General features: G+C 68.6%; 56 protein-coding genes (2 of these 56 running past the window's edge). 32 read left to right on the top strand and 24 right to left on the bottom strand.

Features of this window, described 5'->3' with window-relative positions; translation table 11 throughout:
* On the bottom strand, positions 1-187 hold the 5' end (the start) of the coding sequence (locus GQ56_RS0116705) for a lytic transglycosylase domain-containing protein (protein ID WP_031399739.1). Its footprint begins 1766 nt before the window's first position; only the first 187 of its 1953 coding nucleotides appear in the window; it begins with the start codon at positions 185-187; its stop codon lies beyond the left edge, outside the window.
* An 8-nt stretch (positions 188-195) separates the two neighbouring features.
* On the opposite strand from GQ56_RS0116705, the gene GQ56_RS0116700 reads away from it, so the two are divergent.
* Positions 196-801: a 5-formyltetrahydrofolate cyclo-ligase gene (locus GQ56_RS0116700; RefSeq protein ID WP_052007266.1), complete on the top strand. Its 606-nt coding sequence runs from the start codon at positions 196-198 to the stop codon at positions 799-801.
* A 71-nt stretch (positions 802-872) separates the two neighbouring features.
* Here GQ56_RS0116700 and GQ56_RS0116695 read toward each other — a convergent pair whose 3' ends face one another.
* Complete coding sequence (locus GQ56_RS0116695; RefSeq protein WP_031399737.1) at positions 873-1385, bottom strand: winged helix DNA-binding protein; 513 nt, start codon at positions 1383-1385, stop codon at positions 873-875.
* 148 nt (positions 1386-1533) lie between these two features.
* On the opposite strand from GQ56_RS0116695, the gene pxpB reads away from it, so the two are divergent.
* The 4 genes from pxpB to GQ56_RS45890 all read left to right on the top strand — a co-directional run bounded on the left by pxpB (position 1534) and on the right by GQ56_RS45890 (position 4979).
* Complete coding sequence (pxpB, locus tag GQ56_RS0116690; protein WP_031399736.1) at positions 1534-2190, top strand: 5-oxoprolinase subunit PxpB; 657 nt, start codon at positions 1534-1536, stop codon at positions 2188-2190.
* Positions 2187-3254 (top strand): 5-oxoprolinase subunit C family protein, encoded by a 1068-nt coding sequence (locus GQ56_RS0116685; RefSeq protein ID WP_031399735.1) that lies wholly within the window; start codon positions 2187-2189, stop codon positions 3252-3254. The genes pxpB and GQ56_RS0116685 overlap by 4 nt, the downstream gene beginning before the upstream one ends.
* 55 nt (positions 3255-3309) lie before the next feature.
* A complete protein-coding gene (gene pxpA / locus GQ56_RS0116680; RefSeq protein WP_031399734.1) occupies positions 3310-4074 on the top strand; it encodes a 5-oxoprolinase subunit PxpA in 765 nt (254 codons plus the stop codon).
* 638 nt (positions 4075-4712) lie between these two features.
* Complete coding sequence (locus GQ56_RS45890; protein WP_031399733.1) at positions 4713-4979, top strand: hypothetical protein; 267 nt, start codon at positions 4713-4715, stop codon at positions 4977-4979.
* Between the two features lie 934 nt (positions 4980-5913).
* On the opposite strand, the gene GQ56_RS0116670 is transcribed toward GQ56_RS45890, so the two are convergent.
* The 10 genes from GQ56_RS0116670 to GQ56_RS0116625 all read right to left on the bottom strand — a co-directional run bounded on the left by GQ56_RS0116670 (position 5914) and on the right by GQ56_RS0116625 (position 17267).
* A complete protein-coding gene (locus GQ56_RS0116670) occupies positions 5914-7062 on the bottom strand; it encodes a TraB/GumN family protein (protein WP_031399732.1) in 1149 nt (382 codons plus the stop codon).
* Positions 7055-8071: a peptide ABC transporter ATP-binding protein gene (locus GQ56_RS0116665; RefSeq protein WP_031399731.1), complete on the bottom strand. Its 1017-nt coding sequence runs from the start codon at positions 8069-8071 to the stop codon at positions 7055-7057. The genes GQ56_RS0116670 and GQ56_RS0116665 overlap by 8 nt, the downstream gene beginning before the upstream one ends.
* Complete coding sequence (locus GQ56_RS0116660; protein WP_031399730.1) at positions 8068-9066, bottom strand: ABC transporter ATP-binding protein; 999 nt, start codon at positions 9064-9066, stop codon at positions 8068-8070. The genes GQ56_RS0116665 and GQ56_RS0116660 overlap by 4 nt, the downstream gene beginning before the upstream one ends.
* 1 nt (position 9067) lies before the next feature.
* Positions 9068-9985 carry an ABC transporter permease subunit gene (locus tag GQ56_RS0116655; protein WP_031399729.1) on the bottom strand — a complete coding sequence of 306 codons (918 nt, stop codon included), beginning with the start codon at positions 9983-9985 and terminating at the stop codon, positions 9068-9070.
* 4 nt (positions 9986-9989) lie between these two features.
* Complete coding sequence (locus tag GQ56_RS0116650) at positions 9990-11000, bottom strand: ABC transporter permease subunit (RefSeq protein WP_031399728.1); 1011 nt, start codon at positions 10998-11000, stop codon at positions 9990-9992.
* A gap of 117 nt (positions 11001-11117) precedes the next feature.
* Entirely contained in the window at positions 11118-12746 is a 1629-nt protein-coding gene (locus tag GQ56_RS0116645) for an ABC transporter substrate-binding protein (protein WP_031399727.1), read from the bottom strand.
* A 322-nt stretch (positions 12747-13068) separates the two neighbouring features.
* On the bottom strand, positions 13069-14376 hold the full coding sequence (locus GQ56_RS0116640; protein WP_031399726.1) for an MFS transporter: 1308 nt from the start codon (positions 14374-14376) through the stop codon (positions 13069-13071).
* A gap of 191 nt (positions 14377-14567) precedes the next feature.
* A complete protein-coding gene (locus tag GQ56_RS0116635; RefSeq protein ID WP_031399725.1) occupies positions 14568-14879 on the bottom strand; it encodes a high-potential iron-sulfur protein in 312 nt (103 codons plus the stop codon).
* A gap of 153 nt (positions 14880-15032) precedes the next feature.
* Positions 15033-16142, bottom strand: a complete 1110-nt coding sequence (locus tag GQ56_RS0116630) for an NAD(P)/FAD-dependent oxidoreductase (RefSeq protein ID WP_031399724.1) — start codon at positions 16140-16142, stop codon at positions 15033-15035.
* 144 nt (positions 16143-16286) lie between these two features.
* A complete protein-coding gene (locus GQ56_RS0116625; protein ID WP_031399723.1) occupies positions 16287-17267 on the bottom strand; it encodes an AAA family ATPase in 981 nt (326 codons plus the stop codon).
* A 228-nt stretch (positions 17268-17495) separates the two neighbouring features.
* Between GQ56_RS0116625 and GQ56_RS0116620 the strand changes: the two genes are divergently transcribed.
* From GQ56_RS0116620 to GQ56_RS0116575, 10 genes are all read left to right on the top strand, one after another.
* Entirely contained in the window at positions 17496-18215 is a 720-nt protein-coding gene (locus GQ56_RS0116620) for a nitroreductase (protein WP_031399722.1), read from the top strand.
* A gap of 146 nt (positions 18216-18361) precedes the next feature.
* Positions 18362-18850, top strand: coding sequence for a hypothetical protein (locus GQ56_RS0116615; protein WP_031399721.1), 489 nt, complete (start codon positions 18362-18364; stop codon positions 18848-18850).
* A 5-nt stretch (positions 18851-18855) separates the two neighbouring features.
* Positions 18856-19671, top strand: a complete 816-nt coding sequence (locus GQ56_RS0116610) for an endonuclease/exonuclease/phosphatase family protein (RefSeq protein ID WP_031399720.1) — start codon at positions 18856-18858, stop codon at positions 19669-19671.
* 62 nt (positions 19672-19733) lie between these two features.
* Complete coding sequence (locus GQ56_RS0116605; RefSeq protein WP_031399719.1) at positions 19734-20381, top strand: LysE family translocator; 648 nt, start codon at positions 19734-19736, stop codon at positions 20379-20381.
* Between the two features lie 225 nt (positions 20382-20606).
* Entirely contained in the window at positions 20607-21377 is a 771-nt protein-coding gene (locus tag GQ56_RS0116600; RefSeq protein WP_031399718.1) for a ferredoxin--NADP reductase, read from the top strand.
* Positions 21378-21792: 415 nt separating this feature from the next.
* Positions 21793-22608: a quorum system sensor histidine kinase RqpS gene (gene rqpS, locus GQ56_RS0116595; protein ID WP_031399717.1), complete on the top strand. Its 816-nt coding sequence runs from the start codon at positions 21793-21795 to the stop codon at positions 22606-22608.
* Positions 22609-22615: 7 nt separating this feature from the next.
* Positions 22616-23272: a response regulator transcription factor RqpR gene (rqpR, locus tag GQ56_RS0116590; protein ID WP_031399716.1), complete on the top strand. Its 657-nt coding sequence runs from the start codon at positions 22616-22618 to the stop codon at positions 23270-23272.
* Positions 23273-23495: 223 nt separating this feature from the next.
* Positions 23496-24902 carry an amino acid permease gene (locus GQ56_RS0116585; RefSeq protein ID WP_031399715.1) on the top strand — a complete coding sequence of 469 codons (1407 nt, stop codon included), beginning with the start codon at positions 23496-23498 and terminating at the stop codon, positions 24900-24902.
* A gap of 542 nt (positions 24903-25444) precedes the next feature.
* On the top strand, positions 25445-25948 hold the full coding sequence (locus GQ56_RS0116580) for a hypothetical protein (protein ID WP_031399714.1): 504 nt from the start codon (positions 25445-25447) through the stop codon (positions 25946-25948).
* Between the two features lie 216 nt (positions 25949-26164).
* On the top strand, positions 26165-27190 hold the full coding sequence (locus tag GQ56_RS0116575; RefSeq protein WP_031399713.1) for an XdhC family protein: 1026 nt from the start codon (positions 26165-26167) through the stop codon (positions 27188-27190).
* 67 nt (positions 27191-27257) lie between these two features.
* Here GQ56_RS0116575 and GQ56_RS0116570 read toward each other — a convergent pair whose 3' ends face one another.
* The 6 genes from GQ56_RS0116570 to fliE form a co-directional block, all read right to left on the bottom strand.
* Positions 27258-27977, bottom strand: coding sequence for a PepSY-associated TM helix domain-containing protein (locus GQ56_RS0116570; RefSeq protein WP_031399712.1), 720 nt, complete (start codon positions 27975-27977; stop codon positions 27258-27260).
* Between the two features lie 270 nt (positions 27978-28247).
* Positions 28248-28565 carry an EscU/YscU/HrcU family type III secretion system export apparatus switch protein gene (locus GQ56_RS0116565; RefSeq protein WP_031399711.1) on the bottom strand — a complete coding sequence of 106 codons (318 nt, stop codon included), beginning with the start codon at positions 28563-28565 and terminating at the stop codon, positions 28248-28250.
* The gene (gene fliK / locus GQ56_RS0116560) at positions 28562-29902 is read right to left on the bottom strand and encodes a flagellar hook-length control protein FliK (RefSeq protein ID WP_031399710.1); all 1341 of its coding nucleotides are present in this window, start codon (positions 29900-29902) and stop codon (positions 28562-28564) included. The genes GQ56_RS0116565 and fliK overlap by 4 nt, the downstream gene beginning before the upstream one ends.
* A gap of 130 nt (positions 29903-30032) precedes the next feature.
* Positions 30033-30365: a flagellar protein FliT gene (locus GQ56_RS0116555; protein WP_031399709.1), complete on the bottom strand. Its 333-nt coding sequence runs from the start codon at positions 30363-30365 to the stop codon at positions 30033-30035.
* A complete protein-coding gene (fliS, locus tag GQ56_RS0116550) occupies positions 30362-30796 on the bottom strand; it encodes a flagellar export chaperone FliS (protein ID WP_031399708.1) in 435 nt (144 codons plus the stop codon). Before fliS ends, GQ56_RS0116555 begins: the two co-directional genes overlap by 4 nt.
* A gap of 239 nt (positions 30797-31035) precedes the next feature.
* Positions 31036-31380, bottom strand: coding sequence for a flagellar hook-basal body complex protein FliE (fliE, locus tag GQ56_RS0116545; protein WP_031399707.1), 345 nt, complete (start codon positions 31378-31380; stop codon positions 31036-31038).
* Positions 31381-31628: 248 nt separating this feature from the next.
* Between fliE and fliF the strand changes: the two genes are divergently transcribed.
* The 6 genes from fliF to GQ56_RS0116515 are packed head-to-tail and all read left to right on the top strand — an operon-like array spanning position 31629 to position 38436.
* Positions 31629-33392 carry a flagellar basal-body MS-ring/collar protein FliF gene (fliF, locus tag GQ56_RS0116540; protein ID WP_031399706.1) on the top strand — a complete coding sequence of 588 codons (1764 nt, stop codon included), beginning with the start codon at positions 31629-31631 and terminating at the stop codon, positions 33390-33392.
* Positions 33382-34377, top strand: a complete 996-nt coding sequence (gene fliG / locus GQ56_RS0116535; RefSeq protein WP_031399705.1) for a flagellar motor switch protein FliG — start codon at positions 33382-33384, stop codon at positions 34375-34377. The genes fliF and fliG overlap by 11 nt, the downstream gene beginning before the upstream one ends.
* On the top strand, positions 34370-35053 hold the full coding sequence (fliH, locus tag GQ56_RS0116530) for a flagellar assembly protein FliH (RefSeq protein WP_031399704.1): 684 nt from the start codon (positions 34370-34372) through the stop codon (positions 35051-35053). Before fliG ends, fliH begins: the two co-directional genes overlap by 8 nt.
* Positions 35047-36600: a flagellar protein export ATPase FliI gene (gene fliI / locus GQ56_RS0116525; RefSeq protein WP_031399703.1), complete on the top strand. Its 1554-nt coding sequence runs from the start codon at positions 35047-35049 to the stop codon at positions 36598-36600. The genes fliH and fliI overlap by 7 nt, the downstream gene beginning before the upstream one ends.
* A 5-nt stretch (positions 36601-36605) precedes the next feature.
* Complete coding sequence (fliJ, locus tag GQ56_RS0116520; RefSeq protein ID WP_031399702.1) at positions 36606-37064, top strand: flagellar export protein FliJ; 459 nt, start codon at positions 36606-36608, stop codon at positions 37062-37064.
* A 28-nt stretch (positions 37065-37092) separates the two neighbouring features.
* Positions 37093-38436 (top strand): flagellar hook-length control protein FliK, encoded by a 1344-nt coding sequence (locus tag GQ56_RS0116515; RefSeq protein WP_031399701.1) that lies wholly within the window; start codon positions 37093-37095, stop codon positions 38434-38436.
* A gap of 26 nt (positions 38437-38462) precedes the next feature.
* Here GQ56_RS0116515 and GQ56_RS0116510 read toward each other — a convergent pair whose 3' ends face one another.
* On the bottom strand, positions 38463-40103 hold the full coding sequence (locus tag GQ56_RS0116510) for a GMC family oxidoreductase (protein WP_031399700.1): 1641 nt from the start codon (positions 40101-40103) through the stop codon (positions 38463-38465).
* 899 nt (positions 40104-41002) lie between these two features.
* Between GQ56_RS0116510 and GQ56_RS0116500 the strand changes: the two genes are divergently transcribed.
* A complete protein-coding gene (locus GQ56_RS0116500) occupies positions 41003-42445 on the top strand; it encodes a coniferyl aldehyde dehydrogenase (RefSeq protein WP_031399699.1) in 1443 nt (480 codons plus the stop codon).
* Between the two features lie 72 nt (positions 42446-42517).
* Here the strand turns inward: GQ56_RS0116500 and GQ56_RS0116495 are convergent, their stop codons facing one another.
* Together GQ56_RS0116495 and GQ56_RS0116490 are read right to left on the bottom strand one after the other, a co-directional pair.
* On the bottom strand, positions 42518-43540 hold the full coding sequence (locus tag GQ56_RS0116495; RefSeq protein WP_031399698.1) for a serine/threonine protein kinase: 1023 nt from the start codon (positions 43538-43540) through the stop codon (positions 42518-42520).
* Between the two features lie 56 nt (positions 43541-43596).
* Positions 43597-43809 (bottom strand): hypothetical protein, encoded by a 213-nt coding sequence (locus tag GQ56_RS0116490; protein WP_004198969.1) that lies wholly within the window; start codon positions 43807-43809, stop codon positions 43597-43599.
* Positions 43810-44629: 820 nt separating this feature from the next.
* Here GQ56_RS0116490 and GQ56_RS0116485 point away from each other — a divergent pair.
* Both GQ56_RS0116485 and GQ56_RS0116480 read left to right on the top strand, forming a co-directional pair.
* Positions 44630-45511, top strand: a complete 882-nt coding sequence (locus GQ56_RS0116485; protein WP_031399697.1) for a DMT family transporter — start codon at positions 44630-44632, stop codon at positions 45509-45511.
* 303 nt (positions 45512-45814) lie between these two features.
* Positions 45815-46000: a hypothetical protein gene (locus GQ56_RS0116480; protein WP_011353526.1), complete on the top strand. Its 186-nt coding sequence runs from the start codon at positions 45815-45817 to the stop codon at positions 45998-46000.
* A gap of 102 nt (positions 46001-46102) precedes the next feature.
* On the opposite strand, the gene mgrA is transcribed toward GQ56_RS0116480, so the two are convergent.
* Complete coding sequence (mgrA, locus tag GQ56_RS0116475; protein WP_031399696.1) at positions 46103-47146, bottom strand: L-glyceraldehyde 3-phosphate reductase; 1044 nt, start codon at positions 47144-47146, stop codon at positions 46103-46105.
* A 185-nt stretch (positions 47147-47331) separates the two neighbouring features.
* Between mgrA and GQ56_RS0116470 the strand changes: the two genes are divergently transcribed.
* Positions 47332-47538 (top strand): DUF3185 family protein, encoded by a 207-nt coding sequence (locus GQ56_RS0116470; protein ID WP_031399695.1) that lies wholly within the window; start codon positions 47332-47334, stop codon positions 47536-47538.
* Positions 47539-47695: 157 nt separating this feature from the next.
* Here the strand turns inward: GQ56_RS0116470 and GQ56_RS0116460 are convergent, their stop codons facing one another.
* Positions 47696-48469, bottom strand: a complete 774-nt coding sequence (locus GQ56_RS0116460) for a phytanoyl-CoA dioxygenase family protein (RefSeq protein ID WP_031399694.1) — start codon at positions 48467-48469, stop codon at positions 47696-47698.
* 353 nt (positions 48470-48822) lie between these two features.
* Here GQ56_RS0116460 and GQ56_RS0116455 point away from each other — a divergent pair, with 353 nt between their 5' ends.
* A complete protein-coding gene (locus GQ56_RS0116455) occupies positions 48823-49170 on the top strand; it encodes a hypothetical protein (RefSeq protein ID WP_031399693.1) in 348 nt (115 codons plus the stop codon).
* Positions 49171-49293: 123 nt separating this feature from the next.
* Here the strand turns inward: GQ56_RS0116455 and metK are convergent, their stop codons facing one another.
* Positions 49294-50481 (bottom strand): methionine adenosyltransferase, encoded by a 1188-nt coding sequence (gene metK, locus GQ56_RS0116450; RefSeq protein ID WP_031399692.1) that lies wholly within the window; start codon positions 50479-50481, stop codon positions 49294-49296.
* Between the two features lie 267 nt (positions 50482-50748).
* Between metK and lpxL the strand changes: the two genes are divergently transcribed.
* The 6 genes from lpxL to GQ56_RS0116420 all read left to right on the top strand — a co-directional run.
* Positions 50749-51633, top strand: a complete 885-nt coding sequence (gene lpxL, locus GQ56_RS0116445) for a lauroyl acyltransferase LpxL (RefSeq protein ID WP_031399691.1) — start codon at positions 50749-50751, stop codon at positions 51631-51633.
* 386 nt (positions 51634-52019) lie between these two features.
* Positions 52020-52889, top strand: a complete 870-nt coding sequence (gene dapF, locus GQ56_RS0116440) for a diaminopimelate epimerase (RefSeq protein ID WP_031399690.1) — start codon at positions 52020-52022, stop codon at positions 52887-52889.
* A gap of 37 nt (positions 52890-52926) precedes the next feature.
* Positions 52927-53655: a DUF484 family protein gene (locus tag GQ56_RS0116435; protein WP_031399689.1), complete on the top strand. Its 729-nt coding sequence runs from the start codon at positions 52927-52929 to the stop codon at positions 53653-53655.
* Positions 53656-53669: 14 nt separating this feature from the next.
* Complete coding sequence (gene xerC, locus GQ56_RS0116430) at positions 53670-54590, top strand: tyrosine recombinase XerC (RefSeq protein WP_031399688.1); 921 nt, start codon at positions 53670-53672, stop codon at positions 54588-54590.
* A gap of 76 nt (positions 54591-54666) precedes the next feature.
* Positions 54667-55881: a class I SAM-dependent rRNA methyltransferase gene (locus GQ56_RS0116425; protein ID WP_031399687.1), complete on the top strand. Its 1215-nt coding sequence runs from the start codon at positions 54667-54669 to the stop codon at positions 55879-55881.
* Positions 55882-55984: 103 nt separating this feature from the next.
* Positions 55985-56177, top strand: the beginning of a protein-coding gene (locus tag GQ56_RS0116420) for a CobW family GTP-binding protein (protein ID WP_174923200.1). The gene runs 983 nt beyond the window's last position; the window shows 193 of its 1176 coding nt (coding positions 1-193); the start codon lies at positions 55985-55987; the stop codon falls past the right edge of the window.

Genomic DNA, 56177 nt, shown 5'->3' with positions numbered 1-56177 from the left:
ACGCGAGCTGCGCGGCTTTCGCGGCGTCGTTGCGGCGCGCGGCCTCGCGCAGCTGCACGAAGACCTGGTCGTCCCCGGAGACCGTATCGTCGCTCGGCGCGGCGCACGCGGTCGTGCCCGTGACGAGCGCGGCGGCCGAAAGCGTCAGCGCGACCGCGCGATATACTCGGAAAAGGCTGTTCGACATCGTTTTGAATGGAGCGCGAAGTGAGCGAAAGCATAGCACGCAACCCTGTGCCGAACCCGAAGGTTGCGCTACGCAAAACGCTGTCCGGCGCACGTCGCGACGCCGCGTCGCAACCCGCCGCGAACGCCGCGCTCGACGCTCGCCTGCGCACGCTGCTCGAACGGCTCGCGCCGCGCACGGTCGGGTTTTACTGGCCGCTGCCGGGCGAATTCGATGCGCGCGCCGCCGTGCTCGCCTGGTGCGCGGCCGGTGCCGGCCGGCGCGCGGCGCTGCCCGTGATCGGCGAGCGGCACACGCCGCTCGCGTTCCATGCGTGGGACGCGCACACGCCGATGCGCGAAGGGCATCACCGGATTCCGGAACCGGCGTCGGGAATCGTCGTCGTGCCCGACCTGTTGCTGATTCCCTGTGTGGGATTCGATCCGCAGCGCTACCGGCTCGGCTACGGCGGCGGCTATTACGACCGCACGCTCGCCGCGTGGCCGGGCAATCTGCCCGTGACGGTCGGCATCGCCTACGAGGCGTGCCGCGTCGACGCGCTGCCGGCCGAGGCGCACGACCTCGCGCTGCGCTGGATCGTGACCGACGGCGCGCTCTACCCGGCCGCCGGATGATGCGGCGCGACGCGCCGCGGTCGCCGCACGTCCGTCAACGCATCGCCGCGCGACCGCCGCGGCGCGGCCGTCTACAGCGAGGCCGCCGCGCGCGCCGCCGTGTCGTACAGGCCCGAGGCGTGACGCAGCAGTTGCGCCGCGTCGCCGATCTGCTCGTTGGTGAGACCGCTGTCCTTCAGCGTCTCGATCAGACAGTGCTCGCGCACCTCGCGATATTTCAGGCACAGGTCGCGGCCCGCGTCGGTCGCGTAGAAGAATGCTTCCTTGCCGCTCTTCTCGCTCTTCACATAGCCGCGGGCGATCAGTTTTTTCAGCGCATAGGTCGCGACGTGCGTATCCTCGATATTGAGCACGAAGCAGATGTCGGCGAGCTTCTTCTTGCGTTCGCGATGGCTGACATGATGCAGCAGCGACACCTCGACCGCCGTCATGTCCTTCGCGCCGGCCGCCGACATGCAGCGCACCATCCAGCGGTTGAACGCGTTGCCGGCCATGATGAGCCCGTATTCGAGCTCCGACAGCTCCGCGCTCGAATCGGAAACGAGGTGTTCGGATGACACGATCTTGGTCGCAGGACGCTTCATGGAAAGGCGGCGCAAGCCGGATGACAGGGTGTGCCGAGTGTACGCCAGATGCCCCGGTATACGGGCTAGGCGAAAACGCTTATTGGTAAGTTATCGATATTTTATTGACAATGTGCGCTAACATTGCCGTCCGAACCGTGCCAGCCCGATGACGCAACCTCGCATTTATCCGCTCGGCGATGCCGCCCTCGTCTGCGAGGTGCCGCCGCCCGCCACGCTCGACTGCCAGCGCCGCGTCTGGGCCGTCGCCGAGGCCGCGCGCGCGTGGCCCGACGTGTTCGACGTCGTGCCGGGCATGAACAACCTGACGATCGTGTTCGATCCGCTCGCCACCACGGCCGAGTCGCTCACGCCGGCGCTGCGCGACGCGTGGGAAACGGCCGACGTCGAGCACGCGGACGGCCGCGAAGTCGAGATCCCGGTCGAATACGGCGGTGCGGCCGGCCCCGACCTGGCGGTCGTCGCCGCGCATACCGGCCTGTCGGCCGACGAGGTCGTCGCGCGCCATGCGGCCGGCGAATACGTCGTGTTCTTCGTCGGCTTCCAGCCCGGCTTCGCGTATCTCGGCGGCCTCGACCCCGCGCTGCACACGCCGCGCCGCGCGGCGCCGCGCCTCGAGGTGCCGGCCGGCTCGGTCGGCATCGGCGGCGCGCAGACGGGCCTCTACCCGGCCACGTCGCCCGGCGGCTGGCAACTGATCGGCCGCACGTCGCGCGTGCTGTTCGACCCGGCGCGGCCGCAGCCTACTCTGCTGCTGCCCGGCGACCGCGTACGCTTCACCATTGCCGGAGTCGACTCGCCATGACCCAGAGCACCGCAGCGGGCACCATCGAGGTCGTGCGGGCCGGCCCGCTGTCGACCGTGCAGGATCTCGGGCGCCGCGGCGCGCGCCATCTCGGCGTCGCGCAGGGCGGCGCGCTCGACGGCCTCGCGCTCGAGGTCGGCAACCGGCTGGTCGGCAACCGCCCCGACGCGGCGGCCGTCGAGATCACGATCGGCCCGGCCGCCTTCCGCTTCACCCGCGCCACCCGCATCGCGATCACCGGCACCGAGTTCGGCGCGACGCTCGACGGCCGGCGCGTCTATTCGTGGTGGAGCCTGCCGGTCGAGGCCGGACAGACGCTCGTGCTGCCTGCCGCGAAACGCGGGATGCGCGGCTACCTGTGCATCGCGGGCGGCATCGACGTCCTGCCGATGCTCGGCTCGCGCAGCACCGATCTCGCGTCGCGCTTCGGCGGCCTCGGCGGCCGCGCGCTGCGCGACGGCGATCGCCTGCCGGTCGGCGTGCTGGCGTCCAGCGCGGGCTGCCTCGCGGCCGATGCGCCCGAATTCGGCGTGAAGGCGCCGGCCTGGTGCGCGTTCGTGCGCGTCGACGAGCCGCCGCGCCGCCACCGCCCCGCGCATGCGCCGTGGGCGATGCCCGTGCGCGTGCTGCCGGGCCCCGACTACGCGTCGTTCGCCGCCGCGTCGCAGCAGGCGTTCTGGGACGAGGAATGGCTGGTCACGGCAAACAGCAACCGGATGGGCTATCGTCTTGCGGGTGTCGAACTCGTGCGCGAGCGGCCGGCCGAGCTGCTGTCGCACGCGGTGCTGCCCGGCACGATCCAGGTGCCGCCGAACGGCCAGCCGATCGTACTGATGCACGACGCGCAGACGACCGGCGGCTACCCGAAGATCGGCACGGTGATCCGTGCGGATCTGTGGAAACTCGCGCAGGCGCGGCTCAACCTGCCGATCCGCTTCGTGCGCACGACACCCGACGCCGCGCGCGCCGCCCTGACCGCAGAACGTGCCTATCTGCGGCAGATCGACGTCGCGATCGACCTGCGCGAGGAAGCGCGCCGCCGCGCAGACTCTCGCGCGGCGTGACAATGGCGCAAGCCGTACCGAATACGTGCCACGCAATCCGTGGACGAGGAACATCATGGAAATCGACCTGAACGCCGATCTCGGCGAAGGATGCGGATCTGACGAGGCGCTGCTCGACCTCGTCACGTCCGCGAACATCGCATGCGGGTGGCATGCGGGCGGCGCCAACGCGATGCGCGACTGCGTGCGCTGGGCCGTGCAGAAAGGCGTGTCGATCGGCGCGCACCCGAGCTTTCACGACCCGGAGAATTTCGGCCGCAAGGAAATGCAGTTGCCGGCCGGCGACATCTACGCGGGCGTGCTGTACCAGCTCGGCGCCCTGTCGGCGATCGCGCAGGCCGAGGGCGGACGCATCGCGCACGTGAAGCCGCACGGCGCGCTGTACAACCAGGCGGCACGCGACCCGATGATCGCCGATGCGGTGGTGTCCGCGATCCGCGATTTCGATCCGTCGCTCGCGGTGTTCGGGCTCGCGAACAGCGTGTTCGTCGCGGCCGCGCGGCATGCGGGGCTCGCCGCGGTGGAGGAAGTGTTCGCCGATCGCGGCTACCGCGCGGACGGCTCGCTCGTGCCGCGCAGCCAGCCCGGCGCGCTCGTCGACGACGAGGACGCGATGATCGCGCGCACGCTGGACATGGTGCGCAGCCGCCAGGTGCGCGCGGTCGGCGGCGAATGGGTGATGCTCAATGCGCAGACCGTCTGCCTGCACGGCGACGGGCCGCATGCGCTCGCATTCGCGAAACGGATTCGCGCCGCGCTCGAGGCGGTGGGCGTCGATGTCGTGGCGCCGGGGGTACTGCAGACGGACGGCGGGGCGTAAGCCTTCCCGCCGGCATGCAACTTCTTGACCGACGCGTTGCGCTTTTCGAGCGCAAGCCGCGTTGCCCTCATGCGTCGCGATAAACCGGGCACGCGACGCACCTTCAACGGCCTCCCGACTTCTCGCCTTCTCGCCGTGTCGAACGCGGCGGATTTCAACTGCCCGCCCTTAAGTCTCCTTGTCGGCCAGCGCCTTCATTCGAAACGCGTGACATTGCGACACATTTAAGACCTGTACAGAAAATCGATCCGCCGGAGCCGCGGAGAAGCTCGCGCACACACTTCGCCCACGTCACGGACCACCTGTCCCGAGATTGTCTCGAAAAAAGCGTGAGAAATTCCATATTTCCTGTTGATCGAGCCGCTGTTACGTTTGAGGCCGGGACAGTCGACCGGATAGGCCGATCGGCCTGCTCATATTCAGAGGAGGCCTGAATCATTCGGGTTCCGGCACAAAACGAAGCCAATCAGGCCAGCGGCGCGATTACCGGCACGCTCAATCCCAATCCGATCAATCTTGCCGAACCCGGCGGCGCCATCGCTCTCGGCGCGCTCGATGCAAACTGGTCAGGGGCAATCCTGGGCGGCTGAGTCGACTACCTTTCCCAAATCGCGATCGCCCATTCTTCGCATGGGCCAATGAAATTTCAATCCATGATTCATGCGGCAAGGAAATTTGCCAGATACGGCATCTTCATGGCGCCGCTTGCGCCTCGCTTTGACGGAGGATGGATTGGCATCCTGGTTGGCAGCGCAATCAGGGCGCTCGTTTTCGCCGCGGGATACGCGCTTCTGCTTTACGTGCTGAACAACTGGTCGCTCTTCAAGTGGAGTGCCGGGGCACTCTGTTTCCTCTTGTATGCGTTCTTGCAGGAAGCGATCACGCTCCGGGAAACGCACCGCTGAACGGCATCCAGCCGCTCGCTCGCGGCCATGAAATCCCGCATCCCGACAGACTCGCTGAAGCACTTCCAGACGCTGGCAGCGGAAAGTGTTGCACCGACGTTGCCTATCGCATGCGCGACGATCGGGTGCGCATCGACAACCAGCACCGGCAGGCGCTCGCTTCCTCCTGTCATCCGTCCACTCCGTTCGTGCACCGAGGCAAGACGTAGACGGTGCCATCGCGAGCACCTCGAAACCATCGTATGCCGTCCATTGCGCCGCCCCCGGGCGGCGCGGTGCAGACACGGCACGCCGCGCCGGTCCGATTCCGCCAAAGACGCCCGCAGGCTGCGAACGATTCGTGCCGGCGTGCCTGGCCAGCGAGGTGGAGATACCCGGGACATCGCGACGCAAGCGATCGCGAACGACACGCATCGGCGGCACAAAAGAAAAAAGCGCCCTCGTGGCGCTTTTCCGTTGGCGCAATCGCCGCGGCTTTGCCGTCTGTCGATTCGCCCCCCGAAACCGTCTTTCGACGGTGACCGGAAAAATCTTCCGGATTAAAAAACGTCCGCCGCCGCCCGATCACTACCTTCCCCGGTCAGACGACGGAACGTTGCTTATCTGCAAGTCGGCCCGCATGCATGTGTTGTTCGACGATGATTGGCCCCGCCGTGCATGCAGACACTCCGCGGCCGGCACGCGCTTCACGTGCCGGCGACGCTAACCCCGCGCTTATTTCTGCTACCCCGTAGAACTTATCTATTCTTTTCATTTTTTCAACTTGTGGGGTGAAGAATAGTTATTGGCGGATCGGGATGTCAATCGTTTTAAACGCGATTTTCCGACGATTCAAGGGTTTTCCTTATCGAATTCCATCGCCGTACGGGCGCCGCGCGACGTGCGCGCACCGTCGATCAAACAGGGGACGATCAGCGTGCGGCGCCTTGCGCGATCAGTTCGCGTCGACCCGGTATCCTTGCTGGCGCAACAATTCGAGCACCCCGCGCGGGCCGCCCAGGTGCAGCGCGCCGATCGCGACGAACAGCGGCCGGTTCGGCGCGGCGATTGCCGTCATTCGTGCAACGAAGCGCCGGTTGCGCTCGTACACGATCTTGTTGTCGATCGACGCCGACAACACCGGGGAACGCGCGAGGCGTTCGCCCTTCGCGACGGCCCACGCCGAGATCGCGTCGGCGTCGCCAATTCGCCACAGCCGATGCAGCGCCTTGATGTCGTCGGCGTTTTGTGCGGGCGTCTGCACCATGTCCTGCGCGAGCATCTCGCGCTGCTCGGCCAGCGTGAGCCCGGTGAACGCGCGCATCTGTTCGGCGAGCGTCTCGAGCCCGATCACGCGGCCGCCCTTCTTCTTCAGGAACACGTTCTGCAGTTGCGCCTCGGTGCCGTATTCGGTCTGCAGGCCGGCCGACAGCGAATCGTAGGTCTCGACGACGAGCGCCGCGAGCCAGGGCCGCATCTTGCGGATCTCGGCGAGCGCGGCCGGGTTGCCGCGCAGGCGCGCCGCGAGCCGCTGCCACAGCGGCTCGGGCAGCAGGCGCTGCAGGCACGGATAGCGGCACACGCCGTACTTCGACACGTCATCCTGCGATTCGAGCAGGTCGTCGGGCGACAGTTCGAGCGCAAGCGTCGGCGACGCCGCGAGCGCCGCAAGGATGCGCGGCCGGAACGGCTGCGCGCTCGGATAATCGGACGGGTCGCCCGTATGCAGCGTGCCGAGCACGTAGAGCGTGACCTTGCCCTTGGTCGCGACATAGAACGGCATGCGCGCGGGCTGCATGCGCACCGAACCGCTCGCCACCGTGCCGTTCGACACGGCAGGTGCATGAAAGCCCGGCAGGCTCATGCCGGGCGGCGGGACCTGCGACGGATGAATCGGTGCGGTGGCCGGCGCGCGCCCTTCGGCACGTGCGACCTCCACGGGAACCACCAGGCCGGCAACCGCCACGCACGCGCCGGCCAGCGCCGCGCCCGTGACGGTACGCACGCTCCAGCGCCGCGCGTAGCGGTACGCGCGCATCACGCGCGCGCTGCCGGTTCCAGCACGGCGCACGCCGGACACGCGCGCCGCCAACGCTTCAGGCATTCGCCTCCCCTACCTCCTCGGCGCGATGGCAGGCCACCTGCCGGCCGTCTACCTCGCGCAGTTGCGGCTCCTCCGCACGGCAGCGCTCGACCGCATACGGGCAGCGCTGGTGAAACGCGCAGCCCGACGGCGGATTGAGCGGCGACGGCAGCTCGCCCTGCAGCTTGATCTGCGCGCGGCGGTCTTCCTCGAAGATCGCCGGCGTCGCCGACATCAGCGCACGCGTGTACGGATGGCGCGGCCGCGCGTAGATCGTCGCCTTGTCGCCCAGCTCGGCGACGCTGCCGAAGTACATCACCATCACGTCGTCCGCGACGTGCTCGACCACCGACAGGTTGTGCGAGATGAACACGTAGCTCGTCTTGAACTGCTCCTGCAGATCCATGAACAGGTTCAGGATCTGCGCCTGGATCGACACGTCGAGCGCGGACACCGGCTCGTCGGCGACGACGATGCGCGGATCGAGGATCATCGCGCGCGCGATCGCGACCCGCTGGCGCTGCCCGCCCGAGAACATGTGCGGATAGCGCTTCGCGTGCTCCGGCCGCAGGCCGACCGTGCGCATGATCTGCGCGATGCGCTGCGCGCGCTCGGCGGCCGTCAGGGTCGCGTTGATCTCGAGCGGCTCGCCGAGCGTCTGCTCGACGGTCTTGCGCGGGTTCAGCGACGCGAACGGGTTCTGGAACACCATCTGCACGCGGCGGCGCAGGTCGGCAACCGTATCGCGGCTCGCGCCGGCCACGTTCTTGCCGTCGATCGTCAGGCTGCCCGACGTGGGCGTCTCGATCATCGTGAGCTGGCGCGCGAGCGTCGACTTCCCGCAGCCCGACTCGCCGACGACGGCGAGCGTCTTGCCGCGCTTCAGCGAAAACGACACGCCGTTCAGCGCCTTCACGGTGCCCTGCCCGAACATCCCGCGCTTGACCGAATAGTGCTTCGCGAGGCCGTCGGCCACCAGCACGGCTTCCTCGTCGTGCGGTACGCGAGGCGTTTGATTGACTGCGTTCATCGTGCGCCTCCCGTCAGGTCGAGGTTGGAAACATTGAGCGGCTTGATGCAGCGTGCGCGCATCGCGTCGTTGCCGGCCACCAGCGTGTCGAGCGCCGGCCGCGCCTTGCGGCAATCGTCGCCGACGTACTTGCAGCGCGGCGCGAACAGGCACCCGGACGGGCGATCATCGCGGCCCGGCACCATGCCCGGCAATGCGGCAAGGCGACGCGCCCCCTTATTGTGCTCGGGAATCGCGGCCAGCAGCGCTTCGGTGTACGGATGATGCGGCGCGCGGAAGATCTCGGGCACGCGGTTGGTCTCGATCACCTCGCCCGCGTACATCACCGCCACGCGCTGCGCGACCTCCGACACCACGGCCAGATCGTGCGAGATCAGGACGAGCGCCATCCCGCGCTCCTTCTGCAGCTTCACGAGCAGATCCATGATCTGCGCCTGGATCGTCACGTCGAGCGCGGTGGTCGGCTCGTCGGCGATCAGCAGCTTCGGATTGCACGCGACCGCCATCGCGATCATCACGCGCTGGTTCATCCCGCCCGACATCTGGTGCGGGAACGACGCGATGCGGTTCTTCGCGTCGGGAATGCCGACCTGGTCGAGCAGCTCGAGCGCGCGCCGGTGCAGCGCGTCGCCGCGCAGCCCTTCGTGCAGCTTCAGCACTTCCTTGATCTGGTAGCCGACCGTGTAGCTCGGGTTCAGGCTCGTCAGCGCGTCCTGGAACACCATCGCGATGTCCTTGCCGACGATCTTGCGGCGCGCCTTCGGCGACGCCTTCAGCAGGTCGACGCCGTTGAACGTCACCTCGTCGGCCGTCACCTTGCCCGGCGCGTCGATCAGGCCCATCAGCGCCATCATCGTCACGCTCTTGCCCGAGCCCGATTCGCCGACGACGCCCACCACCTCGCCCGGCGCGATCGACAGGTTGATCCGGTCGACGGCGGGCAGGCCGTTGAAGTTCACCGCGAGATTGCGGATGGTCAGAAGATTGTCGCTCATGTCAGGCCATCCGTTTCAGTTTGGGATCGAGCGCGTCACGCAGCCCGTCGCCGAGCAGGTTGATCGCGAGCACCGAAATCAGGATCGACAGGCCCGGCATCGTCACGATCCACCACGCGTTGTCGATGTAGTCGCGCGCGGACGCGAGCATCGCGCCCCACTCGGCGGTCGGCGGCTGCACGCCGAGGCCGAGGAAGCCGAGCGCGGCCGCGTCGAGGATCGCCGACGAGAAGCCGAGCGTCGCCTGCACGATCAGCGGCGCCGTGCAGTTGGGCAGCACCTGCGAGAACATCAGGCGCAGCGTGCCGGCGCCGGCCACGCGCGACGCCGTCACGTACTCCTTCTGCAGCTCGCCGAGCGCCGATGCGCGCGTGAGACGCACATAGGCCGGCAGCGCGACGATCGCGATCGCGAACATCGTGTTGGTGAGGCCCGGGCCGATGATCGCGACGACCGCGACCGCGAGCAGCAGCGACGGCAGCGCGAGCAGCACGTCCATGATGCGCATCACGGGCGTGTCGGCCCACTTCTGGAAGAACGCGGCGACGAGCCCGAGCACGATGCCGGGGATCAGCGCGAGCACGACCGACACGAAGCCGATCCAGAACGACATCCGCGCGCCGAACATCAGGCGCGAGAGGATGTCGCGGCCTGCTTCGTCGGTGCCGAGGACGAATTTCCAGTTGCCGCCGTCGAGCCAGGCGGGCGGGATTTTCACGTAGTCGCGGTATTGCTCGACCGGGCTGTGCGGCGCGAGCAGCGGCGCGAGCAGCGCGACCAGGATCAGCACGAGCACGACGATGCCGGCGCCGACGGCGCCGCGGTTGCGCGAGAAGTTGGCCCAGAACTCGCGCAGCGCGAGCGTACGGCCGCCGGCCGGCGCGGATTCGGTCGGCAGGGTGTTTTGCAGATTGCTCATGGGATTACCTCGTGTGGCGGATGCGCGGATTCAGCACGCCGTACAGCAGGTCGACGACCAGGTTCACGACGATCACGAGCGTCGCGATCAGCAGGATGCCGCCCTGCACGACCGGATAGTCGCGACGGCCGATCGCATCGATCAGCCACTTGCCGACCCCGGGCCACGAAAAGAGCGTCTCGGTCAGCACCGCGCCCGCGAGCAGCGTGCCGATCTGCAGGCCGATCACGGTGACGACCGGGATCAGCGCGTTGCGCAGCGCATGCACGACGACCACGCGCGCGGGCGACAGCCCCTTCGCGCGGGCCGTGCGGATGTAGTCCTCGCGCAGCACTTCGAGCATCGACGAGCGCGTCATCCGCGCGATCACCGCGAGCGGGATCGTGCCGAGCACGATCGCGGGCAGGATCAGGTGGCTGACCGCCGACTTGAACGAGCCTTCGTCAGGCGCGAGCAGCGCGTCGATCAGCATGAAGCCCGTCGGATGCGGGAAGTCGTATTCGACCGCGATGCGCCCCGACACGGGCGTCCAGCCGAGGTATGACGAAAACACCATGATGAGGATCAGCCCCCACCAGAAGATCGGCATCGAGTAGCCGGTCAGCGCGGTGCCCATCACGCCGTGGTCGACGATCGAGCCGCGCCGCAGCGCGGCGATCACGCCGGCCGGCAGGCCGAGCGCGAGCGCGAACACCAGCGCGCACAGCGACAGTTCGACGGTCGCCGGGAAGCGCGCGAAGAACTCGCCCGCGACGCTCGTGTTGGTGATGATCGACGTGCCGAGGTCGCCGTGCAGCGCGCGGCCGATGTAGTGGAGGTACTGCACCGGCAGCGGCTGGTCGAGCCCGAGGCGTTTCATCGCCTCCGCGTGCATCGCGGGATCGACGCCGCGCTCGCCCATCATCACTTCGATGGGGTCGCCCGGTATCAGGTGAATCAGCGCAAACGCCAGGATGGTGATGCCGATGAAGGTCGGGATCACCATGCCCACGCGGCGCAACACGAATGTGAACATGATGCGTCTCGTATTTTCTTGTGGGAAATGTGCGACCGGCGACGGGAAGCTCGTGGCCGCCCGCCGCCGGATGAGTTAGCCGGTCTCGGTCTTCGTAGACAGCTTACGCCGGTCGTATTACTTCACGCCGACACCGTCGAAGCGCGCATAGCCAAGCGGCTCGATGCGCATGTCGACCACGTTCTTGCGCACCGGCTGGTAGACCGTCGAGTTCGCGATCGGCGAGAACGGCAGCTGCTGCGCGAAGATCTGCTGGGCCTGCGTGTAGAGCTTCGTGCGCGCGTCCTGGCCCGTCGTCGTGCGGCCCTTCTGGACCAGCTCGTCGAACGGCTTGTAGCACCAGTGCGAGAAGTTGTTGCCCTTGATCGCCTCGCAGCCGAGCAGCGTGCCGAGCCAGTTGTCCGGGTCGCCGTTGTCGCCCGTCCAGCCGATCAGCATCGTGTCCTGCTCGCCCGCATGCGCGCGCTTGATGTACTCGCCCCACTCGTACGTGACGATCTTCGCCTTCACGCCGATCTTCGCCCAGTCGGCCTGGATCATCTCGGCCATCAGGCGGCCGTTCGGGTTGTACGCGCGCTGCACCGGCATCGCCCACAGCGTGATGTCGAAGCCGTTCGGGAAGCCGGCCTTCGCGAGCAGCGCCTTCGCCTTCGCGGTGTCGTACGCGGCCATCTTCAGGTTCTTGTCGTACGACCATTGGGTCGGCGGCATCGGCGCGGTCGCGGCCTGGCCGGCGCCCTGGTAGACGGATTCGAGGATCGCCTTCTTGTTGATCGCCATGTCGAGCGCCTGGCGCACCTCGAGCTTGTCGACCGGCTTGTGCTCGACGTTGTACGCGAGATAGCCGAGGTTGAAGCCCGCCTGCGACGGCATGTCGACGCCCGGATCGGCCTTCAGCGTGGCGATGTCGGCCGGACGCGGATAGCTCATCACCTGGCATTCGTTGCGCTTGATCTTCTGCACGCGCACGCCCGGATCGGGCGTGATCGAGAAGATCAGCTTCGAGATCTTCACTTCGCCCTTCTTCCAGTAATCAGGATTGCCGTCGAACCGGATCGTCGCGTCCTTCGTGTAGCTGCGGAAGATGAACGGGCCCGTGCCGATCGGCTTCTGGTTGATGTCGGCGGCGCGGCCGGCCTTCATCAGCTGGTCGCCGTATTCGGCCGACAGGATCGACGCGAATTCCATCGCCATGTTCTGGATGAACGGCGCATTCGGCTCGGCCAGCGTGAACGTCACGGTGTACGGATCGACCTTATCGATCTTCGTGATCAGCTTGTCGAGGCCCATGTCGGTGAAGTACGGGAACGACACCGGGTACGCCTTGCGGAACGCCTGGTTCGGGTCGAGCATGCGCTGGAACGTGAACAGCACGTCGTCCGCGTTGAATTCACGCGTCGGCTTGAAGAAGTCGGTCGTATGGAACTTCACGCCGTGGCGCAGGTGGAACGTGTACACCTTGCCGTCGGACGATACGTCCCACTTCTCCGCGAGGCCCGGCTCGACCTTCGTGCCGCCGCGCTCGAATTCGACGAGGCGGTTATAGACCGTGAACGTGGCGGCAGTGAAGTCCACGCCGGTCGTGAATTGCGCGGAATCGAAACCCGCCGGGCTGCCTTCTGAGCAGTAGACGAGCGTTTTGTTCGGAATCTGTGCGAATGCAGAGCCCGCGACGCCGAGCGATGCCGCTGCCACGCCTGCAATGGCGGTAACACGCAGGGTGTGCAACAGACGGTTGTATTCCATGTTTCCTCCAGGTCTCCAGATCGGAACCGGCCCGCCAGGGGCCGGCGTACGCGGATATTACTTGAGCTAACGATGTGGCAACAAGCCGGAGAAAAAACTCTTCCAGATGCACCCGCACGGGTTTTTGCCGATGTTTGGTGTGGGTAAAAAATGCGAAAAAACGCGCGCGAGCGACAATTCCGTTCATTCTGCGCAAGTTTCGTTCGACGAGTAAACAAATCGGGCGCGAACACGGCGGTTCGGCGCGCCGTTTTAGCGGATTCGGCCAGACATCATTGCGTTTTACGAAACTATCCGATGACCGTTTTGCACTGGTGCGGCGTCACGCCGGCGCGTCCAGATCGGCGCTGCGCGCCGGCACGCATGCAACCGCGACGATCGACAGCGCGAGCCCCGCCATCACGTAGTAGGTTGGCGCGAGCGGCGTCCCCGTGACCTTGATCAGCCACGTGACGATGAACTGCCCGAAGCCGCCGAACAGCATCACCGCGACGTTGTACGCGATCGACAGCCCGGTCGAGCGCACGTTGGCCGGGAACAGCTCGGCGATCATCGCGCCGAACGGCCCGAAATAACCCGCGAGCGTCACCGACAGCACCGCCTGCACCGCGATCAGCCGCGCGATGCTCGGCCCGGCGTCGAGCCACGCGAACAGCGGATAGATCAGCACGAGCGTCAGCGCCAGCGACCACAGCGACAGCCCCTTGCGGCCGATGCGGTCCGACCAGGCGCCCGTGACCGGCGACAGCACCGTCAGCAGCAGGTTGCCGATGATCACCGCGTAGAACGATTCCGCATACGGCAGCTTCAGCTGCTTGACCGCGAAGGTCGGCAGATAGCTGATCAGCACGTAGATCGTCACCGTCAGCGCGATCACCGAGCCGAGCCCGCACAGCACCTCGCGCGGGTGGCGCGTGAACACGTCGCCGAGCGTCGCGCGGCGCGCGTTCTGCCGCGCATGCAGGAACGCCTCGGAATCGGCGAGATGGCGGCGGATGTAGAAACCGATCGGGCCGATCACGAGCCCGAGGATGAACGGCACGCGCCAGCCCCAGCTGTGCAGCGCTTCGTGCGACAGCCCGCGCGTGACGGCCGCGCCGACGAGCGCGCCGATCAGCAGCGCGGCCGCCTGGCTCGCCATCTGCCAACTGCCGTAGAAGCCGCGTTTCGAGAACGGCGCGGCCTCGATCAGCAGCGCCGTCGCGCTGCCGAATTCGCCGCCCGCGGAGAAGCCCTGCAGCAGCCGGCCGAGCACGATCAGGAGCGGGCCGCCGATGCCGACCGCCGCATAGGTCGGCGCGACCGCGAGCAGGAAGATGCCGGCCGTCATCAGCAAGATCACGAGCGACAGGGCGGCCTTGCGGCCGGCGCGATCCGCATACAGCCCGAACACGATGCCGCCGATCGGGCGCATCAGGAACGCGACGCCGAAGGTCGCGGTGGTCAGCAGCAGCGACGAGTATTCGCTGGAGGTCGGGAAGAACAGCTCGGCGATCACGACCGTCATGAGGCCGAACACCGTGAAGTCGTACCACTCGAGTGCATTGCCGATCACGGCGGCCGCCACCGCGCGCCGGTTCAGCGCACGCTCGGGACGGATCGTTTTCGTTGAGTTCGCAATCGTCGCCATGCGTGCCTCGTCCTCGTCGGTTCGCCGTGTCGGGCGACGCGCCGCGCGGGGTGCCCGCGGCGCGCCGGTTTGCAGCGAGTGTAGAAAGCGGCGGAACCGTTTTCAAGCAATAAAAAACGCCCGCCGTCTTTCGACGGCGAGCGTTTCGCGGTTTCCGCCACGATGCGGCATCGCACGATGCCGCACGGGCCTCAACCCATCTTCGAGAAGGCGCTGCACCAGCCCTTCGCCGACACCTGCTTGCCGGGGAAGGCGCCGCACGGGCCCGAGGTCGAGCCCTTCTTGCCCTGGTACAGCATGCAGGCCGCGCAATCCTGGCCCGCCGCGTATTTCGGATACTTCGTCTTGTCGACCTTCGTGGCGTCGGCCTTGTAGCCGAGCGCCGCCGCGGTCGGATCGGATTCCGACAGCAGCGGCGCATCGGCCAGCGCCTCGCGCGACAGCGCCAGCGCGGACACGACACCGACGCTCGTAATCAGGAAACTCCGACGGGATGTTTTCATGGGGGACTCGCTCCAACGTTATCGGTTTGAAAGCTGTTCTGGCGACAGCCGTTCGACAGCATAACGCTCATGCGAATGACTGTGCGCCCCGAAATGCCGGAGATAAGGAATTTCACACGGCCGTCACGCGCGGCCGCGCATCACCGCGGCGCATCACCGGTAGGCGGTCATCTCGCCTACCCGCTGCGCGAGCGCGAGCGACGCGGTGAGCCCCGGCGACTCGATGCCGAACAGGTTCACGAGCCCGCGCACGCCATGCTGCGCGACGCCCTGCACGATGAAGTCGGCCGGCGGCTCGCCGGGCCCCGCGACCTTCGGCCGGATGCCCGCGTACGCGGGCTGCAGCGCATCGTCGGGCAGCTCCGGCCAGAACGTGCGGATCGATGTGTAGAACGCGGCCGCGCGCGCCGGATCGACTTCGTAGCGCAGCGCGTCGCACCACTCGACATCCGGGCCGAAGCGCGCCTGCCCCGCGAGATCGAGCGTCAGGTGCACGCCGAGCCCCGAGCGGTCGGGCATCGGGTAGATCAGGTGCGAAAACGGCGCGCGGCCCGACAGGCTGAAGTAGTTGCCGCGCGCCAGGTAGAGCGGCGGCACCCAGCGCGGATCGAGGCCGCGCGTGCGACGCGCCAGCGCCTGCGCGCCGAGGCCCGCGCTGTTGATCACGCACGCGGCCTCGATCTCGGCCGGTGCGTCGCCGCCCGTCCGCACGACGAAGCGGCCGCCGCGCAGCACGTCGATCGATTCGACCGGGGATTTCAGCGCGCACACGGCGCCGTCGCGCTCCGCGTCGCCGAGCAGCGCGAGCATCAGCTGGTGGCTGTCGACGATGCCGGTGGACGGCGAGAACAGCGCTTCCACGCATTCGAGCGCGGGCTCGAGGGTCTGCGCCTCGGCGCGCGTGAGCGGCAGCAGGTCGAGCACGCCGTTTTCGGTCGCGCGCGCGGCGATCGCCTTCAGATGTTTCACCTGCGCGGCGCTCGTCGCGACGAGCAGCTTGCCCGCGCGCCGGTGCGGCACGTGATGCGTTTCGCAGAACTCGTACAGCAGGTCGCGCCCGTGCACGCACGACAGCGCCTTCAACGACCCGCGCGGATAGTAGAGGCCGGCATGAATCACTTCGCTGTTGCGCGAACTCGTGCCCGTGCCGATCGCATCGGCCGCCTCGAGTACGATCGTTTCGCGTCCGCGCGCGGCCAGTTCGCGTGCAATCGCCAGACCGACGACGCCCGCGCCGATCACGACACAATCCATCTGCTCCATGACGTTTCGCGCCGCTAGCGCGTCGAGGGGAGAGATAAGAATTGTACGTCCCGGTTCACCCGCTTGCCGAGCGGATGCGCGTGCGGCGCAACGATACCGCGCACGGCGCGGCGCGCGCAGCCCGCCGCCGCGCGCGCCGCCCGGTCAGAAGCCGATCGGCCGGCGCTTCGCGGCGCCCTCGTCGGCGCGGATGTCGCGCGGCCCGATCGCGTCGCGGCCGTCGAGCCGCGCGGCGCCGAATGCGTGCAGCAGCGCGCGGCGCATCGTGCGCGGCGGCGTCGCGGCCAGCACGTCGAGCGCATCGTCGCCGAGCGTGTCGGGGAAGCGCCGCCCCCACGCGTGCGACGTGCGGATCTCGTCGTAGATCGTCTGCGCGATCCGGCGCGCGCCGGCCGCATCGGGCGGCGCGATCTCGTACACGTTCATCCGGTTGAGCAGCGGTTCCGGAATCGCCTGCGCGTCGTTCGCGGTCGCGATCCAGATCACGTTGCCCGCATCGATCGGCACTTCCGCGAATTCGTCGACGAAGGCCCGCGCGGTGTCGTGCTCGAGCAACGCATACAGCGCGCCGAGCGGATCGTATTGCGCATCGCTGCCGGCCTTGTCGATCTCGTCGACCGCGATCACCGGGTTCGCATAGCTGCCGTTCACGAGCGCGTCGAATACCTTGCCGGGCTTCGCGTTCTTCCATTGCGACGAAGCGCCCGACAGGATCCAGCCGGCCGTCAGCGAACTCATCGGCACGTAGTGGTACGCGGTGCCGAGCAGTTGCGCGAGCGCCTTCGCGAAATGCGTCTTGCCGATGCCGGGCGGCCCGAGCAGCAGGATCGGCATCAGTTCGAGCCGGTCGTCCGTTTCGAGACACAGCGCGACCTGCTTGCGCACGTCATCGAGCGGCTCCGTGAAATTGGGCAATGCGTCGCCGAGCGCGTCGAACGACGGCATCCGGTTCGGCTTCACGCAGAAGCGCAGATTGCCCGTCTTGAGCATCTTCTCGTAGGTGGCGCGCAGTGCGTCGCTCGCACTCTCGTTCAGGTCGCTCAACGCCGTCTCGACCTGTTCGAGGTCGTACACCGTGCTGAAGGACGCCACCGCCAGTTCCTGTTTCACCATCGCCGTCGTCATACCAACCTCGCTGCCGCTTGCCGTCGCACAACCATCAGACCCTTACGATTTCAGTGTAGCGGGCCCGCATCGCCGCGCAAGCGAGCAGCCGCGCGCGTCTGCTGCTAACACCGGAGCGCGCTGCACGCCGGCGCGGCACGGCGTATGATCGTCGGTTGACCCGCCCGCCGCGCCGGCTTCGCCGGCCACGACCGCGCGGCGGGTCGCGCCCGCTCCGAAGGTATGCCGATGTCCGTTCCCGCCGCTTCCCCGCGCATCGACGCCGATGCGATCGACGCCGTCGACACCGCGCTCACGTCGCGCCGCGCGATCCGCGCGTTCCTGCCCACGCCGGTGGCGCGCGACACGCTCGAGGCGATCCTCGAAGCCGCCAGCCGCGCGCCGTCGGGCACCAACATCCAGCCGTGGCGCGTGTACGTCGCGACGGGCGCCACGCGCGATGCGCTCGCCGCCGCGCTCACCGCCGCTCACGACGATCCCGCGCGCGACGAGAAATACGTCGCCGAGTACGACTACTACCCGCGCGAATGGGTGTCGCCGTATCTCGAGCGGCGCCGCAAGGTCGGCTGGGACCTGTACGGCCTGTTGAACATCGCCCGCGACGAGAAAGCCCGCATGCACGCGCAGCACGCGCGCAACTTCCGTTTCTTCGACGCCCCCGTCGCGCTGTTCTTCACGCTCGAGCGCATCATGACCCACGGCGCATGGCTCGATTGCGGCATGTTCCTGCAGGGCGTGATGACGGCCGCCCGCGCACGCGGGCTCGACACGTGCCCGCAGGCGGCATTCGTGCCGTTTCACCGGATCGTCGCCGAACACCTCGGCATTCCCGCCAACGAACAGCTCGTCTGCGGCATGTCGCTCGGCCATGCGGACCCCGCCGCGATCGAGAACCGTCTCGTCACCGAGCGCGCGCCGGTCGCCGAGTTCGCCCGCTTCTTCGCTTGAAAACGCATGACGCGGCCCTACCTTTTCAACATGCGTGCATCGCGCGGCAAAGCCGGCGCGGCGCGCCCCGCCGCATCGCGATCGAAATCGATCGGGCGTAAGATGTACGTTCGTTCCCCGCTATTGCGCATTTCCGGAGACGTTTCATGCTGAAACACGGCCTGGCCGTCCTGCTCGCGAGCATCGCGCTCGCCGCCCATGCGCAGAGCCCCGCGCCGGCCTCCGTCGCATGGGAGATCCAGGTGGTGCGCGACGGCCAGACGATCGACACGTTCCAGCAGCACACCACCGTCGGCCAGACCCGCACCGATACCCATCGCTATCCGTCCGCCGTGCCGGTCGGTTGCGGCAACGCCGCCCGCGTCGTGCCGACCGAGCGCTCGCGCGCGGTGACGGTCGCGCCGCTCGCGGTCGACGCCGGCGCGAATACGGTCTCGCTCGCGCTCGACGTGCAGGAAACGCTCGACGACGAAAGCGCGACGCGCAGCGATCCGTGCGTGCCGGCCTCGCCGCGGCAAATCGTCGCGAGCCACCCCGGCTTGACGGTCGGCGGCGACGCATGGACGGACTGGACGCTCGTCGAGCAGCGCCCGCATCTCGTGTACCGCGTGCGTGCGCGCGTCGCGCAGGATTGAACGTCATGTCCGCCGACGCCCTGTCCCTGCCGTTCGCCGAACCGCACGCCGCGCCCGACGAAATCACCGCGGTGAGCTGGAACCTGCACAAGGGCCGCTCGCCGCTCGGCTTCACCGCGTGGAACGCGATGCGCAACTGGATGCAGTCGACGCACGCCGACGTGTATTTCCTGCAGGAAGCGATGGCGCGCCGCATGCCGCGCCCCGTGCTCGCGCCGCGCTTCGGCGCGCCGATGGACGATGCGGTCGACGACGTGTGGCATTGCCAGGCCACCGAGATCGCGCATGCGCTCGACTGGCAGATCGCCCTCGGGCCGAACGTGTTCAAGCCGTCGTGGCGGCACGGCAATGCGATCCTGTCGCCGCATCCGCTCGACCTCGGCGGCCGCTGGGACATCTCCGCGCACCGCTTCGAGCGGCGCGGGCTGCTGGTCGCGCGCGCGACGCTCGCCGGCGCGCGTCCCGTCACGCTGCTGTGCGCGCACCTCGCGCTCACGCGGGCCGCGCGGCTGCGCCAGATGCACTGGATCGCGCACTGGATCGTGCGCAACGCGGGCGACGGCCCGCTGATGCTCGCCGGCGATTTCAACGACTGGCGCAACGATTCGGTCGCGCTGTTCGGCGAGATCGGACTCTCCGAGGTCGCGACGCTGCTCGGCGAATCGGGCCGCACGTTCCCCGCGTTCTCGCCGGCGCTCGCGCTCGACAAGATGTTCGTGCGCGGGCTGACGCCGCTCGAATGGCGCGCGCCGTCCGGCGAGGCCGCGTGGCTGTCGGATCACCTGCCGTACATCGCGCGCCTGCGCCTCGATCCGCCGTAACGCCGCGCTCCGGTCGCGCGGCGCGCTACCATTCGGGGCTCGCCCATTCCGCCCGCGCCGCCATGACCTACCTGCCGATCCTGTTGCAAATCGCCGTCGTCTATCTCGTCGCCGCGATTACGCCCGGCCCGAATTTCTTCATGATCTCGCAATTGTCGCTCGCGGGCCGGCGCAGCCTCGGCGCCGCGTCGGCGCTCGGCGTCGGCACCGCGTCGCTGGCATGGGCGACGCTCGCGATGCTCGGTCTAGCGGCCGTGCTGCACCAGGTCGAATGGCTGTACGAGGCGATCCGGATCGGCGGCGCGCTGTATCTCGTGTATTTCGGCATCAAGCTGCTGCGCGCGGGCGTGCGCCGCGACGCGGCGCCGGCCGGCGCGCCCGACGAACCCGCGCCGCTGGCTGCGCCGCACGCGCGCGACTACCTGCGCGCCTATCGCAGCGGCCTGTTCACCTGCCTCACGAACCCGAAATCGTGCGCGTTCTGGACCAGCGTGTTCGCGGCGATGCTGCCCGCGCACGTGCCGCTGTGGTTCAACGGCGCGGTGCTGGTGACGATCGGCGTGCTGTCGGCGGGCTGGTATTCGTGCGTCGCGTACCTGTTCGCCAGCCCGCGCGCGCAGCGCGGCTACCGGCGCGTGCGGCGTCCGCTCGACGCGCTGTGCGGCGTGGCGCTCGTCGGCCTCGGCGCAAAACTCGCGGCCGATCGATGAAAGACAATTGAAAGAATGCGTTGCGCCAAATCCGCGCAGCCTCGGTGGTCAAGCCCGCGATCGGTGCCAACAGGGTAAAATAATGAATTCCTCAATCGTCTGTCATCGAGAAGGCGCGTGTCAGGCGCGCCGGCCGGCCGATCCGCGATCGGGCCGTCGCACTCGGTTTTTGCCCGTTTTGGGGCCCGTTACTCGCGTTCGCTACGCGCGTCCGTTTTCAAAGCCATGAGCAAATACGACACCGCCACCGTTCAATCCGTCCATCACTGGACCGACACGCTGTTCAGCTTCACCTGCACCCGCGAGGCGGGCCTGCGCTTCAACAACGGCGAATTCACGATGGTCGGCCTCGAGGTCGACGGCAAGCCGCTCGCGCGCGCCTATTCGATCGTCAGCCCGAACTACGAAGAGCATCTCGAATTCTTCAGCATCAAGGTGCAGGACGGCCCGCTGACGTCGCGCCTGCAGCACCTGAAGGTGGGCGACACGGTGCTGATCGGCAAGAAGCCGACGGGCACGCTGGTCGCCGACAACCTGCTGCCGGGCAAGACGCTGTGGATGCTGTCGACGGGCACGGGCCTCGCGCCGTTCATGTCGATCATCCGCGATCCGGACATCTACGAACGCTTCGACAAGGTGGTCCTGACGCACACGTGCCGCCTGAAGGGCGAGCTCGCGTACATGGACTACATCAAGCACGACCTGCCGGGCCACGAGTACCTCGGCGACATCATCAAGGAAAAGCTCGTCTACTACCCGACGGTCACGCGCGAAGCGTTCGACAACGAAGGCCGGATCACCGACCTGATCGCGACGGGCAAGCTGTTCACCGATCTCGACGTCCCGCCGTTCTCGCCGGAAAACGACCGCGTGATGCTGTGCGGCAGCACCGCGATGCTGAAGGACACGACCGACCTGCTGAAGCAGGCCGGCCTCGTCGAAGGCAAGAACAGCGCACCGGGCCACTACGTGATCGAACGCGCATTCGTCGACTGATCCGCCCCTAAATTTGTGCCACATCAAGAACCGGAGTGAAAGCTCCGGTTTTTTTTCATCCGGGCTTGGCGAATTAGTAACAAGCTGGGACCATCGCATCTCAAATAGTTACATTTTGATACGTCAGCGTCCGGCGCTTGCGCGTCAGTGTTTTTCCTACAACACGTTCGCGCCAATCACTCACATTTACCCTTAAATGTCCGCCCGACATGACCTTTTCAGAAATTTTGAGATATTATTCGCCGCGCGTGGTTGACGTTTGGATGAGAGTGGAAGGGTCGGATGCAAGTGTTACAAGACGTAACTTTTGTTACCTCGGCAGGGGGCGATTCTCTGGCGGCGACCGTCATCGAAACGGCAGCCGATCCACGCAGCCAGCCGGTGTCTGAACCGCTTTCTGACAGCAGGGAGAGTCATGGATACGTCGCTTAGCGCACCCCGGGGCGCTCACGCCCCGTTCCCATCGCAGCAGCGCGTACAAGGCTGCGCCGCCACTCCGCCCATTGCCGACGTCGCGTCCGCACGCGACGCCTCCGCCGCGCGGATCGCAGCGCTGTCCGCCCAATTGCTTGCCGCCGACGAAGCAGCGCGCCGCCATCTGGCCGGCGAGCTGCATGACGGACTCGGCGCCGAACTCACCGCTGCTCGTTTCGCGCTCGCAAACGTTCAAACGTGGCTGCCGGCCGATGCGCCGGACGGCTGCCTGCGTGCGCTGGAGCTGGCGCAGCAGGCGCTCGACGCCGCAACCGACGCGAACCGCCGGCTGATCGACGAACGCGATACGCCCGCACTCGACGCGGGCGTCGTCGGCGCGCTGTCGTCGTGGGTCGACAGCCACGCGACGCGCACCGGCCTGCGCACGAGCTTTGTCTGCGCGGCCGACGCACGCCTGACGCAGATTGCCGGCGCCAGCGCGCTCGCGGTGTTACGCGTCGCGCAGGAAGCGTTGTCGAACGTCGCGAAGCACGCGCGCGCCGCGTCGGTCGACGTGCGGATCGCGACCGACGGCACCCACCTGTCATTGATCGTCTCCGACGATGGTACCGGTTTCTCGCGAAGCCGCCGCACCGGCTACGGCCTTGCGGGCATGCGTGCCCGCTGCGAGGCGTTCGGCGGCAGCTTCGACGCGAGCACCCCGGAAGCCGGCCGCGGCACGCGCATCACCGCACGCTTCGCGTGGGATTCGCTGCTCGCGGTGCCGGTCGCGGCCCGCCGCGCATCGCTTTCGTGAGGTCGTCATGAGCCTGAACATCCTGCTCGTGGACGATCACGCGATCGTCCGGCAAGGGATCCGCCAGTTGCTGATCGACCGCGGCGTCGCGCGCGACGTCACCGAGGCCGAGAACGGCGGCGACGCGATGGCCGTCGTCGACAAACAGGAATTCGACGTGATCCTGCTCGACATCTCGCTGCCCGACACCAACGGCATCGAGGTGCTCAAGCGCCTCAAGCGCAAGCTGCCGCGCACGCCGGTGCTGATGTTCTCGATGTACCGCGAGGATCAGTACGCGGTTCGCGCGCTGAAGGCCGGCGCCGCCGGCTACCTGTCGAAGACGGTCAACGCCGCGCAGATGATCGGCGCGATCCAGCAGGTCGCGGCCGGCCGCAAGTACGTGAGCCCCGCGATGGCCGAGGCGCTCGCCGAATACGTGTCGTTCGAGAACGAGCCGCTGCCGCACGAGAAGCTGTCCGATCGCGAATACCAGACGCTCTGCATGCTCGCGTCGGGCAAGCGGCTCACCGACATCGCGAACACGCTGTCGCTGTCCGTGAAGACGGTGAGCGTGTACCGGTCGCGGCTGCTCGAGAAGATGCGGCTGTCGAACAACGCGGAACTCACCTTCTACGTGATGAGCAACCGGCTCGTCGACATGGCGCCCACGGCCGGCGCCTGATTCGTACGTCCGGCCGGTTCGCCGACTTGCCCGGCCCGGCGGCGCGGCACATGCCGCGCTGCCGCCGCGTGCCGCCCGGCGCGCGCGCAAGCGCTTGTTTTATCGGACGATTTCGTGACGAACCGCTGCGCTGCAGCGGGTCTTGCGCGTCAAATCGGCTAAAATTATCGGTTTTCACTCAGTCAGCGCTTCCGCGCCCGCGCGCGCCTGCAATTCATCCGCAATGTCTCTCTTCCGCAAGAAAAACGTCGATCGCATGATCGCCGGCGCGCATGCCGCCGGGCTCAAGAAAGCGCTCGGCGCGATCGACCTCACCTTCCTCGGCATCGGCGCCATCATCGGCACCGGCATCTTCGTGCTGACCGGCACCGGCGCCGTGCAGGCCGGCCCGGCGCTGATGCTGTCGTTCGTGATCGCCGCGATCGCGTGCGGCCTCGCGGCGCTGTCGTACGCCGAGTTCGCGTCGACGATCCCCGTCGCCGGCTCCATCTACACGTATTCGTACGCCACGCTCGGCGAGCTCGTCGCGTGGATCATCGGCTGGGACCTGATGCTCGAATACGGCCTCGCGTCGTCGGCCGTGTCGGTCGGCTGGTCGGGCTACCTGCAGTCGCTGCTGCAGGGCTTCGGGCTGTCGTTGCCCACCGTGCTGACGGCCGCGCCCGGCGCGGTGCCGGGCGTCGTCACCTGGTTCAACCTGCCTGCGTTCCTCGTGATGCTCGTGATCACGACGCTGCTGTCGATCGGCATCCGCGAATCGACCCGCATCAACAACATCATGGTGTTCATCAAGGTGTCGGTGGTGCTGCTCGTCATCGCGGTCGGCGTGTTCCACGTGACGCCCGCGAACTGGAAGCCGTTCATGCCGCACGGCTGGAACGGCGTGTTCGGCGCGGCGGCCGTGATGTTCTTCGCGTTCATCGGCTTCGACGCCGTGTCGTCGGCGGCCGAGGAGGTGAAGAATCCGAAACGCGACCTGCCGATCGGCATCATCGCGTCGCTCGCCGTGTGTGCGGTGTTGTACGTGACGGTCGCCGCGGTCGCGACCGGCATCGTGCCGTCGGCCCGGTACGCGAACATCTCGCACCCGATCTCGTACGCGCTGCAAGCCGCCGGCGAGAACTGGGTCGCGGGCTTCATCGATCTCGGCGCCGTGCTCGGCATGCTGACCGTGATCCTCGTGATGAGCTACGGCCAGACGCGCGTGATCTTCGCGATGTCGCGCGACGGGCTGCTGCCGGCGACGCTGTCGCGCGTGCACCCGCGCTACGCGACGCCGTTCCTCACGACCTGGCTCGTCGGCCTGTTCTTCGGGCTGATCGCCGCGCTCGTGCCGCTCAACGTGCTCGCCGAGCTGATCAACATCGGCACGCTCGCGGCCTTCTCGATGGTGTCGATCGCCGTGCTCGTGCTGCGCCGCACGCACCCCGATCTGCCGCGCGCGTTCCGCTGCCCCGGCGTGCCCGTGGTGCCGATCCTCGCGGTCGCGTCGTGCCTGTTCCTGATGCTGAACCTGCAGCCCGTCACGTGGGCCGCGTTCGGCATCTGGCTCGTGATCGGCCTCGTGATCTACTTCCTGTACTCGCGGCACCATTCGAAGCTCGCGCACGGTCACCACGACGCGCACTGAACGCCGCGCCGTGCCGCGCGCGGCACGGTGCGCACCCGCGGGGCCGGTATCCGGCCCCGCCCCCTCTCCGCCTTCCCCCGCCTGCCTGCCGCCACGTTGCGCGTCCCGCAACGATACGCGCGGCAATTCCATTTCCGATCGCCTGTTTTTCGAATGCCGATATATTCGGCCCGAATCGCCAATTTAATCGACAGAAAATCTAATCAGGTTAATTTGAATATGAATAGCAGAAAATAATCGCGCAACCGGCATTGAACTCCCGCATTCGCCAAACTAGTATTCAGGTCGTTCGGCAGCATCCCGCCCGAGCCATGCCAGACGGGCCACACAGCACATCGGAAGCGTAGTCCGCTGCAATCGATTTCATTGAATTCATTTTTCGCAAACCAGATATTCATCGATTATTCGTAATCGGAATTTCAGCAGGCTTTTAATTTAATGCGACCGGGCCGAGCAATCCGGCCGCCGGTATTGAATTGCCTCCGTCCGGAGGCATGTCGCTGCACCTGTCCGAAGTTCAACAAGAACCAGAGAGGTCTTTCATGAGCAATACATTGGTCAACGTCACGGCGAAGGTCGAAATCAACGCGGCCAACCAGACGATCGCGGGGCTCAGGGATTATCAAAGCAAGAACTGGGCGATCGGACTGAACGGGGATACGCTGGCGCCGGACGGTTTCCTGACGTTCTTCACCGAGCGCAACCTGCCGTTCAGCTACTACGTTCGCGCACGCGGCGTCTCGGTCGGCGAGCCGACCGCCTACCAGGCGAACATCGAGACGCTGACGCAGCACATCGCCGCGATTCGCGCGTCGGAAACGAACCAGGTCCAGGCTACGATCCGCGAGCTCGAGCTGTACAAGTCGCGGAACTGGGCGATCGGCCTGAACGGCACGACGCTGCAGCCGGACAACTTCCTGCCGTTCTTCGGCACCCGCTCCGTGCCGTTCGAGTACTACGTGCGCAGCGGCGGCGTCGAGCTCGGTTCGCCGAGCGCGTATGACAACGACATCCGCCACCTGACGCAGTACCTGGGCTCGCTCTGACGCCTCGCCGCCGGGCGGATCCGTCCGCCCGGCGGTTCACCGACGGGGTGCGCCGTCGGGCCCGGCTCCGGGCATTCCGCTTCCTTCCCCCGCGCCACGCCCCCTTCCCCGGTTCACGCTTCCCCGGCAACTGCACGCTTGCCGCGGCAGGTTCATAATCCCGCCATTGAACGGCGGCCCGCACCGGCGGTGCCGTCCGGCAACAGGAAACGGATGATGGAAAGCGTCGATCTCGATGTATTGAAATCCAGCGCGCGCTGGATCGAAGAAGGCCGCCGCGTGCTGCTCGTGACGGTCGTGAAGACGTGGGGCTCGTCGCCGCGCCCCGAAGGCGCGATGCTCGCGGTGCGCGAGGACGGTCTGGTGGTCGGCTCCGTGTCCGGCGGGTGCATCGAGGACGACCTGATCGCCCGCGTGCACGCGAGCGGGATCGCGGCCGATGCGCGCCCGGAAGCGCTCAAGTACGGCGTGACGGCCGAGGAAGCCCACCGCTTCGGGCTGCCTTGCGGCGGCACGATCCAGCTCGTGCTCGAGCCGCTCACGCGCGACAGCGGGGTCGCGGCGCTGTGCGCGGAAGTCGAGGCCGGCCGCCTCGTCACGCGCACGATGACGCTCGCGACCGGCCGCGCGTCGCTGTCGCCCGCCCGGCCGGCCGACGGGCTCGGTTTCGACGGCGAGCGGCTCGTGACGATCCACGGGCCGCGCTACCGGATGCTCGTGATCGGCGCCGGCCAGCTGTCGCGCTATCTGTGCCAGATCGCGGTCGGGCTCGACTACCAGGTGACGGTGTGCGATCCGCGCGAGGAATACACGGACGCGTGGGACGTGCCGGGCACGCGCGTCGTGCACACGATGCCCGACGACACGGTGCTCGACATGCAGCTCGACGCCCGCTCGGCCGTGATCGCGCTCACGCACGATCCGAAGCTCGACGATCTCGCATTGATGGAGGCGCTGAAGACGCCGGCGTTCTACGTGGGCGCGCTCGGCTCGCGACGCAACAACGCGGCGCGGCGCGAGCGGCTGCGCGAATTCGACCTGAACGAAGCGGAACTGGCCCGGCTGCACGGGCCGGCCGGCATCTACATCGGCAGCCGGACGCCGCCGGAAATCGCGATTTCGATCCTCGCCGAGATCACCGCCGCGAAGAACCACGTGTCGCTGCCGACGATCCTGCAGGTCGAGGGCGCCAAGGCCGCGCGCGAGATCGCGGCGAACAGCGGCGCGACCTGCGGCCTTTGATCCGCACCGTTGCCGCGCCGGGCAGGCGGCGGCAACGACCCGTGGCCGGCGCGGGTGCCGGCCGGGATCAGGTCAGGCCGGCGGCGAGCGCCGCTGCGACCGATCCGACCACCAGCACGACGCCTACCGTGCGGCGCTTGTTCAGCTCGGTCCACAGCAGCACGCCGGTGAGCGACAGCAGGATCATCGAGCCCGCGATCGTGTCCATCAGCAGCACCCAGCCGAGATTCATGCCGACGCCGCGATGCAGGTTGTTCAGCGTCGTCAGGAATGTGTTGCCCGTGCGCTTCACCGACACGTAGCCGTTGCCGACCCAGTATTCGGCCTGCAGGTTCTGGTGCGGGCCGAACACGCCCATCTGCCAGCGCTCGGGCTGCATCACGCTCCGGTCGCCCCACGCCACGGCCTGCGCGGGTTCCTTGCGCAGGCGGCCCGGCGTGCCGTCGAAGTGCAGTTCCTGCTGCAGCCACTTCGTCATCGCGGCGGGCGACTTCGGCGCCGGATCGGGCAGCGCGATCTGCATCTGCTCGACCTGGGGTTCGCCGGTCGAGATCTTCAGCGGCGGCGCGCGATGGTTGAGCAGCACACCCGTCACGCCGAACAGCAGCCCCAGCACCGCGCCCCACAGGCCGACCCAGCCATGCACTTTGCGCAGCCACTTGATGAAGGTCGCGCGGCGCGAACGCTGGCGGCGCGCGGCCAGTTCGTCGTCGCTCAGCGGGCGTGCGGCAGGACGCAGCACGGTGACGCCCGCTCGGGGCGGATTGATCGTTTCGGGCGCGTTCACGCGAAAGTATCCATTCGTTCAAAGCAACGGGCGGCGCGCAGGGAATGCGTGCCGCCCGGGAAACATGAAAATGAGAATGGATATCATTACACAAATCCACTGCCGGCTCAATCCGCACGGGCGCGCCGCGGCACGCCGGACGAGCGAGGATGGGCGGGAAAAGAGCACGCGTAGCGCGCATGATGCCGGCCGATAGGCATTGGTTGCCGGCAGAATGATTCCGCAAGGCAAAGACAGAATTTCGTAAGAAATCGTCCCGACAGGGGCCGTTCAGCGCAGCGGCGGCAGCGGGAAACGCGGCGCGGCGTCGTCCGGCGCGGGCTCGGTGCGGTCGAGCGCGTACAGCCACGCAAGCAGATCCGCGACGGCATGATAGAGCTGCGGCGGAATCCGGTCGTCGAGGTCCACCTGCATCAGCAGCGACACCATCTCCGGCGCCGTATGCACGTACAACCCGGCGTCGTGCGCGCGCGCGACAATCATCTCGGCGAGTGCGCCATACCCTTTCGCGACCACGCGCGGCGCCTCGTCGCCGCCCTTCGGGTCGTAGACGAGCGCGGCCGCGCGCTTGCGGGACTTCATGCTCACTGCAGCACCTCGTCGTCGATATCCGGCGCACGCTGCGCCGGTTCGCCGGCCGCGCCGCGCGCATACGCGGCGGCGGCGGCCTGGGCCGCAAACAGGTCGAAGCTGTCCGGCGCATCGTCGACCGCGCGAATCGACAGCCCGCCCACCCGCAGCCCCGACCCCTCGAGCCGTTGCCGCAGCGCGGCTTCGTGCCGCGTGAGACGGTCGGCGCCCGCCTGGTTCGCGCGCAGCCGCGCGACGAGCTGCGCGCCGTTCAGCACCAGTTCCGCGTCCACCGTGCCGAGCGACGGCAGCGTCAGCGTCAGGCGCGTGCGCCATGCGATGCCGTCGCCCGTGTCGTCGTCGCCGCGCGGCGCGCGGCCGCCCGAATCGTCGGGCTCGATCGTCCAGTCGAGCCGCGCGCCGGGCCATGCCTCGCCCGTCCAGCGAAACTGGTCGGTTGCCAGCGCATCGAGCTGCTGCCTGACAAGCGGGACGGCGGCCGGATGCACGGTGGCGAACGTCTGCGCCGGCGAATCGGACGACGCGGCGGCCAGGTCGGCCCGTGCGGGCGTCCAGCGCGCGTCGGGGCGCTCGGCGAGCGGATCGGCCGTGTCGGGCGGCAACGCCGCCCCCTGCCGGGCGCCCGCCGCCCAGGCCTGCGCCGGGTCGCGAGCCGGCGCGCCGCCCGGCGGCGGCGTGCCCGGTTGCGCCGTCGCCCGCGCGGTCGCAGGCGGCGGCGAGCGCTGTGCGAGCAGCTCGTCGAGCACATCGGTCGAATCGTATTGCGCGGCGGCGTCCGGGTCGGCCTGCGCGGCCGCAAGGCGCGCCTGCGGCTCGCGCATCAGCGCCGCGAGCGGGCGCTGGCCGGCCAGCCACTGCGCGAGGTGCGATTCGTAGAAGAGGCCGCTCTCGCTCACCGCCTGCGCAAGCGCCGCGCTCAGCGCCGCCACCGGCGGCGCGGCCGGGGAAGCCGCCGTCGCGGCGGAAGCCTGGGTGGACGTCGCGGCCGGAGGGGCCGGAGCGGCTGCGCTCGCCTGGGCCGGCCCCGCCGGATCGGCCAGCAGCACGGTCGGGTCGGCCAGCAGCGGCACGCGCCCGGCAATCGCCGGGGTCGCGTCGCCGCCCGCACGCGAGATCGCGTCGAGCACGCGCCCGACTTCGGACAGCGCAGTCTGCGTGGAAGCCGGCGGCGCGGCGGGCGGGCCGCCGGTCGAAGGCGAGGACGACGCGCCGGCGCCGGGCGTGCCGACCTGCGCGGTCGTACCGCTGCCGGCGGGCGCCGACACGGTGCCGGTCAGCAGGCTGTCGAGGCGGCTCGCCAGCAGCGCGGCCGCAACGGAGTCGATACCGGTCATGATCGGAGCCTGCTCATCTCAGACACATCGTTGCGAATCCGCAAACGGCACACCGGCGCCGCCCGCGGGAATCGCGCGCATGCCGCGCCGGGCCCGTGCGCCCCGGCGCCCGTGCCCCTGGACACGGGCCCTACCCGCGCGCGCGGTAGAGATCGGTCAATACCTTGGTCGAGCGCCGCGCCTCGAACAGCGCGGACAGCCGCGCGACGTCCGGGCTCGCGAGATCGCGGATCGCGGCGTCGTCGGCCAGGATGCGGCGGATCAGGTCGAGCTTGCGGCCGAGATCCGATTTGTCGAGCACGACGCCCGGATCTGCCTCCTTCAGCCCGTCAACCAGCTGCATGAATTCGGCCTGCAACCCCGGCAACGCGCTCCAGTCGGCGCTGCGCGCGGCGCACAGCATCCGGCCCGACACGGCGGCGAGCGCCTCGTAACGTTCGAAGTATTCGGCCTTGCGATTCATCGTGATGCTTCCACTGCCTGTTGTGCTGCCATTCGCGCGACTTCCGGTGCGATCCCCGTCCAGGCTTCCTCGAGGGTCGCGAGCAGCCCGTCGACCTCGACCAGCATCGCGTCGCTCGCCTGCGCGTTCGCTTCGAGCAGGCGCCGGCCGATATACGCATACAGCGCATCGAGCCGCTCGGCGATCTGGCCGCCCGCGTCACGGTTCAGCGACGCCCTCAGGCCGCTCTCGACGATCCGGATCGCCTTGCCGATCGCCTCGCCCCGCGCGGATACGGTGCCCTGCTGCAAATGCATGCGCGCCAGCGCAACCGCCTGCCGCGCGCCCTGGTACAGCATCGCGATCAGCCGGTGCGGCGAGGCGCCCATCACCCCCGTCTCGACGCCGACACGCGCGTATGCACTGGCTCCAGCGTGTCCTGGGGAAAACATGCGCTTCTCCTTGTTATGCCATGGCTATACGGGAGCCGCCGCCATGCAATGCACGGCGCGACCTTCTCCGGAGTTATCGGAAGGGATTTGGAAAGCTTTAGGCGCGCGACGCCTCCGGCGGGCGCGTCAGGCCGGGCCGCCGCGCCCCGCCAGGCAAGCCCCGAGGCCGCGATCGACCGCCCCGGGCGACCATTTCTGGAGGGCCGCCCCTAGAGGCCCCTCCCCGACAGGCCGCCCCGTCACACCGACATCTGCATGATGTCGTTGTAAGCGCTCACCAGCTTGTTGCGGACCTGGAGCCCGAACTGGAAGCCGATGTTGGCTTTCTGCATGTCGACCATCACATCGTTCAGCGACACGTTCGGCGCACCGACCTCGAACGCCTGCGCCTCGCCGAGCGCATGCTGCTGGTCGCCGCTGATCTTGTCGAGCGACGCCTTCATCGCGCTCGCGAACGTGCTGGCCGTGGCCGCACCCGAGCCGGCCAGCGCCGCCGTCGGGCTCCCGACGCCGCCGGACGCCTGCGCGGCCAGCGACTGCATCTGTTGCAACACCGAACCGATTCCGCTGACGTTCGCAGTCATGCTGCCCCCAAAACCTAGAGAAGAGACCCGGACCACCGGGCGATCCGCCGGCGCCGCACCACGCGCACCATGCCGGATCGCGAAAAAGGATAGCAGCGCGCCGCGCGTCAAAGCCGAGAAAGTACGGGGGAAACCCCGCTCTTTTCGGTCGATCGGAGCACCGCCCGGATCACGATAATCGCATCGTGTCATTGTCCGCCCGCTCGTCCGAGCGAGCTCAGTCGTACCGCTCCGGAGAAACTCGACGCATGGATTCGCAGGCCAACTCGCTGATCAACCCAGACGCCCGCGCGGGCCTCGCCAGCCCGGCGTCCGGCGCCGCCGCGGCCGCCGCGTTGCCGGGCGCGGGGGGCGCAGGCGCGGACTTCGGACTTGGCGGCTTCGCGGAACGCATTCCCGGCATCTCGAGGATGAAGGGCAACCCGAAGCTGCCGTTCGTGATCGCCGTCGCATTCGCGATCGCCGCGATCACCGCGCTCGTACTGTGGAGCCGCACGCCCGACTACCGCGTGCTGTACAGCAACCTGTCGGACCGCGACGGCGGCGCGATCATCGCCGCGCTCCAGCAGGCAAACGTTCCCTACAAGTTCGCCGATGCCGGCGGCGCGATCCTCGTGCCGTCGAACCAGGTGCATGAAACGCGCCTGAAGCTCGCCGCGATGGGGCTGCCGAAGGGCGGCTCGGTCGGCTTCGAGCTGATGGACAACCAGAAATTCGGCATCAGCCAGTTCGCCGAACAGGTGAACTACCAGCGCGCGCTCGAAGGCGAGCTGCAGCGCACCATCGAGTCGATCAACGCCGTGCGCGGCGCGCGCGTGCATCTCGCGATCCCGAAGCCGTCGGTATTCGTGCGCGACAAGGAAGCGCCGAGCGCGTCGGTGTTCGTCGACCTCTACCCGGGCCGCGTGCTCGACGACGGCCAGGTCCAGGCGATCACGCGGATGGTGTCGTCCGGCGTGCCCGACATGCCCGCGAAGAACGTGACGATCGTCGACCAGGACGGCAACCTGCTGACCCAGACCGCGTCGGCATCCGGCCTCGACGCGAGCCAGCTCAAGTACGTGCAGCAGGTCGAGCGCAACACGCAGAAGCGCATCGACGCGATCCTCGCACCGCTGTTCGGCACCGGCAACGCACGCTCGCAGGTCAGCGCGGACCTCGATTTCTCGAAGCTCGAGCAGACGTCCGAAAGCTACGGCCCGAACGGCACGCCGCAGCAGACCGCGATCCGCAGCCAGCAGACCAGCAGCGCGACCGAACTCGCGCAGGGCGGCGCATCGGGCGTGCCGGGCGCGCTGTCGAACACGCCGCCGCAGCCGGCGTCGGCGCCGATCGTCGCCGGCAACGGCCAGAACGCGCCGCAGACGACGCCCGTGAGCGACCGCAAGGACCAGACGACCAACTACGAGCTCGACAAGACGATCCGCCATCTCGAACAACCGATGGGCAGCGTGAAGCGGCTGTCGGTCGCGGTCGTCGTCAACTACCAGCCGGTCGCCGACGCGAAGGGCCACGTGACGATGCAGCCGCTGCCGCCCGCGAAGCTCGCGCAGGTCGAACAGCTCGTGAAGGACGCGATGGGCTACGACGACAAGCGCGGCGACTCGGTCAACGTCGTGAACAGCGCGTTCTCGACCACGGCCGACCCGTACGCCGACCTGCCGTGGTGGCGCCAGCCCGACATGATCGAGATGGCGAAGGAAGCCGCGAAGTGGCTCGGCATCGCGGCGGCCGCGGCGGCGCTCTACTTCATGTTCGTGCGCCCGGCGATGCGCCGCGCGTTCCCGCCGCCCGAGCCGGCCGCGCCGACGCTCGCCGCGCCGGACGATCCGGTCGCGCTCGACGGCCTGCCGGCGCCGGACAAGGCCGAGGAACCCGACTCCCTGCTGCTCGGCTTCGAGAGCGAAAAGAACCGTTACGAACGCAACCTCGACTACGCGCGCACGATCGCCCGCCAGGATCCGAAGATCGTCGCGACCGTCGTGAAGAACTGGGTGTCCGATGAACGCTGAAGGCTTGACCAAGAGCGCGCTGCTGCTGATGTCGATCGGCGAGGAAGAAGCCGCGCAGGTATTCAAGTTCCTCGCGCCGCGCGAGGTCCAGAAGATCGGCGCCGCGATGGCCGCGCTGAAGAACGTCACGCGCGAGCAGGTCGAGGACGTGCTGCAGGAATTCACGAAGGAAGCCGAGCAGCACACCGCGCTGTCGCTCGATTCGAGCGACTACATCCGCTCGGTGCTGACCAAGGCGCTCGGCGAGGACAAGGCCGGCGTGCTGATCGACCGCATCCTGCAGGGCAGCGACACGAGCGGCATCGAGGGCCTGAAGTGGATGGACTCGGGCGCCGTCGCCGAACTGATCAAGAACGAGCATCCGCAGATCATCGCGACGATCCTCGTGCACCTCGACCGCGACCAGGCGTCCGAGATCGCGTCATGCTTCACCGAGCGCCTGCGCAACGACGTGATCCTGCGGATCGCGACCCTCGACGGCATCCAGCCGGCCGCGCTGCGCGAGCTCGACGACGTGCTGACGGGCCTGCTGTCCGGCAGCGACAACCTGAAGCGCAGCCCGATGGGCGGCATCCGCACCGCGGCCGAGATCCTGAACTTCATGACCAGCGTGCATGAGGAAGGCGTGCTCGAAAGCGTGCGCCAGTACGACGCCGAACTTGCGCAGAAGATCATCGACCAGATGTTCGTGTTCGAGAACCTGCTCGATCTCGAGGACCGCGCGATCCAGATGGTGCTCAAGGAAGTCGAGTCGGAAACGCTGATCATCGCGCTGAAGGGCGCACCGCCCGCACTGCGCCAGAAGTTCCTCGCGAACATGTCGCAACGCGCGGCCGAACTGCTCGCCGAGGATCTCGATGCGCGCGGCCCGGTACGCGTGTCCGACGTCGAGACCCAGCAGCGCCGCATCCTGCAGATCGTGCGCAACCTGGCCGAGAGCGGCCAGATCGCGATCGGCGGCAAGGCGGAAGACGCGTATGTCTGATTCGGCGCGCGATCGTGCGGGCACCCTCACCGCATACCAGCGGTGGGAGATGGCGTCGTTCGACCCGCCGCCGCCGCCCCCTCCGCCCGACGACGCGGCCGCGGCCGCCGCCGCGCTCGCCGAGGAACTGCAGCGCGTACGCGACGCCGCCCACGCCGAAGGCCACGCGGCCGGCCACGTCGAAGGCCAGGCGCTCGGCTACCAGGCCGGTTTCGAGCAGGGCCGCGAACAGGGCTTCGCGGCCGGTCAGGCCGACGCGCACGAACAGGCCGCGCAGCTCGCGGCGCTCGCCGCGTCGTTCCGCGAGGCCGTGTCCGGCATCGAGCACGATCTCGCCTCCGATATCGCACAACTCGCGCTCGACATCGCGCAGCAGGTCGTGCGCCAGCACGTGAAGCACGATCCCGCGGCGCTCGTCGCGGCCGTGCGCGACGTGCTCGCGGCCGAACCCGCGCTGTCCGGCGCGCCGCATCTCGCGGTGAATCCGGCCGATCTGCCCGTCGTCGAAGCCTATCTGCAGGACGACCTCGACACGCTCGGCTGGAACGTGCGCACCGACGCCTCGATCGAGCGCGGCGGCTGCCGCGCGCACGCCGCGACCGGCGAGGTCGACGCGACGCTGCCCACGCGCTGGCAGCGCGTCGCCGCCGCGGTCGGCAAGGTGAGCGCGTGGTGACGCCCACGCCCGAGTCGCTCGCGCACGACGGCATGACGCCGCTCGAACGGGAACTCGCGCTCGCGTCGTTCGGCCCCGCTGCCGCGCACGACGCCGCACCGGACGCCACCCCGCATGCGGCCGTCGCTCCGGCCGACGCCGCGCGCGCCGCGCCGCGCGCGCCGCACAATCCGCATCTCGCGCACTGGCGCACCCATCTGAACGGGCTCTCGGCGCGCAGCCAGCGCGCGCTGCCGCTGCGGCCGTGCGGGCGCCTCACGCGCGCGGCCGGCCTCGTGCTCGAGGCGATCGGGCTGCGCCTGTCGGTCGGCGCCGAATGCACGATCGAACTGCCGCCCGGCAGCACGCTGCCGCACGCGGAAGCGGAAGTCGTCGGCTTCTCCGGCGACCGCCTGTTCCTGATGCCGACCACCGACGTCGCCGGCGTCCTGCCCGGCGCACGCGTGTGGCCGCGCGAAAGCGCGCCCGTCGCCGATCCGCTCGCGGGCGCGAAGCGGCTGCCGGTCGGCTGGGAAATGCTCGGACGCGTCGTCGACGCGTCGGGCCGGCCGCTCGACGGCCTCGGCCCGCTTGCGTCGAAGGTCGACGCACCGCTGTCGGCGCCGTCGATCAACCCGCTCGAGCGCGAACCGATCCACCACGTGCTCGACGTCGGCGTGCGCGCGATCAACGCGCTGCTGACCGTCGGCCGCGGGCAGCGGATGGGCCTGTTCGCCGGCTCCGGCGTCGGCAAGTCGGTGCTGCTCGGCACGATGGCGCGCTACACGAGCGCGGAAGTGATCGTGATCGGGCTGATCGGCGAACGCGGCCGCGAAGTAAAGGAATTCATCGAACAGATCCTCGGCGAGGACGGGCTCGCCCGCTCGGTTGTCGTTGCCGCGCCGGCCGACGTGTCGCCGCTGCTGCGGATGCAGGGCGCGGCGTACGCCACGTCGCTCGCCGAGTATTTCCGCGACCAGGGCAAGCACGTGCTGCTGCTGATGGATTCGCTGACCCGCTACGCGATGGCCCAGCGCGAGATCGCGCTGGCGATCGGCGAGCCGCCCGCGACGAAGGGCTACCCGCCGTCGGTGTTCGCGAAGCTCCCCGCGCTCGTCGAGCGCACCGGCAACGGGCCGGAAGGCGGCGGCTCGATCACCGCGTTCTACACGGTGCTCACCGAAGGCGACGACCAGCAGGACCCGATCGCCGATTCGGCGCGCGCGATCCTCGACGGCCACGTCGTGCTGTCGCGCGCGCTCGCCGAGGCCGGCCACTATCCGGCGATCGACATCGAGGCGTCGATCAGCCGCGCGATGACCGCGCTGATCGACGAAGCGCACCTCGACCGCGTCCGGCAGTTCAAGCAGATGCTGTCGCGCTACCAGCGCAATCGCGACCTGATCGCGGTCGGTGCATACGCTCCCGGCCGCGACGCGCAACTCGACCGCGCGATCGCGCTCTATCCGCGCATCGAGGCATTCCTGCAGCAGGGCTTTCGCGAATGCGCGCCGTTCGCGTCGAGCCTCGCGGGGCTCGATGCGCTGTTCGACGCTTACGGAGGCTGATCCCGATGGCTCACGGCTTTCCCCTTCAGTTGCTGCTCGACCGCGCGCAGGAAGATCTCGACTCGGCCACGAAGCAGCTCGGCACCGCGCAGCGCGACCGCACCGCGGCCGCCGAGCAGCTCGACGCGCTGCTGCGCTACCGTGACGAATATCACGCGCGCTTCGCGCAATCCGCGCAAAATGGCATGCCGGCCGGCAACTGGCGCAATTTCCAGGCGTTCATCGATACGCTCGATGCGGCGATCCTGCAGCAGCGCAACGTGCTGGCCGCGGCCGAACTCCGCATCGACGAGGCGCGCCCGAACTGGCAACAGAAGAAACGCACCGTCGGCTCATATGAAATCCTGCAGGCGCGCGGCGTCGCGCAGGAAGCGAAACGCGACGCCCGGCGCGAACAGCGCGACGCCGACGAACACGCAGCGAAGATCCTGCGCATGCGGGCCGACGCGGCCCGTTCGTCGTAACCCACCGCATTCGAACGAGAGAACCGCCATGCCACCCCTGCCCCTGCTCGGCGCGTTGATCGACACCGCCGGCGCCGCCCTCAAGGCCGCCCGCGGCTCGGGTTCGTCCGGCGCCGCCGGCACCGACGCCTCGAACACCTCGGCTTCCGCGCCGTTCGCGCAGACGCTGAAGCAAAGCGTCGACACGCGACGCGACACGGTGAATTCCGGCACGCAGAACGTATCGACGAAACAGGCCGCATCGAAGCCGGCCGCCGGCAGGAAGCCGTCCGGCACCGACGACGACGACTCGACCGACGACACGAGCGCGAGTGCCGCCGCCACACCGGACGCCGCCGCACTCGCGGCCGCCGCGGCCTTGCAGGCGCAACTGCAGGCGCGCACCGGCAACGCGACGCCGGCCGATGCGGCAACCGCCGCGGCCACTGCGCAACAGACGGCCGTCTCCGGCCAGCCCGATGCCACGGCCGCGCTGGCGGACCACGCGACCACGGACGCCGGCGCGCAGCCGGCCGCCCCGACGTCGGTCCACGATGCGCTGCAGGCCGCGCTCGGCAGGCTGACGGGCGGCTCGGGCGCGATCGCGATGCCCGCGACCGGCGCGACGGCGGCGTCCTCGGCCGCGACCGCATCGCCCGGCACCGCCGCACCACTGACGCCGAAGGCGCCGACGTTCGACCACATGCTCGCCGACGCCAAGGGCGCGCCGGGCGCCCAGGCGACCCCGACGCAAGCCACCGCGCAGGCACTGCAAGCCGACGCGAACGCGCAGTCCGGCGCGCAGCACGCGCTTGCCGCAGCCAGCGAGGCAACGGATCCGGCGGCCAGCGCGACGCTCGCCGCGGGCGCAACGGCCGCGGCCGCCGCGCAGGCGAGCCTGCAGTTGTCGCCGGCCGCGGGGGCGATCGCCGCCGCCAACCCGAACGTGCTCGCGCCGCACGTCGGCACCGCCGACTGGACGGACGCGCTGAGCCAGAAGGTCGTATTCCTGTCGAACGCGCATCAGCAGAGCGCCGAGCTGACGCTCAATCCGCCCGATCTCGGGCCGCTGCAGGTCGTGCTGCACGTCGCGGACAACCACGCGCACGCGCTGTTCGTGTCGCAGCACGCGCAGGTGCGCGACGCGGTCGAGGCCGCGCTGCCGAAGCTGCGCGACGCGATGGAAGCGGGCGGGCTCGGGCTCGGCAGCACGACCGTCAGCGACGGCGGCTTCGCTTCGCAGCAGAACCCGCAGCAAAACTTCGCCGGCGGCCAGTCGGCGCGGCGCGGGAACGGCGGATCGTCAGCCGTCGATGCACCGGCCGACGCCGCGCAATCCGCACCGGTCGCCACGACCGTGAGCCGCGCCGGCCTCGTCGATACGTTTGCCTGAGCATGTCGTGCCGGTGCGCGCGCCGCTCAGCGGCCGTGCACCGCCGCGGCCGCCTCGCCGCGCGGCGCCCCGCCCTTGCGGGCCGCGACGATGAAATCCGCCGCGCGTTCGCCGATCATCACCGACGGCGCATTCGTGTTCCCGCCGACCAGCGTCGGCATCACCGACGCATCCACCACGCGCAATCCGTCGACGCCGCGCACGCGCAGTTGCGGATCGACGACCGCGCGCGCATCCGAGCCCATCCGGCACGTGCCGACCGGGTGATAGATCGTATCGGCATGCGCGACGATCGTCGCGCGCAGCTCCGCTTCGCTCTGGTCCGGGCGCGTGTACAGCTCGCGGCCGCCCTGCGACGCGAGCGGCGCCTGCGACAGGATCCGGCGCATCGCGTGCGCGCCGCGCACGAGCAGGTCGAGATCGCGCGTATCGCTGAAGAAGCGCGGATCGATCAGCGGCGCGTCGCGCGCATCGCCGCTCGCGAGCGCCACCGTGCCGCGGCTGAACGGCCGCAGCGCGCACACGTGCAGCGAGTAGCCGAAGCCCCAGTGCATCTTGCGGTTGTGGTCGTCCACGAGCGCCGTGCAGAAATGCAGCTGCAGGTCGGGACGCGCGAGCGACGGGTCGCTCTTGATGAAGCCGCCGGCCTCCGCGACGTTGCTGGTCATCATCCCGGTGCGGCTCGAAAAATAGCGCGCGAGCGCGGGCGTCATCTTCGCGATCCCGCGCAGGCACACGCCGACCAGCTCCGACGAGTTCACCCGCGTATTGATGATGAAGTCGATGTGGTCGATCAGGTTCGTGCCGACGTCCGGCGCGTCCTGCACGACCGCGATCCCGTGCCGGCGCAGTTGCTCGGCCGGACCGATCCCCGAACACATCAGCAGTTGCGGCGAATTGAACGCGCCGGCGGACAGGATCACTTCCGCGCGTGCGTCGAGCGTCTCGACGCGTCCGTTGCGCGACACCGCGACGCCGGTCGCGCGCTTGCCGTCGAACGCGACGCGCAGCACCGTCGCATCGGTGATCACGTGCAGGTTCGGCCGGCTGCGGCCGTAGATATAGGCACGCGCGACGCTGCAGCGCGAGCCGTCGCGATGCGTGACCTGATAGAAGCCGACGCCTTCCTGCGTCGCGCCGTTGAAGTCGTCGTTCAGCGGATAGCCGGCTGCGTGCGCGGCCTGGATGAACCGCTCGGAAAACGGATTGCGAAAGCGCAGGTCCGACACCGACAGCGGGCCGTCCGCACCGTGCCACGCGTCGGCGCCGCGTTCGTTGCCTTCCGCTCGGCGGAAATACGGCAGCACGTCCTGCCAGCCCCAGCCGGTCGCGCCGAGCTGCGCCCACTCGTCGTAGTCGCCCGGGTGGCCGCGCGTATAGATCATCGCGTTGATCGCGCTCGACCCGCCCATCCCGCGCCCGCGCGGCTGGTAGCCGCGCCGCCCGCCGAGGCCCGGCTGCGGCACCGTCTCGTAACCGTAGTTCGTGCCGAGCTTGAACGGCACCAGCGCCGCGATGCCGACCGGCATGTTGACGAGCAGGTTGCGCTCCGTATGCGAGCCGGCCTCGATCAGTGCGATCGTCGCATCGGGACAGGCATCGGCGAGACGGCCTGCCAGGCTCGACCCGCCCGAACCGCCGCCGACGATGATGTAGTCGTATTGCATGTCACGTCTCCGTCGTGTCATGAAAGGCGCCCGGCTCCGCCGCGCGACCGCGTCTCCTCTTGTAAGGCCTGTTTCCCCGTGGAACGCCCCCGCGCATGCCCGGCGTCGCTCGCCGGGAAAGACGCGACGCGCATCGTCCGGCCGGGCCGGACGAGCGACGGACGATGCCGCCATGCTCGCGATGCCGGTCGCTCCCGCGGCGACGCATGCGCATTCCACAGGTCGACAGCCCCTGATGTTCGGGCATTGTAGGAATGGCCGTCATGCGCGCGGCGCGCGGATTCAAGAGCGATTCCTCTAAACGCCCGCGTGAACTAAATTTAAGATGTATCGATGCGCTTTGCGCGACGCGCCGGCCACGAGAAGCCGTTCCGCCGCGCAACGGGAGAGACGACGATGCAGCGCCAGGTTCTGCAGGCCGCGTGCCGACCCGGTTGCCCGGAGATGCCGCGCGCGCCGCGCATTTCATTTCAAACGGCTGCCTGCGCGAAGCAGCACGGCATCATGCGCGCAATCGTTCGAATTCGAACGGCACGGGTCGTCGCCGACCGTTTGGACGGTGGATCGCCGCCGCGGCACGATGCGCTACGGTACGGTCCGGCGTACCCGGCGTGCCGGCCCGTCGCGATGCACGGGCAGGCGCTCGCGCGGCGGCGTCGCGCGCCCGGCGGCAGTCGCCCCGCCCGGCAGGCACGCGCACCGCGGCACGTTTTTTCGATGCGGACACCGTCGCGCGGATGCGACGCCCGCCGCACGCAGCAACCGGTTTTCGAGCACGCATCGCATCCGGCCTCGCGCCGTGCGGCGCGCCCACCCCGATCCGCGTCGCCGCGCTCGCCGAGCGCGCGCGTGCGGCGTGACGGCCGGCCGACCAGCCAGGCCCAACTGGAGGAGACGACATGAAGAACGACCTGCCCGAACTGGCGCCGCAAGCCCTGCCGTCGGTAGATGCGCTGACGTCGCTGCTGCGCGACCAGCGCGCGGCTTACCTGCGCGCACCCTACCCGTCATGGGAAACGCGCGTGCAGCATCTGCGCGCGCTGCGCACGATGCTGATCGACCATGCGGACGCGCTCGCCGACGCGATCAGCGCCGATTTCGGCCATCGGGCGAAGCAGGAAGTGCTGCTGTCGGAAATCTGGATGGCGAAGGAAGAGATCGACGACGCGCTCAGGCACGGCAAGCGCTGGATGAAACCGATCCGCAAGCCGATGAACAAGTGGCTGCGCCCGGCGCGCGCGAAGGTGATTCCGCAGCCGCTCGGCGTGGTCGGCATCGTCGTGCCGTGGAACTACCCGGTGCTGCTCGCGGCCGGCCCGCTGATCTGCGCGCTCGCCGCCGGCAACCGCGCGATCGTCAAGATGTCCGAACTGACGCCGCGCACATCGGCGCTGTTCGAGCAGCTGATCGCGAAGACGTTCGCGCGCGACCATGTCGCGGTCGTGAACGGCGATGCGGAGGTCGGCGCCGCCTTCAGCGCGCTGCCGTTCGACCACCTGCTGTTTACCGGCTCGACGCACGTCGGCCGCCACGTGATGCGCGCCGCCGCCGACAACCTCACGCCCGTCACGCTCGAGCTCGGCGGCAAGTCGCCCGCGATCGTCGGCCCGAACGCCCGCTTCGATGCGGCCGTCGACGCGATCGTCGCGGGCAAGACGCTGAACGCGGGCCAGACCTGCATCGCGCCCGACTACGTGCTGCTGCCGCGCGGGATGGAAGCCGCGTTCATCGAGCGGGCGCGGGCGCGCTTCGCGAAGATGTATCCGGATCTCTCGACCAACGGCGACTACACGACGATCGTCTCGCCGCGCCACTATGCGCGGCTGCAGCAGCTCGCGAGCGACGCGCAGGCGGCCGGCGCGCAGCTGCATCCGCTGTCGGACGCGCGTTCCGATCCCGCGGCGCGCCGCTTCGTGCCGTGCGCGGTCACCCAGGTGCCGGCCGCGTCGCAACTGATGCAGGAGGAAATCTTCGGGCCGCTGCTGCCGCTGGTGCCGTACGAACGGCTCGACGAGGCGATCGCGTACGTGAATGCGCGCCCGCGTCCGCTCGCGCTCTACCTGTTCGACGAGGACGGCGGCACGATCGATCGCGTGATGCGCGAAACGATCTCGGGCGGCGTATCGATCAACGAAACGCTGATGCACATCGCCTGCGGCAGCCTGCCGTTCGGCGGGGTCGGGGCAAGCGGGATGGGCGCGTATCACGGCTACGACGGCTTCGTGACGTTCTCGAAGATGAAGCCGGTGCTCACGCAGCCGCGCCTGAACGCGCGCAACCTGCTGGCGCCGCCGTACGGCAAGCGCTTCGCCGCGCTGATCAAGCTGATGCTGAAGTTCTGACGCAGTCGAACCGGGCGAGCCGCGCGCATCGCGCGGCAGCCCGTCCACGCGCCGCGCGCAGGCCGCGCGCGTTCACACGGGCCAGAGCGGCCCTTCCTGCATCGCGCCGATCTGCTCGCGCAACTCGAGCACGCGCGCTTCCCAGTAACGATGCGTGTTGAACCACGGAAACGCGGCCGGGAACGCGGGATCGTCCCAGCGCCGCGCGAGCCATGCCGCATAGTGGATCAGCCGCAGTGTGCGCAGCGCTTCGACCAGATGCAGCTCGCGCGGCTCGAATTCGTGGAAATCCTCGTAGCCGGCCAGCAGATCCGCGAGTGCGCGCGACGCGCCTTCGCGGTCGCCCGGCAGCAGCAGCCACAGATCCTGGATCGCGGGCGCCATCCGGCTGTCGTCGAAGTCGACGAAATGCGGGCCTGCATCGGTCCACAGCACGTTGCTCGGATGGCAGTCGCCATGCGTGCGCAGCAGACGGATCTCGCCCGCGCGCTCGAACGCGGCCTCGACGCCTTCGAGCGCGAGCGCGACGGCCATCTCGTACGCGGGCCGCACGTCGTCCGGAATGAAATCGTGCGCGAGCAGGTAATCGCGCGGCTCGTAGCCGAAGGTGCGGATGTCGAGCACGGGGCGCGCGACATACGGCTCGGTCGCGCCGACCGCATGAATCCGGCCGATGAAGCGGCCGAGCCATTCGAGCGTGTCGCTGCGGTCGAGATCGGGCGCACGGCCGCCGCGCCGCTCGAAGATCGAGAAGCGGAAGCCGTCGAACGCGTGCAGCGTGCGGCCGTCGAACACGCGCGCGGGCACCGCCGGAATCTCGCGCGCGGCGAGTTCGGCGACGAACGCATGCTCTTCGAGGATCGCCTCGTCCGACCAGCGCGCCGGGCGATAGAACTTCGCGACGACCGGCGGGCCGTCTTCGATGCCGACCTGGTAGACGCGGTTTTCGTAGCTGTTGAGCGCGAGCAGGCGCCCGTCGGTGCGCAGGCCGGCGGGCATCAGCACGCTGTCGAGCGCATCGAGCACGCACTCGGGCGTGAGGCCGGCGAATGGCGGGCCGGCGGGAGAAGCGGAAGCGGAAGTGACGTCGTTCATGTCCCGCATTGTGCCGCCAGCCGGGTCGAAAGACGAGCGTCCGGTGCGGCGTGCGCTTAGTGGAGCGCCGCGCCGGCCGGCAGCACGGATTCGCCGGTGTCGATCAGGTCCTCGAGAAAGAACGGCTCGGTGTTGAGTTCCTTCGACTCACCCGGTACGCCCGCGTACCAGGTCACCATGGCCATGTCGCCCAGGATGCGCTGGACGATGCCGCGTGCGCCCTTCGGCACCGCGATATGGGTGGTACAGACAATCGACCCGACATGCATGATGGTTCCCCACTCTTGAAACTTGAAACCCGGCCCGCTGACGAGCCGGCAAATGCACGATCCGCGCGCTCTCGTCGGAGCGTTGCGCGTGATCCCATTGTTCACGGTTTATCGAAGCGCGAAAAGAAGAAGAAGCGGGCGAAGCACCGCGAATTCGTCGAATGTCTCCAATCAACCACTACGCCGGGCGCGTACTTGCCCACCCGGTTCCCCCCATCATACCCTGTCGAATGTGACTGCCCGCCGAAACCGCCGCGCCGCCGTCGCGCACAGGCGATCGGCACGGCGCGCGCATCGCGGCACGATGCGGGGCGCCACGGGATTCCGCACCGCCGCGCCTGCCGTAACGCCACCGCGTGCGCCGCGCGCCGGCGCTGCCGGCCCCGCGCTGAACGTTGCATGCGCAGCGAGCAGCGACCGCCGCCTGCGCGACACCGGCCTCGCCGGCATCCGTGCATCGTCCTGCCAGGCACACGACAGCGGTTGCGCCGGATGCTCGCCTTGCGGTACCGTTGAGGCTCATTCGCGTTCAAGCGCATTCCGACACGATGCATCCGCTCACGTCCGCCCTCGCAAAATCCCGGCCGCAGTTCGACTCGCGGCCGCAGGCGTGTGCGCATCCGTCGGTCCTTCCTCCTCCTGTCGCACCGCCGCGCGTCGGCGCCGCGCCGCCCCCTCCGGCGGCACGCGCCGGCTGACCAGCCGGCTTCCGTTTCGTCTTCCGTTCGCCCCCGTCGGCTCGTGTTCGTGCGTCATGACGCACGGTGCATTGCCACGCGCGCGAGCGGAACGTTCCGATCCGTTCGACAGGTGGATTCACATGGTTTCGTTCAAACGCGCGCTTGCCGCGCATGGCGCAACGTCGCTCTTCGTGCTGCTGTGGAGCAGCGGCGCGATCTTCGCCGAACTCGGTCTGCATCACGCCTCCGCGTTCGTCTTTCTCACAGCCCGCTTCGCCCTCGCGTCGCTCGTGCTGCTCGGCCTGGCCTGCGTGCGCAAACGCTGGCTGCCGCCGCGCGGCGAGCGGCGCATGGCCGCACTGACCGGCTTGCTGATGATCGGCGGCTATTCGATCTTCTACCTGCTTGCGCTCGAACGCGGGATCGCGCCGGGCGTGCTCGCGACGATCCTCGGCGTGCAGCCGATCCTCACGCTCGCGATCGTCGAACGGCGCTGGCAGCCGGTGCGCGTCGCGGGACTCGCGCTGTCGCTGGCCGGGCTCGCGCTCGTCGTATGTCGCGGTGCGGGCGACGGCAGGCTGTCGCTTGCGGGCATCGCGTGCGCGCTCGCCGCGCTTGTCGCGCTGACTGCCGGCTCGCTGCTGCAGAAGCGCGTTCGCGCGGCGCCCGCCGACGTGCTGCCGCTGCAGAATGCGATCGGCCTCGCGCTGTGCGTGGCGATCGTGCCGTTCCGGCCGGTATCGCTCGACATGAGCTGGGCGTTCGTCATTCCGCTGCTGTGGCTCGGCATCGTGATTTCGGTGATCGCGCAACTGCTGTTCTACCGCTTGATGCAGCGCGGCGATCTCGTCAACGTGACGAGCCTGTTCTATCTCGTGCCCGTCGTCACCACGCTGATGGATGCCGTCTGGCTCGGCAACCGGCCCGAGCCGCTCGCGCTTGCCGGCATGGGCGCCATCGTCGCGGGGCTCGCGCTCGTGTTCCGCGCGCCGGCCGCACGCGCGCAACCCTGGCGAGCATGAGCGGGCGGGCCGCCGTTCCCGTGGCGCACGGCGGCCCGCACCGGATACGCACGGCCGTTCCGCGCATTGCGAAAGGAATGTGAAAGATATGTGCAGGGCGTTCGTCGAATTCGCAGAAAAAGTTGCGGTTCCCGTGGTTTTCCGCTGATTTTTAATGGTTCGGATAGCGAAAAACCTGTGCGGGTTGCCTATACTCGAATTGACCGCCCCGCTCGCAATCGGGCCGGACCAATACGAGAAACACCCGGCATGGGGCCGGAGCAAGGGCCGCGGCGCCCGCTCCGCTCGACCTTGGAGACACGCATGACGACCTATTTCACGATCGGCGACTTCATCCTGTTGATCCCGATGGCGCTGGCCGGCGCGCTGTTTCTCGGCGCGGTGCCGTGTGCAACCGAATTCCGCCACAACCTGCTGCGCGTGCTGGGCGTCATTCTGGGCGTCGGCGTCGCGGTCCTGCTCGTCGAAGGCCTGCCTGCGCTGATCTAGCGTCGCAATCCGTGCACGACACGCATCGCTGCGCCGCAGCGATGCGTTTCACGTTGCCTGTAATACGGCACGCGATGTTTCGCATGCCGTATCGACTGCCGGTCAGATCGCCTGATCGGTGGACGGTTTTTCCCACAGGTTGATGCCGCCTTCGGTCGCGTGACGATCGATCTCCGCGAGTTCCTCCGCGGAGAATTCGAGATTCTTCAGCGCGCCGACGTTTTCACGCACCTGTTCCGCCCGGCTCGCGCCGATCAGCGCGGACGTCACGCGGCCGTGGCGCAATACCCATGCGAGCGCCATCTGCGCCAGGCTCTGCCCGCGCCGCTCGGCGATCGCGTTGAGCTTGCGCACCTGCTCGAGATTGTCCGCGCTCAGGTGATCCGGCTTCAGCGAGCCGCCGCCCGGCTTGTTCACGCGCGCGTCGGCCGGCACGCCGTTCAGGTACTTCGACGTGAGCAGCCCCTGCGCGAGCGGCGTGAAGGCAATGCTGCCCGCGCCGACATCGTCGAGCGTGCCGAGCAGGTCGTGCTCGATCCAGCGGTTCAGCATGTTGTACGAAGGCTGGTGGATCAGCAGCGGCACCTTGTACTGCGCGAGCAACGCGGCCATCTCGCGCGTCTTCGCGGCCGAATACGACGAAATGCCGATGTAGAGCGCCTTGCCCTGCTGCACGGCCGACGCGAGCGCGCCCGCCGTTTCCTCGAGCGGCGTGTGCGCGTCGAAGCGGTGCGAGTAGAAGATGTCGACGTAGTCGAGCCCCATCCGCTGCAGGCTCTGGTCGAGGCTCGCGAGCACGTACTTGCGCGACCCTCCGCCGCTGCCGTACGGCCCCGGCCACATGTCCCAGCCGGCCTTCGTCGAGATCAGCAACTCGTCGCGATACGGCCGGAAATCCTCCTTCAGCAGCCGGCCGAAGTTGGTTTCGGCGCTGCCGTACGGCGGCCCGTAGTTGTTCGCGAGATCGAAGTGGTTGATACCGAGGTCGAACGCGGTGCGCAGGATGTCGCGCTGCGTCGAGATCGGCGTCGAGTCGCCGAAGTTGTGCCACAGGCCGAGCGACAGCACGGGCAGTTTGAGCCCGGATTTGCCGCAGGTGCGGTATTGCATGTCGGCATAGCGTTCGGAAGCTGCTTCGTAGGCCATGAGTCTGTTCCGTCAGGACATCGGGAGAAGGGACGCGCGCCGGCTGCGCACACGGCGCGGCGGCGGCGAGGGAGTCATCCGACGACTATGGTAGCGAAAGCGGCGGGCGCGCGCACGGCGATGGACGCGACCGCGGTGGTCGCCTACACTGCGGCGTCTCGAATCACCGTTCCAGCGAGGTTGGTATGTCCCGGGTCATCTCGGTTGCGCTGCTCGTCGGCGGCGTCGTGCTGCTGTATTTCGGCGGGCAGTCGTTCCATTCGATCAACGACAACGTGTCGCGCTTCTTCACCGGCTCGCCCGCGACGAAGACGATCCTGCTGATCGCGGGCGGCGCCGTCGCGTCGTTCATCGGCCTGATCGGCCTCGCGATGCCGGGCGGCAAGCGCTGAGCGCGCGGCCGCGCGGCACACGGACGGCCCGCGTCGCACACGCGGGCCGCATCAAGCGAAACGGGCGGCCAGGCCGCCCGTTGTTTCATTCGCCCGCGATGCGCCGCATGCGCATCGCGCGATCGCACGGCGGCATGGCCGCCCGCACGATCGTCGCCTAGAACTGCACTTCCGGCTTCGCCGCCGAACGCGTGCCGGGCAGCGGCCGGTTGCTCGCGCCGTGGTACGTGTAGACGAGCGAGAACTTCACCTGGTCGGAGCGGTTCTGCCCGGCCGAATGCAGCGTGTTGCTGTGAAAGAACACGACGTCGCCCGCCTGCAGCGACGGGCACGTGGCCGCGTCGATCATCTTCCGGTTCTCCGGCAGGTCGCCGCGGAAGAACTTCGCATCGTCGAACGCTTCCGGCCCGAATTCGGCCGTATGCGATCCCGGCACGAGCCACAGCGCGCCGTTCTCGTTCGTTTCCGGCCCGAGGGCGAGCCACACCGACACCATGTCGGGACGCTCGAACGCCCAGTAGCGGAAATCGCGATGCCAGCCCGTCAGGCTGCCGTACGCGGGATGCTTCGTCATCATGCAGTTGTGATGCGCGCGCGACAGCACGGGTTCCTCGCCGAAATACTCGCGCATCCACGCATGGATTTCGGGGGCGGTCGCGCGCTCGGCGAAGGCGGGATCGCGCCCGTACGCATCGAGCAGCCGCCGCACCGTGTGCCCGCCCGGCGCGTGCTTCGACTCGGGCGCGCCCGGGTAGCGCAGGTCCGCCTCGAACTCGATCGGCTCGGCCGCCTCCTGCAACTGGCGCGCCGCGATCTGCCTGAGCGCCGCGCACTGCTGCTCACCGACGAGGCCACGCGCGACGACGAAACCGCGTTCGCGCAATTCCGCGACTTGCGCGCGGATCGATTCCGACTGCAATGGAGACGACATGGGATGCCAGACGTTTATTGTGTGAATGTGACGATTGTAAATCGGCGCCGGATACCGCGAACAGCACCATTGTCGTGCGCAGGGGCATGCCAATCGCGGATTTGATCGTGCTCAAGGGAACTGTGCGGTGCGATGCCGTGCCTCACCGACAGGCGGTATGCGGCACACGCCTTGCGGCTCAAGGGTTTATTGCGACTTTTGCCCGTCACGATTCCCCTGTAGCCTGTCGCAGCCTGTCAATTCTGGCGGGCGCGGCGCGCAGCGGCTTTCGGTAAGATCCGTTGCGCCATCCGAGGCCGTTCATAGCAGTGCGCTCTTCAGGGCGCCATCCATACAAGCGACGCATCGTTCACATGCCATTCCGTCTGACTTCCCGTCTCAGCCGCGCTGCGAAGCGCGTCGTGCCGACCGCTCCTGCCCGCTCGCTGCGCCACCACCGCGCACGCACGCAGGCGCTGGCCGAGCGGACGCTCGCACATAGCCGGCTGGACGGCATCCGCGCGTGGTTCCACGCCTTTTTCTCGATGATGAGCACGCAGGCGTTCGCACGGCGTGCCGGCCTGCGCTCGCTGCTGCAGAAGCCGTCGTCGCTGCGCGCGCTCGCGCTGCGCCGCACGCTCGGGCCGCAGCGCCGCGTCAACCGCCCGCGCCGCCTCGCGGCCAGCGACGGCTGGTTCGGGTTCGGGTTCGGCGCACGCTGAACGCGCGCCGGCGGGCACGATCCGCGACGATCGCCGTCGCGCCGCGGCCCCGCAGCGCCGACGATCGACACCCATAAAAAAACCCCGGCATGGCCGGGGTTTTTCATGTCGGGCGAACGACGCTTACGCGACGCGTGCCGTCGGCTCGACGCCGGCCGCTTCGGCCAGGGCGAGCGCCTTGTCGGTCGCTTCCCACGAGAATTCCGGCTCTTCGCGGCCGAAGTGGCCGTAAGCCGCCGTCTTCTCGTAGATCGGGCGCAGCAGGTCGAGCATCTTGATGATGCCCTTCGGACGCAGGTCGAAATGCTCGCGCACGAGCTTCGTGATCACCGCATCCGACACGCGGCCCGTGCCGAACGTGTTGACCATCACCGAGGTCGGCTCGGCAACGCCGATCGCGTACGACACCTGGATCAGCGCGCGCGACGCGAGGCCGGCGGCGACGATGTTCTTCGCGACGTAGCGGCCGGCATACGCTGCCGAACGGTCGACCTTCGAAGGATCCTTGCCCGAGAACGCGCCGCCGCCGTGCGGTGCGGCACCGCCGTACGTGTCGACGATGATCTTGCGGCCGGTCAGGCCGCAGTCGCCCTGCGGGCCGCCGATCACGAACCGGCCGGTCGGGTTCACGAGGAACTTGATGTCGCCCTTGATCAGGTCGGCCGGCAGCGTCGGCTTGATGATTTCCTCGATCACGGCTTCGCGCAGCGCGGGCAGTTCGATGTCCGGTGCGTGCTGGGTCGACAGCACGACGGTGTCGATCGCGTGCGGCTTGCCGTCGACGTAGCGGACCGTCACCTGCGACTTCGCGTCCGGGCGCAGCCATTGCAGGCGGCCGTCGCGGCGCAGGCTGGCCTGGCGCTCGACGAGACGGTGCGACAGGTAGATCGGCAGCGGCATCAGTTCCGGCGTTTCGTCGCACGCGTAACCGAACATCAGGCCCTGGTCGCCCGCGCCCTGATCGAGGTTGTCGTCATGTGCGCGATCGACGCCCTGGGCGATGTCCGGCGACTGCTTGTCGTACGCGACGAGCACTGCGCAGCCCTTGTAGTCGATGCCGTAGTCGGTGTTGTCGTAGCCGATGCGCTTGATCGTGTCGCGCGCGATCTGGATGTAGTCGATGTTGGCCGTCGTGGTGATTTCGCCGGCCAGGACGACGAGACCGGTGTTGCACAGCGTTTCCGCCGCAACGCGGGAATACTTGTCTTGCTCGAGGATGGCGTCGAGGATCGCGTCCGAGATTTGGTCGGCGACCTTGTCCGGATGGCCTTCGGAGACGGATTCGGACGTGAAGAGATAATCGTTTGCCACTTTTTCAGGCTCCTTGGTGTGGTTACGGTTGGTTTCACGTAGCCAGCTTCGTTCGGCCTGAAGCGGCGACGCTTTAGCGGATTACCAGGACCGGGCAGCGTGTGTAACGCCAACCGGCTTCGCCCCGCAAGTTGTCAGTTAACTCGGCGAAGCCCGTATTATAGCGGCTTTCCTGAATTGTCACAGAGCGCCGCCCGTGCTGCATCTTCCGCTGTTCTACCCCCCAGTTCGCAACGCGCCGGCCAGCCGGTCCCACGGAGGTTTCGCATGCTAGGTCGTCTAGCCACGCACCTCGCCATTGGCTTGCTGAAACTGCTCGCCCTGCTGCCGTACGGCCTGACCGCACGATTCGGCGATGGTCTCGGCTGGCTGCTCTACCAGATCCCCAGCCGGCGAAAACGCATCGTACACACCAATCTGAAACTCTGCTTCCCGGATTGGAGCGACGCGCGCCGCGAGGAAGTGGCGGGGCAGCACTTCCGCCACGCGATCCGCAGCTACGTCGAACGCAGCGTGCAATGGTTCGGCTCGGAGAAGAAGCTCGCGAAGCTGATCCAGGTCGACAGCGCGGTCGACCTCACCGATCCCGACCTGCCGCCGACGCTGTTCCTCGGCCTGCACTTCGTCGGCATCGAAGCCGGTTCGATCTGGCTCAACCGTTCGCTGCAGCGCCGCTGCGGATCGCTTTACCAGCCGTTCTCGAACACGGTGCTCGAGGAAGCGGCGAAGCAGGCGCGCGGGCGCTTCGACGCGGAGATGGTCGGCCGCGCGGACAGCGCGCGCGTCGTGCTGCGCTGGCTGCGCGACCGCAAGCCCGTGATGCTCGGAGCCGACATGGACTACGGGCTGCGCAATTCGACGTTCGTCCCGTTCTTCGGCGTGCCGGCCTGCACGCTGACGGCGGTCGGCCGGCTCGCGAAGACGGGCCGCGCGCAGGTCGTGCCGTTCATCGGCGAAGTGCTGCCGAACTACAAGGGCTACCGTCTGAAGGTATTCAAGCCGTGGGATGACTACCCGACCGGCGACGACGATCTCGACGCGCGGCGGATGAACGCCTTCCTCGAGGAGCAGATCCCGCTGCTGCCCGAGCAGTATTACTGGGTCCACAAGCGCTTCAAGACGCGCCCGCCCGGCGAGCCCGGCCTGTACTGACCCTAGCCGGGAGTCATGCGGGCGCGCGACCGGAAGCGCGCCCCGCACGCTCGCCGCCTGCGGCGCGCCCTTCGCGCGCGCCCGCCGCCGGCCTGCTCTGCCGCACGCGCCGCCGATCGGCCCTCCCCCGTTGCGCGACGCCATCGCCCGCCACGCCGCGCCGAACCATCCGCTCGCCGCGGCCCCGCGCAACCCGCCGCGGGGCCGGCGCCGGCCCCGCCGGCAGTTGCACCGGCGACGCGACCCGCCGGCCCGCGCGGGACGCCCCTGTCGGCTGCATGTATCATTTGCGGTTGAGATCAGCATGACGAACGAGGCCGCCCGGCGCGGCCGCAGGCCGTTCGCATCGTGCTGGCCGCCTTGTTCGCCATGGAATTCCGGACCCAGTGAAACTCTCGTTCACCAAGATGCACGGCGCGGGCAACGACTTCGTCGTGCTCGACGGCTATTCGCGCGCGTTGCCGCCGCTCACCGAAGCGCAGGTGCGCGCGCTCGCCAACCGCCACTTCGGCATCGGCGCCGACCAGTTGCTGCTCGTCGAACGGCCGACCGTCGACGGCGCGGATTTCAAATACCGCATCTTCAATTGCGACGGCGGCGAGGTCGAACACTGCGGCAACGGCGCACGCTGCTTCGTGAAGTTCGTCAGCGACCGCGGCCTCACCGGCAGCCGCAGCGTGCGCGTGCAGGTGATGAAGGGGCTGATCACGTTGACGCTGCAGGACAACGGCGAAGTGGTGGTCGACATGGGCGCGCCGGTGTTCGCGCCGGCGCAGGTGCCGTTCGATGCGGCGGGCCTCGACGGCCGCACGGAGGGCCGCGACACGCTGTGGCCGCTCGACGTCGGCGGCGCGACGCGCTGGATCTCGACGGTGTCGATGGGCAACCCGCACGCGGTGCAGGTCGTCGACGACGCCGACGCATATCCGGTACGGGAGGAAGGCCCGCTGATCGAGCGCCACGCGCGCTTCCCGCAGCGCGTGAACGCCGGCTTCATGCAGATCCTGTCGCGCAGCGAGGTGAAGCTGCGCGTGTACGAACGCGGCGCGGGCGAGACGCTCGCGTGCGGCACCGGCGCCTGCGCGGCCGTCGCCGCCGGCATCCGGCGCGGCCTGCTCGATTCGCCCGTGACCGTGCACACGCACGGCGGCACGCTGACGATCGGCTGGGACGGCGCGCGCGACGAAGCCGCCGCGCTGACGATGGCCGGGCCCGCCACGACCGTGTTCGAAGGCGAGATCGACCTGAACGCCTGACCCTGCAACGTTACCGATAACTGAACGCGCCAGCCACATGAACGATCGCGAAGTCGCCGACTACCTGCTTGCCAACCCCGAATTCTTCGCGCGGCACGCCGAGCTGCTCGCGACGGTCCGCCTCGCGAACCCGCACGGCAAGGCCGCGATCTCGCTGCAGGAGCGGCAGATGGAGATGCTGCGCGACAAGAACAAGCATCTCGAGCGCCGGCTCGCCGAACTGGTGCGCTACGGCCACGAAAACGACGGCCTGTCCGCGAAGTTCAGCCGCTGGACGGCGCGCGTGATCGCGGAACGCGATCCGTACGCGCTGCCGCGCACGATCGCCGACGGCATTGCCGACGTGTTCGACGTGCCGCAGACGGCGCTGCGCGTGTGGGACGTCGCCGACACCTACTCGCAGGCCGACTTCGCACGCCAGGTCGGCGAGGAAGTGCGCCTGTTCACGAACGGCCTGTCGACGCCGTACTGCGGCGCGAACACGGGCTTCGAGGCCGCGCAGTGGCTCGCACCCGCAGCCGCCTCGGCCGCGCACGCGGCGGAAGGCGCGGAAGCCGCGCCGGCCGGCGACGGCGCCGCCGCATCGGTCGCGCTGCTCGCGCTGCGCGCGCCGAATGCCGGCGCCGATGGCGACGCGCCGGCGTTCGGCCTGCTGGTGCTCGGCTCGCCCGATCCGCGCCGGTTCCACGACGGGATGGCCACCGATTTCCTCGCCCGGATCGCGACGCTCGCAAGCGCCGCGCTCACGCGCCTGCTGCCGCACTGAGTCCTGTTCACGCGATGACAGACGATCCGGTCGCCGCCTACCTGTCGAACCTGAAGCACGTCAGGCAGCTGTCGGAGCACACGCTGCGCGGGTACGCGCACGAGCTCGACGAGCTGAAGAAGCTCGCGGCCGGCCGGCCGCTCGACGCGCTGACGGCCGCCGACATGCGCGGCGCGGTCGCGCGCGCGCATGCGGGCGGGCTGTCGGCACGCTCGATCTCGCACCGGCTGTCCGCATGGCGCGCGTTCTACCGCTGGCTCGCGCAGCGCGTCGAGATGCCCGCGAACCCGGTTGCCGCGGTGCGCGCGCCGAAACGCGCGAAGACCTTGCCGAAGGCGCTGTCGGTCGACGATGCGTCGGCACTGATGGACGCGCCGCTCGCCGGCACGACCGAAGGCATCCGCGATCACGCGATCCTCGAGCTGTTCTATTCGTCGGGGCTGCGCCTCGCCGAGCTGATCGGGCTCGACGTCGGGTACGCGCAGGCCGACGGCTACCGCTCGGCCGGCTGGCTCGATCTGGCCGAAGCCGAAGTCACCGTGCGTGGCAAGGGCAACAAGGAGCGCAAGGTGCCGGTCGGCCGCAAGGCGATCGATGCGCTGAACGCGTGGCTCGCGGTGCGCGGCGAATTCGTGAAGCACGACCCGCATCCGCTGTTCGTGTCCGTACGCGGCAACCGGATGTCGCCCGGGGTCGTGCGCGAGCGCGTGAAGCGTGCGGCGCTCGCCGCGGGCATCCCCGCCAACGTCCATCCGCACGTGCTGCGCCACTCGTTCGCGACGCACGTGCTGCAGTCGAGCGGCGACCTGCGCGCGGTGCAGGAGCTGCTCGGCCACGCGAGCGTCTCCGCGACGCAGGTCTATACGTCGCTCGACTTCCAGCATCTCGCGAAGATTTACGACAGCGCGCATCCGCGCGCGAAGAAGCGCGACTGACGCGCCTCCCGTGTTACCCGCCGCGCGCGGCAACCGGCAACGGTCCGCTTCGCGCACGGCCCATTTCGATCTCACCATGCAAACCGTCACCCTCAAGCCGTCCAAGGAAAAATCGCTGCTGCGCCGCCATCCGTGGATCTACGCCAATGCGATCGACCGCGTCGACGGCAAGCCCGCGCCCGGCGCGACCGTGATCGTGCGCGCGCACGACGGCCGCTTCCTCGCGCGCGGCGCCTACAGCCCGCAGTCGCAGATTCGCGTGCGCGTCTGGAGCTTCGACGAGAACGAGCCGATCGACCACGCGTTCTTCAAGCGCCGCGTGCAGCGCGCGGTCGCGCACCGCACGTCGATGGTGTCGGGCACGGGCGCGGTGCGGCTCGTGTTCGGCGAAGCCGACGGGCTGCCGGGGCTGATCGTCGACTACTACGTCGCGGACACCGCCGAAGCCGGCGCGGCGCCGCGCGGCCAGCTCGTCTGCCAGTTCATGGCCGCCGGCGTCGAGGCGTGGAAGGACGCGCTCGTCGCGGCGCTCAGCGGCGCGACCGGCTGCCCGAACGTGTACGAGCGCTCGGACGTGTCGATCCGCGACAAGGAAGGGCTCGAACAGACGACCGGCGTGCTGGCCGGCGATGCGCCGCCGGCGACGCTGATCTCGAACGAAAACGGCGTGCGCTATCACGTCGACGTGCCGAACGGCCACAAGACGGGCTTCTACGTCGACCAGCGCGACAACCGCGCGCTCGTCGCGCAGTATGCGGCCGACCGCGACGTGCTGAACTGCTTCTGCTACACGGGCGGCTTCTCGCTCGCGGCGCTCAAGGGCGGCGCGAAGCGCGTCGTGTCGATCGATTCTTCGGGCGACGCGCTCGCGCTCGCGCAGCAGAACGTCGTGGCCAACGGCTTCGACGCCGCCCGCGCGACCTGGCTCGACGCCGACGCGTTCAAGACGCTGCGCCGCCTCGTCGACGAAGGCGAGCGTTTCGACCTGATCGTGCTCGACCCGCCGAAGTTCGCGCCGACCCGCGACAGCGTCGACCGCGCGGCGCGCGCGTACAAGGACATCAACCTGAGCGGCTTCAAGCTGCTGCGTCCGGGCGGCCTGCTGTTCACGTACTCGTGCTCGGGCGCGATCGACATGGACCTGTTCCAGAAGATCGTCGCGGGCGCCGCCGCCGACGCGAAGGTCGACGCGCGCATCCTGAAGCGGCTCGGCGCGGGCGTCGATCACCCGCTGCTCGCCGCGTTCCCGGAAGGCGAATATCTGAAGGGCCTGCTGTTGCAAATCGTCTGATCGCCCCGATCTACGCGCGTAACCGTCCGCCGGCCGCCATTCCGCGCCCGGCGGATCCGCGCTCCCGCCCGTCGTTCGGACGACGGGCGGGGGCTTGACAGGTATGTTTCAATGGATGGTTGTGCGCCCCGGCTGGCAACGCCCGGGCGCGACGCACATCCTGGTTTTGACCCCGATTCACGAACCACAGGCGACCGACATGGCCACTCCCGTCACCATCCTTACCGGCTTCCTCGGCAGCGGCAAGACGACGCTGCTCAAGCGCATCCTGAACGAACAGCACGGCATGAAGATCG

Source organism: Burkholderia paludis, from assembly GCF_000732615.1.
In the GTDB taxonomy this organism is placed as follows: domain Bacteria; phylum Pseudomonadota; class Gammaproteobacteria; order Burkholderiales; family Burkholderiaceae; genus Burkholderia; species Burkholderia paludis.
This window is presented reverse-complemented; position numbering and strand designations above follow the sequence as displayed.

Bases quoted from the DNA above. Each gene is read 5' to 3' on its own strand.
- GQ56_RS0116555 (WP_031399709.1), bottom strand. From the start codon at position 30,365: ATGAATCGCAAGGCCGAATACTTCGAACGTTACGAGGCGCTCGCCGCC.
- GQ56_RS0116455 (WP_031399693.1), top strand. From the start codon at position 48,823: ATGCCATTCCGTCTGACTTCCCGTCTCAGCCGCGCTGCGAAGCGCGTC.
- GQ56_RS0116490 (WP_004198969.1), bottom strand. From the start codon at position 43,809: ATGCATGTCGGGTCGATTGTCTGTACCACCCATATCGCGGTGCCGAAG.
- GQ56_RS0116700 (WP_052007266.1), top strand. From the start codon at position 196: ATGGAGCGCGAAGTGAGCGAAAGCATAGCACGCAACCCTGTGCCGAAC.
- GQ56_RS45890 (WP_031399733.1), top strand. From the start codon at position 4,713: ATGAAATTTCAATCCATGATTCATGCGGCAAGGAAATTTGCCAGATAC.
- GQ56_RS0116500 (WP_031399699.1), top strand. From the start codon at position 41,003: ATGAAGAACGACCTGCCCGAACTGGCGCCGCAAGCCCTGCCGTCGGTA.
- GQ56_RS0116640 (WP_031399726.1), bottom strand. From the start codon at position 14,376: ATGGCGACGATTGCGAACTCAACGAAAACGATCCGTCCCGAGCGTGCG.
- fliH (WP_031399704.1), top strand. From the start codon at position 34,370: ATGTCTGATTCGGCGCGCGATCGTGCGGGCACCCTCACCGCATACCAG.
- GQ56_RS0116425 (WP_031399687.1), top strand. From the start codon at position 54,667: ATGCAAACCGTCACCCTCAAGCCGTCCAAGGAAAAATCGCTGCTGCGC.
- GQ56_RS0116435 (WP_031399689.1), top strand. From the start codon at position 52,927: ATGAACGATCGCGAAGTCGCCGACTACCTGCTTGCCAACCCCGAATTC.
- GQ56_RS0116645 (WP_031399727.1), bottom strand. From the start codon at position 12,746: ATGGAATACAACCGTCTGTTGCACACCCTGCGTGTTACCGCCATTGCA.
- GQ56_RS0116655 (WP_031399729.1), bottom strand. From the start codon at position 9,985: ATGAGCAATCTGCAAAACACCCTGCCGACCGAATCCGCGCCGGCCGGC.
- GQ56_RS0116470 (WP_031399695.1), top strand. From the start codon at position 47,332: ATGTCCCGGGTCATCTCGGTTGCGCTGCTCGTCGGCGGCGTCGTGCTG.
- GQ56_RS0116510 (WP_031399700.1), bottom strand. From the start codon at position 40,103: ATGCAATACGACTACATCATCGTCGGCGGCGGTTCGGGCGGGTCGAGC.
- lpxL (WP_031399691.1), top strand. From the start codon at position 50,749: ATGCTAGGTCGTCTAGCCACGCACCTCGCCATTGGCTTGCTGAAACTG.
- pxpA (WP_031399734.1), top strand. From the start codon at position 3,310: ATGGAAATCGACCTGAACGCCGATCTCGGCGAAGGATGCGGATCTGAC.
- GQ56_RS0116630 (WP_031399724.1), bottom strand. From the start codon at position 16,142: ATGGAGCAGATGGATTGTGTCGTGATCGGCGCGGGCGTCGTCGGTCTG.
- fliE (WP_031399707.1), bottom strand. From the start codon at position 31,380: ATGACTGCGAACGTCAGCGGAATCGGTTCGGTGTTGCAACAGATGCAG.
- GQ56_RS0116610 (WP_031399720.1), top strand. From the start codon at position 18,856: ATGTCCGCCGACGCCCTGTCCCTGCCGTTCGCCGAACCGCACGCCGCG.
- GQ56_RS0116695 (WP_031399737.1), bottom strand. From the start codon at position 1,385: ATGAAGCGTCCTGCGACCAAGATCGTGTCATCCGAACACCTCGTTTCC.
- rqpS (WP_031399717.1), top strand. From the start codon at position 21,793: ATGGATACGTCGCTTAGCGCACCCCGGGGCGCTCACGCCCCGTTCCCA.
- GQ56_RS0116580 (WP_031399714.1), top strand. From the start codon at position 25,445: ATGAGCAATACATTGGTCAACGTCACGGCGAAGGTCGAAATCAACGCG.
- fliJ (WP_031399702.1), top strand. From the start codon at position 36,606: ATGGCTCACGGCTTTCCCCTTCAGTTGCTGCTCGACCGCGCGCAGGAA.
- xerC (WP_031399688.1), top strand. From the start codon at position 53,670: ATGACAGACGATCCGGTCGCCGCCTACCTGTCGAACCTGAAGCACGTC.
- pxpB (WP_031399736.1), top strand. From the start codon at position 1,534: ATGACGCAACCTCGCATTTATCCGCTCGGCGATGCCGCCCTCGTCTGC.
- GQ56_RS0116650 (WP_031399728.1), bottom strand. From the start codon at position 11,000: ATGTTCACATTCGTGTTGCGCCGCGTGGGCATGGTGATCCCGACCTTC.
- GQ56_RS0116660 (WP_031399730.1), bottom strand. From the start codon at position 9,066: ATGAGCGACAATCTTCTGACCATCCGCAATCTCGCGGTGAACTTCAAC.
- GQ56_RS0116605 (WP_031399719.1), top strand. From the start codon at position 19,734: ATGACCTACCTGCCGATCCTGTTGCAAATCGCCGTCGTCTATCTCGTC.
- fliS (WP_031399708.1), bottom strand. From the start codon at position 30,796: ATGTTTTCCCCAGGACACGCTGGAGCCAGTGCATACGCGCGTGTCGGC.
- GQ56_RS0116685 (WP_031399735.1), top strand. From the start codon at position 2,187: ATGACCCAGAGCACCGCAGCGGGCACCATCGAGGTCGTGCGGGCCGGC.
- GQ56_RS0116670 (WP_031399732.1), bottom strand. From the start codon at position 7,062: ATGCCTGAAGCGTTGGCGGCGCGCGTGTCCGGCGTGCGCCGTGCTGGA.
- GQ56_RS0116485 (WP_031399697.1), top strand. From the start codon at position 44,630: ATGGTTTCGTTCAAACGCGCGCTTGCCGCGCATGGCGCAACGTCGCTC.
- GQ56_RS0116620 (WP_031399722.1), top strand. From the start codon at position 17,496: ATGTCCGTTCCCGCCGCTTCCCCGCGCATCGACGCCGATGCGATCGAC.
- mgrA (WP_031399696.1), bottom strand. From the start codon at position 47,146: ATGGCCTACGAAGCAGCTTCCGAACGCTATGCCGACATGCAATACCGC.
- GQ56_RS0116480 (WP_011353526.1), top strand. From the start codon at position 45,815: ATGACGACCTATTTCACGATCGGCGACTTCATCCTGTTGATCCCGATG.
- GQ56_RS0116575 (WP_031399713.1), top strand. From the start codon at position 26,165: ATGGAAAGCGTCGATCTCGATGTATTGAAATCCAGCGCGCGCTGGATC.
- GQ56_RS0116665 (WP_031399731.1), bottom strand. From the start codon at position 8,071: ATGAACGCAGTCAATCAAACGCCTCGCGTACCGCACGACGAGGAAGCC.
- GQ56_RS0116625 (WP_031399723.1), bottom strand. From the start codon at position 17,267: ATGACGACGGCGATGGTGAAACAGGAACTGGCGGTGGCGTCCTTCAGC.
- fliK (WP_031399710.1), bottom strand. From the start codon at position 29,902: ATGACCGGTATCGACTCCGTTGCGGCCGCGCTGCTGGCGAGCCGCCTC.
- GQ56_RS0116600 (WP_031399718.1), top strand. From the start codon at position 20,607: ATGAGCAAATACGACACCGCCACCGTTCAATCCGTCCATCACTGGACC.
- GQ56_RS0116515 (WP_031399701.1), top strand. From the start codon at position 37,093: ATGCCACCCCTGCCCCTGCTCGGCGCGTTGATCGACACCGCCGGCGCC.
- fliF (WP_031399706.1), top strand. From the start codon at position 31,629: ATGGATTCGCAGGCCAACTCGCTGATCAACCCAGACGCCCGCGCGGGC.
- GQ56_RS0116495 (WP_031399698.1), bottom strand. From the start codon at position 43,540: ATGAACGACGTCACTTCCGCTTCCGCTTCTCCCGCCGGCCCGCCATTC.
- rqpR (WP_031399716.1), top strand. From the start codon at position 22,616: ATGAGCCTGAACATCCTGCTCGTGGACGATCACGCGATCGTCCGGCAA.
- GQ56_RS0116615 (WP_031399721.1), top strand. From the start codon at position 18,362: ATGCTGAAACACGGCCTGGCCGTCCTGCTCGCGAGCATCGCGCTCGCC.
- fliG (WP_031399705.1), top strand. From the start codon at position 33,382: ATGAACGCTGAAGGCTTGACCAAGAGCGCGCTGCTGCTGATGTCGATC.
- GQ56_RS0116585 (WP_031399715.1), top strand. From the start codon at position 23,496: ATGTCTCTCTTCCGCAAGAAAAACGTCGATCGCATGATCGCCGGCGCG.
- GQ56_RS0116460 (WP_031399694.1), bottom strand. From the start codon at position 48,469: ATGTCGTCTCCATTGCAGTCGGAATCGATCCGCGCGCAAGTCGCGGAA.
- GQ56_RS0116635 (WP_031399725.1), bottom strand. From the start codon at position 14,879: ATGAAAACATCCCGTCGGAGTTTCCTGATTACGAGCGTCGGTGTCGTG.